The sequence below is a fragment of the Mycobacterium sp. NGS29 genome (genome assembly GCF_059812965.1).
The window spans coordinates 114,674-167,348 of sequence record NZ_JCALDR010000012.1 but is presented as its reverse complement, the minus strand read 5'-3'; the positions used below and the strand labels follow the sequence as shown (position 1 = coordinate 167,348).

The following is a 52,675-nucleotide window of genomic DNA, read 5'->3' as shown; positions in this document are numbered from 1 at the left end:
AAGGAATTGACCGCCGCAGCCCGCGCGGCCATCACCGGCCCTCCTACCGGACCGCAACCCGTGATGACTCCGCAACCGATTCCGCCCGGGCCGGGCGGGGTGGATCCGAGATTCGCTCCCGCTGCCGGGCCGTGGCACGGCGCCCCCGCGGCCGCGCCGTGGCCACCACCCGGGCCCCGACAGCAACCCGTGGCGTTCGCCGCCGGCGGTCAGGTTGGTCGGTGGCAGCGGCACGCGGTCGCTGTCACCGCGGTTTGCGCCGTTGTCGCCGTCGCGATCGCGGTGCCGATCATCTTCGTGGCCACCGGGTCCTCCGAAGCGGCGGGACCGGCGTTGCTGTCGGTGCAGCAGGTCAACAACGTCATGGGCGAAAAGAACTATCGGCTCATCGACTCGGCACGCAAACTCACCGAGCCCGGCTTCACCGTCACGCCGCAACAGTGCGGAGCAATTCAGTCGATCGATATGAAAGCGGCATTCGCTGCCGTCGGCATCAACACGGCCGATTCCCAGACGTTGCACGCCACCGGAAACGACATCCGGGGCAGCGTGGATCAATATCTGGCGAACGCGCCATCGGTGTCGGCGGCGAATCGCTTTCTGCAACAACGACTGCAGGCCTGGCGCAGCTGCAACAACCTGGATTACTCGGCCGGTGGCGTCAAGATGAAAGCGACGATCGTCGCGGACGGACGCACCAAAATATCCGCGCAATACCATTTCGTCGACGACAGCAGCTTCCTGTGTCAACAGAACGTGGCCACGTCCGACACCGCCATTGCGACCGTCATCGTCTGTGACAACCGGGCCGGCGTCGAGTCGAAGGCAGACACCCTCGTTTCCAAAATCCTGGCGGCATCATGAATCGCAAACTGCTGACATGCGCGCTGATCGCGGTCGCCGCTGTCGCGATCATCGTCACCACCGTCGTCCTGCGGGCCGGTAACAGCCGGGCCAAGCCATCGACCGAGCAACCGTTGGCCCCGGCGCTCACCGTCTCAACGCTGACCGAGGCAGAGATCCGGTCGGCGGTCGGCGACAACTCGTTCGTGACCTCGAGTCGGTTCAGCCGGCTGTCGAAGGATCCGGTCCGGGTGAATCCCGCCACCTGTATCGGAATTTCGATGATCGTGCCGCCCGATTCCCTGACCGGCATCGACTGGGTGGCGCTCAGGGGCGCGGTGGGATCGTCCCCGCAAGGTGAACGGACGCATTACGTCGCGCAGGGAATGGTCGCCCTCGGCACCGAAGACAAGGCCAAGACATATCTCCGGACGGCGACGCAGTCGTGGCAGAAATGCAACGGCCAGTCATACACCGTCGACGCCAGCGGCACCGTCGGCCATTGGCTGATGAAGTCGATGAAACAGACCGACACCACCCTGACCGCGGCCATTTCGCAGGAGAATTCGCGATACACCTGCCAGCACGTGCTGACATACCAAACGCAGTATGTCGTCGACGTGGTGGCGTGCGGTTACGACACCGTCGACCAGGCTCAGGTTGTCGCCAACCGCATCACGAGCAAATTGAGCAGCAATCTCGCCAACCCGTAACGGCTAGCGGTTCTGGAATTGCGGCTTGCGCTTCTCGGCGAATGCGCGCGGGCCCTCTTTCGCGTCGTCGGAGAGAAACACCGAGACCCCGATCTGGGTGTCGATCTTGAAGGCTTCGTTTTCGTGCATGCCTTCGGTTTCGCGAATGGTGCGCAGGATTGCCTGGACCGCCAGCGGCCCGTTGTTCTCGATGATCTCGGCGAGTTCGAGGGCCTTGGTCAGCGCCTGGCCGTCCGGGACGACATGCCCGATCAGCCCCATCTCCCTGGCCTCGGCGGCGGTGATGTGCCGACCGGTCAGCAGCAGGTCGCAGGCCACCGTGTAGGGAATCTGGCGCACCAGTCGCACGGCCGAACCGCCCATCGGGTACAGACTCCACTTGGCCTCGGAGATGCCGAACTTTGCGCTCTCGCCGGCGATACGTATATCGGTGCCCTGCAAGATCTCGGTGCCGCCGGCGATCGCGGGTCCTTCGACAGCGGCGATCAACGGTTTGGTGAGTCGGCGCCCCTTGAGTAGCGCATCGATGCGCGACGGGTCGTAGCTGCCGTCCTTGAACGAATCCCCCGGCGGCTTCTGCGTCGCCGTTTTGAGGTCCATGCCTGCGCAGAAGTAGCCACCGGCGCCGGTCAGGATGGCGCACCGAATGTCGGGGTCGTTGTCCACCCGGTCCCAGGCCTCGACCATGATCCGCATCATTTCGGTGCTCAGAGCGTTGCGACGGGCCGGCCGATTCATCGTGACGATCAGCGTGTGACCGCGCTGCTCGACCAGCGCGTCGGCTTCCGAAGAACCGGATTCGTTTGCTGGGCTCTCGCTCACCGGGACCGCCTTTCGCGCGACATCGGGCATCAGCTTGTCAAGAAATGTAACACGTTCTAATTTGGTGGCCGTGGCCCTGAATATTGCTGACCTCGCCGAGCACGCTATCGACGCTGTGCCGGACCGCGTAGCGCTCATCTCCGGTGACGAGCAGTTGACCTACGCCGAACTGGAAGAGAAGGCCAACCGCCTCGGGCACTACCTGATCGACCAAGGTGTGCAGAAGGGCGACAAGGTGGGCCTGTACTGCCGCAACCGCATCGAGATCGTCATCGCGATGCTGGGCATCATCAAAGCGGGCGCGATCCTGGTCAACGTCAACTTCCGCTATGTCGAGGGCGAACTACGCTACCTGTTCGAGAACTCCGACATGGTGGCGCTGGTGCACGAGCGGCAGTACGCCGACCGGGTCGCCAACGTGCTGCCCGACACCCCCGACGTCAAGACGATCCTGGTGGTCGAGGACGGCTCCGACAACGACTATCAGCGCTACGGCGGCGTCGAGTTCTACGCCGCGCTGGAGCAGGGGTCCCCCGAGCGCGACTTCGACGAGCGCAGCGCCGACGACATCTACCTGCTCTACACCGGCGGCACCACCGGCTTCCCCAAGGGCGTGATGTGGCGGCACGAGGACATCTACCGCGTGCTGTTCGGCGGCACCGACTTCGCCACCGGCGAATTCATCAAGGACGAGTACGACTTGGCCAAAGCGGCCGCCGCGAACCCGCCGATGGTCCGCTACCCGATCCCGCCGATGATTCACGGCGCCACCCAGTCGGCCACCTGGATGTCGCTGTTCTCGGGCCAAACCACCGTGCTGGCACCGGAATTCAACGCCGACGAGGTATGGCGGACGATCCACCAGCACAAAGTCAACCTGCTGTTCTTCACCGGTGACGCGATGGCGCGCCCGTTGCTCGACGCGCTGTTGGCACACCAGGACGCCGGCAACGAGTACGACCTGTCGTCGCTGTTCCTGCTCGCGTCGACGGCCGCGCTGTTCTCACCGAGCATCAAGGAGAAGTTCCTCGAGCTGCTGCCCAATCGCGTCATCACCGACTCCATCGGGTCGTCGGAGACCGGTTTCGGCGGCACCAGCATCGTCGCCAAGGACGCGCCGCACAGCGGCGGTCCCCGGGTCACCATCGACCACCGCACGGTGGTCCTGGACGAGGACGGCAACGAGGTCAAGCCGGGCTCGGGCGTGCGCGGCTTCCTCGCCAAGAGAGGCAACATCCCGCTCGGCTACTACAAGGACGAGAAGAAGACCGCCGAGACGTTCCGGACCATCAACGGGGTCCGCTACGCGATCCCCGGCGACTGGGCGCTGGTCGAGGAGGACGGCAGCGTCACCATGCTGGGACGCGGTTCGGTGTCGATCAACAGTGGCGGCGAGAAGATCTACCCCGAGGAGGTCGAGGCCGCTTTGAAAGGCCACCCGGATGTCTTTGATGCGTTGGTGGTCGGGGTGCCCGACCCGCGCTACGGTCAGCACGTGGCCGCCGTCGTGCAGGCCCGCGAAGGAGCCCGGCCCTCGCTGGCGGAGCTGGACAGCTTCGTGCGGTCGGAGATCGCGGGATACAAAGTGCCGCGCAGCCTTTGGTTCGTCGACGAGGTGAAGCGCTCGCCCGCGGGCAAGCCGGACTACCGGTGGGCTAAGGAGCAGACCGAGGCCCGGCCCGCCGACGACGTGCATGCCGCGCACGTAACCGCCTGACCAGCCGGCGATCAGCCCGGGGCGCCCACCGTGCCCCTGGGGCCGGTGTTCCCGGCGTCGCCGTCGATGCCGTCGACTCCCGGCGCACCCAGATGAGCCGGATTGGCGGCGGTGCCCGGGGCATTGCCCGCGCCGCCGTCCCCGCCCGCTCCGCCGAGCCCACCGAAGCCGGCGCCGCCGCCCGAGCCGCCGGCGGCCTGACCGTTGGGACCGATTCCGCCGGCCCCGCCCTGCCCGCCGTTCCCGCCCCGGCCGCCGTCGGCGCCGTTTCCGCCATCGCCGCCGTTTCCGCCGTTGCCGCTGTAGGCATTGGATGCGGCGGGACCACCCTTGCCGCCGTCACCGCCGGCGCCACCGGCCGCGCCTACTCCTCCGGTGCCGCCGTCGCCGCCCAGGCCGCCGACGCCACCGACCGCGCCGGTGAGATCGCCGACGGTGCCGGCGTTGCCCCCGGTGCCGCCCGCGCCGCCGTCGCCGCCGGTGCCGCCGGTGCTGGTCAGTCCGCCGGCGTCGCCGCCGCGGCCACCGGTTCCGCCGTTACCGCCGGGCTCGTAGGCGCTGTAGCTGAGCCCGCCGTTTCCACCGTTTCCGCCGCGTCCGCCCGTCCCCCCGGCGCCACCGTCGCCGCCGTCGCCCGCGTGGTAGTAGAAGTCGATATCCCAGGCGTTCGGACTGAGGACTTCTCCGCCGTCGCCGCCGTTTCCACCGTTTCCGCCGGCACCGCCCCGGCCGCCGTCGCCGCCCTGGCCGCCCTGGCTGGGAAAGTTGTTGTTGACGGTACGGTCGGCGTCGCCGCCGCGCCCGCCGTTTCCGCCGTTCGCGCCGGTGCCGCCGTCGCCGCCGTTGCCGCCGTCGCCACCGACGGCAACGATCATGTTGCCACTGGTGCCGGTGCCGCCACTGCCACCGTTGCCGCCTTGCTGACCGGTCGTCACGCCGTTTGCGCCACTCTCACCGTTCGCCCCCCAGGGGATGCCGTCGGCACCGTCGGCACCGTCGGCGGCGTTGTCGATGTGTATCGGCGGGGGATTGGTGCCCTCACCGCCGGTACCGCCCGACCCGCCCTGGCCGCCGGCCCCGCCGTTGCCGACGGTGCCGGCCTTGCCTTCGACGCCGCCGCCGGCGCCGCCCGCGCCGGCCAAGCCACCGTTGCCGCCGTCCCCGCCGATCCCGCCGCGGCCGCCGTCACCGCCGGTGACGTGCGCCGCCGCTCCGGTGCTGGTTCCGCCGGTGCCGCCGGTGCCGCCATCGCCGGCCTTGCCGCCGTTGCCTCCGGTGCCGCCACCCACACCGCCGACACCGTCGCCACCGTCGCCGCCATCACCACCGTTACCGCCCTGGCCGCCGGTGCCACCGGTGCCGCCGGTGCCGCCGTCAGTGCTGTCGGTACCGCGGTAGCCGACAGCGCCCCGACCCCCGTTTCCGCCGTTTCCGCCGAGACCACCCTTGCCAACAGCCCCGGCGGTGCCGTCCGGGCCTGCGTCACCGCCGGCGCCGGCGTCGCCGCCGCGGCCGCCGTCGCCACCGTCGCCGCCGTGCGCGCCGTCGGTGGTGCCGGCCCCGGCCCGGGCGCCTGCACCGCCCTTGCCACCCGAACCGCCCTCCCCGCCGCGGCCGCCGCCGGAGCCGGCAGCGCCGCCCTTGCCAGCGTTGCCACCGTCACCCCCGTCGCCGCCGTCGCCGCCGGCCTGACCGCCGACGCCGCCGTTGTTGCCGCCGACACCGTCACCGCCTTGGCCGCCGTTGCCGCCGGCCCCGCCGTTGCCGCCGCCCGCGCCACCCCGGCCGCCGGTTCCGCCGTCGCCCCCGGCAAACCCGGAGGCACCCGCTGCGCCCGGCGTGCTGGTCGACGTGCCGCCGAGGCCGCCGCCGCCGCCGTCGCCACCCCTGCCGCCGTCGGCGCCGCCGCCTCGTAGTCCGTGTTCGCCGGTGTCGCCGCCGGTTCCGCCGCTGCCGACTGTGCCGCCGCTCCCGCCGTCGCCCGCATCGCCGCCTGCGCCCCCGTTGCCGGCGTCACCCCCGATGCCCGTGTCGTTGGCGACGCCCGACCCGCCGTTGCCGCCATAGCCGCCGTTGCCGCCCTGACCGCCTTTACCGCCGCTGCCGTTCGTACCCCCGGCGCCCGAGTTGCCGCCCTGGCCACCTTCACCGCCCTTGCCGCCGGCGAAGCCGTCGGTGCCGTCTGCGCCGGTATTCGACGCCGCGCTGACGCCGTTGCCGCCGGTCCCGCCCGTGCCCCCGGTCCCGCCGGTACCACCGGTGCCGGCATCGCCTCGGGCGCCGTCGGCACCCCCGTGCCCGCCGCTGCCCGCGCCACCGCCTGCACCGCCTTGACCAGCGTCTCCGCCGGTGCCGCCGGTGCCACCCTGGCGGCCGACCCCGCTGGAGTTGTCGGCGCCCGATCCGCCCTGTCCACCGGTGCCGCCCTGCCCGCCGGTGCCGCCCTGGCCGCCGCTGCCGTTGGTTCCGCCCGCGCCGGTCTTACCGCCTGCCCCGCCCTCACCACCGGTACCGCCGACGAAACCGGTGTCGCCCGTGGCGCCGCTGCCCGCAGCCGCGTCGGCACCCTTGCTGCCGGTGCCGCCGTCCCCGCCCCGACCACCGGTGCCGCCGGTGCCGGCGTTGCCGGCCACCCCGCCCTGCCCGCCGGTTCCCGCCGCACCACCGAGCCCGGCATCGCCGCCCGCCCCGCCCTTTCCTCCGGTGGTGCCGTCGCTGCCGGCGACGGTCGCACCACCGGTGCCACCCTTGCCACCCGTGCCACCACTTCCGCCGACGCCACCCGAACCGTTGATTCCGCCGTCGACCGCGTTGCCACCCTGGCCACCGTCGCCCCCGGGGCCCCCGGCGAACCCGTCGCCGCCGGTGAGCCCGGCGGCGGATTTGGTACCGGCTAAGCCGCTGCCACCAGCACCCCCGGCGCCTCCGGTGCCACCGGTGCCGGTGCTGCCTGCGTGGCCGGCCACACCGAACAATCCGCCTGCCTCCCCGCCGGCACCGCCGTGACCGGACACCCCGCCCACACCGCCCTGGCCTCCGGTGCCCCCGATGCCACCCAGACCGGCGACCGCGCCGTCCGCACCAGTTCCGCCGGCGCCCCCGGTGCCGCCCGCTCCGGCCGCCCCGCCGGTACCGCCTGGGCCCAGCAGCAGGGCGCCGTGACCGCCGGCGCCGCCGTCTCCGCCGATACCACCGGTGCCGCCGACCGCTGCGGTGGCGCCGGCACCGCCGGTGCCACCCACACCTCCAGCACCGCCGGCACCACCGCGGGCCAGCAGTCCGCCCGGACCGCCGACTCCACCACGCCCGCCGTCGCCACCGGTACCACCACCCTCGGATCCCGGGTCGCCCGCGCCGCCGGTCCCGCCGGCCCCGCCGGCGCCGAACAGCCATTCCGCGCGCCCGCCTGCCCCGCCCGTGCCGCCACCGGAACCACCGGTGCCACCGGCGCCGCCACCACCCCACAGCAGTCCGCCGTTGCCGCCGGCGCCACCCGTGCCACCGCCGGATCCACCGGTGCCGCCGGCACCTCCGACGCCGAGCAGCCAGCCCCCGCTGCCACCGGCGCCGCCGTGGCTGCCGGCACCGCCGGTACCGCCCGTACCGCCCCGGCCCAGTAGTCCAGCCGACCCGCCGTTGCCGCCGGCCTGCCCGGCGGCCCCGGCCGCACCGTTACCGCCGTCACCGAACAACCAGCCGCCGTCGCCGCCGCTGCCACCGGGCGTGGTGGCGTCGGCCCCGTTGCCGAACAGCGGCCGGCCGAAGATGGCCGGCGGGGTGATCGCGGCAGCCGATGCGGACTCGGTGCCCGAGTAGGCCACGGCCGCCGCGCTGAGCGCACTGGCGAATTCCTGCTGGAACGCGGCCACCTGCGTGCTGACCGCCTGGTAGGCGGTGCCGTGCGCACCGAACAACGCACCGATCTGCGCCGACACCTCGTCGGCCGCCGCTGCGGCCAGCTGGGTGGTGGCCTGCGCGGCGGCAGCGTTCGCGTGCTGCAGGGCCGACCGGATCTCGGCCAGGTTTTCTGTCGCAGTGGCGATCAGATCGGGTGCGGCGGAAAGGAACGTCATCACGCGACTCCGGCATTGTGCACGACTATTCGAGAATCGACGTTTCCGTCAATTGTCACGGAAATCTATCGCGATTTCGCCGGGCACGTAGTGGTTTCGGCGAGAGAACCAGTTCGTCGGACTCAACTCCGGGCCGGTGTCTACAGTCGCGTCGTGAGCGACTTCGTCAAGAGCCGGGTGGGCGCGCCGGACCGTTTCTTCGCGTGGGAGGCCGCCGGTCTGGGTTGGCTCGCCGACGTCGACGGCGGCGTGCCGTGCGCGCGGGTGGTGTCCGTGGACGCGACCAGCCTCACCCTGCAACGACTCGAATCGGTGCGGCCCAGCGGCGCGGCGGCGCGGGAGTTCGGCAGCAGGCTGGCCGTCACCCACGACGCCGGAGCGGCGGCCTTCGGCGTCGGGCCCGACGGCTGGGACGGCCCGGGATTTTTCGGGCCACTGTCCCAGCCGCTGCCGATGTCGCTGCGCGGGCACCGCAGTTGGGGTCTTTGCTACGCCGACGAACGGCTGGCCCCGATGGCCGAGCTGGCCGGCGGCCAACTCGATGGCAGCACCCGTGACGCCGTCGATGCGGTCGTGCGGCGTTGTCGTGCAGGCGACTTCGACGACGACGACCCGCCCGCCCGGCTGCACGGCGATCTGTGGAGTGGCAACGTGATGTGGACACCGGCCGGTGTGGTGTTGATCGACCCCGCCGCGCACGGCGGCCACCGTGAGACCGACCTGGCGATGCTTGCGCTGTTCGGCTGTCCGCATCTGGACGCGGTGATCGCCGGGTATCAGCACGTGCGACCGCTGCGACCCGGATGGCGCAGTCGAGTGCGGCTGCATCAACTGTTCCCGCTGCTGGCGCACGTGGTGCTGTTCGGCGGCGGTTATCTGAGTCAGACGCACGCGGCTGCACGCGAGGCGTTGCAGGCGTGACCTGTTGCCGCTCCGCGGCCGGCATCGTCAGCGAGTTAGAGTCAACGCGCGATGGCGATCGACGTGTGGATGCAGCATCCGACTCAGCGGTTCCTGCGCAACGAGATGCTGGCCTCGCTGCGACGCTGGACCGGGGGGTCGATCCCGGATGCCGAGATACCCATCGCGGCCACGGTGGCCTCGATGGACGCCGGCGGCGTGCAGCTCGGCCTGCTGAGCGCGTGGACCGGACCGGGTGGGTTGGATCTGGTCTCCAATGACGAGGTAGCCCAATGGGTTTCGCTGTACCCGGATAGGCTGGCCGGGTTGGCGGCGGTGGACCTGGACCGTCCGATGCGGGCCGTACGAGAACTGCGTCGCCGCGTCGCCGACGGCTTCGTCGGGCTGCGGGTGGTGCCGTGGCTGTGGAACGCACCGCCCACCGACCGGCGCTACTATCCACTGTTCGCCCAGTGCGTCGAGTCCGGCGTGCCGTTCTGCACCCAGGTCGGACACACGGGTCCGTTGCGGCCGTCGGAGACCGGTCGACCCATTCCATATGTCGACCAGGTGGCACTGGACTTCCCGGAACTGGTCATCGTGTGCGGCCACGTCGGCTATCCGTGGACCGAGGAAATGGTCGCCGTGGCCCGCAAGCACGAGAACGTCTACATCGACACCTCCGCCTACACGGTGCGTCGCCTTCCCGACGAACTCGTCCGATTCATGAAAACCGGTACGGGGCAACGCAAAGTGTTGTTCGGCACCAACTATCCGATGATCTCCCATTCGCACGCCCTCGCCGGCATCGACCAACTCGGACTCAGCGACGAGGCGCGGCGCGACTTCCTGCACGGCAATGCCGAGCGGGTCTTCAGGCTGCAACGAAAGGCGGACAGATGAACGGAGCCCAGGCACTGATCAACACCCTGGTCGACGGTGGCGTCGACGTGTGCTTCTCGAACCCGGGCACCTCGGAGATGCACTTCGTCGCCGCCCTGGACACCGTGGACCGAATGCGGGGCGTACTAACCCTTTTCGAGGGTGTGGCCACCGGCGCCGCCGACGGTTACGCGCGCATCACCGGTCGGCCCGCCGCCGTACTGCTGCATCTGGGACCCGGACTGGGCAACGGGTTGGCCAACCTGCACAACGCGCGGCGCGCCCGCGTCCCGATGGTGGTGGTCGTCGGCGACCACGCCACGTACCACAAGAAGTACGACGCCCCACTGGAATCCGACATCGACGCCGTCGCCGGCACCGTCTCGGGCTGGGTGCGCCGCACCACCGACGTCGCCGAAGTGGGGGCCGACACCGCCGATGCCATCGCCGCCTGCGTGTCCGGCTCGATGTCCTCGGCGCTGATCCTGCCCGCCGACGTGTCCTGGTCCGACGGCGGCCGGCCGGCCAAGACGGTCGCTTCCTCGTTCTCCGGCGGGCACGTCGACAACGGTTCGGTGGCTGAGGTTCTGCGCTCGGATGAACCCACCACCATCCTGATCGGCGGCGACGCCACCCGCGGGCCGGGGCTGGCCGCGGCCGCGCGGATCGCCGCAGCCACCGGTGCCCGCCTGCTGTGCGAGACCTTCCCCACGCGGCTCGAACGCGGTGCCGGCGTTCCGGCCGTCGAACGTCTGGGGTACTTCGCCGAAGCCGCGGCCGCCCAACTCGAGGGCAGCAAGCATCTGATACTGGCCGGGGCCAGGTCGCCGGTCTCGTTCTTCGCTTACCCGGACCTGCCCAGCGACCTCGTGCCGCCGGGTTGTCAAGTCCATCGGCTCGCCGAATTCGGTTGCGCTGGAATAGCTTTGGTTGCCCTGGCCGAGGAGTTGGCGCCGGGAACCGAGGTGCCGGTGGCGGTGGCGTCGCGTCCGGAGCTACCGTGCGGGCCGTTGACGGCGGCATCGGCGGCCGACGTGATCGGAGCGCTGCTGCCCGAGCGGGCGATCGTCGTCGACGAATCCAACACCTCAGGTCTGTTGCTGCCCGCCGCGACCGCCGGCGCCCCGGCGCATGACTGGCTCACCCTGACCGGCGGCGCGATCGGCCACGGCATCCCGACCGCGGTGGGCGCCGCCGTCGCGGCACCGGACCGTCCGGTGCTGTGTCTGGAGTCGGATGGTTCTGCGATGTACACGATTTCGGGATTGTGGACCCAGGCCCGGGAGAACCTCGACGTCACCACCGTCATCTACAACAACGGCAAGTACGACATCCTGCGCATGGAACTGCAACGCGTCGGCGCCGGGTCGGCGCCCGGCCCCAAAGCCCTGGACCTGCTCGACATATCCCGTCCCACAATGGATTTCGTACAGATCGCGCAAGGCATGGGCGTGCCGGCGCGACGGGCCGGCACCGCCGAAGAACTGGCTGACGCGCTGCGCGACGCCTTCGCCGAACCCGGGCCACACCTGATCGACGCCGTGGTGCCGTCGCTGCTGGGATAACCGTGCTCAGGTGACCTGACCGTCCTGGCCCGGGTTGCCGGGCGACCCGCCCGAGCCGTTGATGTTGCCACCGCTGATACCGCCGTCGCCACCCTCGCCGCCGTCGCCACCGTTGCCGCCGGGCGAGCCGACGCCGTTGCCGCCGTCGCCCCCTCTGCCGCCGTCGCCGCCGTCGCCGCCTCGGTCGTACTGCGAACCACCGCCCTCGCCGCCCTCGCCGCCGGTGCCACCGGGGCCTCCCCTTCCGCCGGTGCCGCCCGGGCTGGGGTTGCCGCCGTTTCCACCCCGGCCGCCCTGGCCGCCCGTGCCCCCGTCGCCACCGTCATACCCATTCGCCCCGTAGCCGCCCGTGCCACCGGTCCCACCGAGGCCGCCTTTACCCGCGTCGCCACCATCGCCGGGTGCCCCGCTGCCCAGGCCGGCGTCACCGCCGTCGCCGCCATCGCCGCCGTAGCCGCCGGGCGAGGCTGATCCACCCGTGCCATCGGCACCTGGGAAGCCGATCCCACCGGTCCCGCCTGCACCGCCTACCCCACCGTTGCCGTTGGTGCCGCCCAGCGCGGCCGATCCCCCGCCGCCGCCGTCTCCACCGCGACCACCCACGTCGGCGTCATGACCGTTGCCGCCTCTACCTCCGGTCCCGCCTTCTCCGCCGACACCGGCGTTGCCGTTGGTGCCGCCGGTATTGGCCAGCCCGCCGGCACCGGCGTCGCCGCCTTCGCCGCCCCGACCACCCGCGGCAGCCACGCCGGCACCCGCGTCACCGCCGCGGCCGCCTTCCCCGCCCTTGCCACCGTTGCCACCGAGACCGCTGGCCGCGCTACCCTGCGCGCCGGTGTTCAGGCCACCGATGCCGCCATTCCCGCCGCCACCGCCGTCGCCACCGACTCCGCCCGGAATGGTCGGGAAGCCGTTACTGCCGCGACCGCCGTCGCCACCGTCACCGCCAGTGCCCGCGCCGCCACCGAGAGCGGCCGCACCGACGCCGGTACCGGCATTGCCGCCCTGGCCACCTTCCCCGCCGCTCCCACCGTTTCCGCCGGGAACACCGATCGGGGCCTCCGGCGCGTCACCCCCGTCGCCTCCGTCACCGCCGCGCCCGCCCTCGCCGCCGTTACCGTTGGCGCCGCCGATACCGGCCCGGCCGCCGTCGCCGCCGCGCCCCCCGGTACCGCCGTTCTGGCCGCCGTCACCGTTGCCGTCGGCTGCGTTCGCTCCGTTGCCGCCGTCGCCGCCGCGGCCGCCGTCACCGGCGGTTCCGTCGTAACCCTGCGCTCCGCCGACATTGGCGTCCCCGCCCGCTCCCGCATTCCCGCCGGTCCCGCCCGTGCCACCGGACCCGGCGGGACCCAGGGGCCCCGATCCGCCCTTGCCACCGGTACCGCCCAGGCCACCGTCGCCGCCGTTGCCACTGTTGACACTGCTGACACCGTCGGTGTTGAGGCCGCCTCGACCGCCCTGGCCGCCGTCGCCGCCGTTGCCGCCGAAGCCACCTTCGGAGTAGGCGTCTCCGGCTCCGCCCCGGGCGCCGCCACCACCGTTGCCGCCCTCGCCGCCTAGTCCGCCGCTGCCGCTGGCGCCGTTGCCGGTGCCGGCGTTCCCGCCGTCGCCACCATTGCCGCCGTTGCCGCCATACCCTCCGACGCCGCCCGAAGTGACGACTCCATCCGCGCCGATTCTGCCGTCGCCGCCGTCGCCGCCATGGCCACCGGCGCCGCCGTCGCCGTTGGTGCCGCCGACGCCGGCGTTGCCGCCGTTGCCGCCCAGGCCGCCGTTCCCGCCGTAAAAGCCGCTCTGGCCCAGGTTGGGACCGTCGTTGCCTTCTCCGCCCTTCCCCCCGCTGCCTCCGTTGCCTCCCGTGCCGGCGTTACCCTCAGTACCGCCGAGGTTGGCGACGCCGCCCGCGCCTGCGTCGCCGCCATACCCGCCATCACCACCCGAACCCCCGTTAGTGGTGCTGCCGGCCCCACCCGTGCCGCCGTCACCGCCGCGGCCACCGTTACCGCCGGTTCCGCTTGCGACACTGGTCGGGCTGCCGGACGCGGGGTTGTTCAAGCCGCCGACTCCACCTCGGCCGCCCTGACCGCCGTTGCCGCCCAACCCGCCGGATTGAGTCGGGGCACCGTTGCCACCCCGGCCACCCTCGCCACCGTCGCCGCCGGTTCCGGCTGCGCCGCCACTGGCGACCGCGCCGAGTCCCGAGCCGGCATTTCCGCCGTAGCCCCCTTCTCCGCCGTTGCCACCCTGACCGCCGGTACCGCTGAATCCGTTGGCAGCCGCTTTGCCGGCACCACCGTGGCCGCCGTCGCCGCCGCTGCCGCCGGCACCATTGGTACCGCCTGCGCCGGCATAACCGCCATTACCCCCCAGGCCGCCGCCACCGCCCCCGTAGCCCGCCTGGCCCGCAGCAGAGCCCGCAGCACCGACTCCACCATCGCCACCGTCGCCACCCTTGCCCCCGATCCCGGCGCTGCCTTCGGCACCGCCGACATTGGCGAAGCCGCCCTGCCCGGCGTCACCGCCGTTACCGCCGGTTCCACCCAACCCCGCGGTGTCGAGGGTGCCGGTGCCGCCGGTACCGCCCTCGCCGCCTTGACCGCCGTTCCCACCGGTTCCGCTGCCGGTGCTGCTGAGGGCACCGGTGTCGAGGCCGCCCCGGCCGCCCTGACCGCCCTGGCCGCCGTCGCCGCCTTGGCCGCCACCCTGGTTGAGGCTGCCGTTACCACCGCGGCCGCCACCGCCACCGTTGCCGCCGGTGCCGGCCGCGCCGCCGACCGCCCCTGCACCCACTCCGTCGCCGGCGTCGCCACCGTCGCCGCCGGCACCGCCGTCGCCGCCTTCGCCGCCCTGTCCGCCGAAGCCGGCGGCTGCGGCCTTCCCGGCACCGCCATTACCGCCGGTGCCGCCGGTGCCGCCAACTCCATTGGTGCCACCGGCACCCGCAGCACCGCCGTCGCCACCCCGGCCGCCCTCTCCGCCCTGGTAGCCGGCCTGACCGGCACCGCTGCCGCCGACTCCGACGCCACCGTTACCGCCGCCGCCGCCTTTGCCGCCGGTCCCTGCTTTGCCCTCGATGCCGCCGACGTTGGCCGCACCGCCCGCGCCGGCGTCGCCACCCTCGCCACCGACGCCGCCCGAGCCCGCGGTGCCGATGGTGCCGGTCCCGCCGGTCCCACCGTCTCCGCCCTGTCCGCCGGTACCGCCGGTTCCGCTGACGGCGCTGCTGGCAGAGCCGGTATCCAGGCCACCGGTGCCACCCTGTCCGCCGCGGCCGCCCGCGCCACCCTGGCCGCCACCTTGGTTGAGGCTGCCGTTACCACCGCGGCCACCTTCGCCGGCGTCGCCGCCGGTACCTGCCGCGCCCCCGCGTGCGGCCGCGCCGGTGCCGTCACCCGCGTTCCCGCCATCGCCTCCGTCACCGCCGTCGCCCCCTTGGCCGCCGGTGCCGCCGGACCCGTTGGGGGCAGCCTTCCCGGCACCGCCTCCTCCGCCGCGACCGCCTTCTCCGCCGGCGCCGTTGACACCGCCCGCGCCCGCCGCGCCGCCGTCCCCGCCCTGTCCACCTTCGCCGCCGGTGAAGCCGCCCTGACCGGCGCCGAGGCCTGCGGCGCCGGCACCGCCGTCACCACCCCGACCGCCCTTGCCGCCGGTGCCGTCGTTGCCGACGGTGCCACCCGTGCCGCCGGATCCGGCGTTACCGCCTGCACCTGCATCACCACCGTCACCACCGGTGCCACCATCGCCACCGATCGTGGTCAAGCTGGCCGCGCCCTTGCCCCCCGTGCCGCCGGTACCACCGGTACCGCCCTTGCCGCCGGAACCATTGACGCCGCCCGGGCCGGAATCGCCGCCCACACCGCCGGCGCCACCCGCACCACCGGCAAAGCCCGCGACACCGTTGGCGCCGGTGCCCGCAACCGCGGACGCGCCGGTGCTGCCGTCGCCGCCGTTGCCGCCCTCGCCACCCAGACCACCGACACCGGCGGCACCTGCTGCACCCGAGGCACTGAACAACTGGCCGGCACCACCGGCCCCGCCCTGGCCGGCGTTTCCGCCGGTCCCGCCGGTCCCGCCGGTGCCGCCGATCCCGCCGAGACCGGCCACACTGCCGGCGCCCCCGTCGCCGCCGTGCCCTCCGATACCACCGGAACCGCCGAGACCGCCGTGGCCACCCGCGCCGAGGAACAGCGCACCCTGGCCACCGGCGCCCCCGCTGCCGCCGGCGCCGCCGGTGCCACCGCTGTTCCCGACCGCCGCACCCGTGCTGCCCGCACCGCCGGCCCCACCGCTGCCGCCGTTGCCGCCGGCCCCACCGCCGGCGAACAGGCCACCGGCGCCGCCGGCACCGCCGGTGCCACCGGCGCCACCGCTGCCGCTGCCGGTCGCATCGGTGCCGGCACCACCGTCGCCGCCGGCTCCACCGGCACCCCACAGCAACTCGGCGCGGCCACCCGCCCCGCCGGTGCCGCCGCCGAACCCGCCGGTGCCGCCGGTGCCACCGCCACCCCAGATCCAGCCGCCGCTGCCGCCCGCTCCGCCGGTGCCACCCCCGCTGCCCCCGAGGCCACCCGCGCCGCCCACACCGAACAGCAGACCGGCCGCGCCGCCGGCGCCACCGGTCGCGCCGCCCGCTCCGCCGGCACCCCCGACCCCGCCGTTGCCCCAGAGTCCCGCCGCGCCCCCGGCGCCGCCGGCCTGCCCGGCGGCCCCGGCCGCGCCGTTGCCACCGTTGCCGTAGAGGATCCCACCGGCGCCGCCGGACCCACCCGGCGTTGTGGCGTTGGCGCCGTTGCCGATCAACGACCGTCCCAGCAGGGTTTGGGTCGGTGAGTTGATGACTGCCCACACGGCTTGCTCGGCGTTGAACGTCTCGGCCGTCGCATAGCTCCCGGAGCCGGCGCTGAGCGCAGCGACGAATTGTGCGTGAAAGGCACCCAACTGGTCGCTGATCGCCAGGTAGTCCCGGCCGTAAGCGCCGAACAGCGCTGCGATGCGGGTGGACACCTCGTCGGTGGCCGCGGCCAGGATCTGCGTGGTGGACGACGCGGCCGCCAGGTTGGCGGCTTCGAGCGTGGACCCGACCTTGGTCAGTTCGCCGGCAGCCGCAGCCACCATGTCCGGCGCAATGGAGACGAATGGCATGCGGCGGTTCCCCTCGACTCGACGCGCCGCCAGCAACGCCTGGATACGGCGCACACATTTACGCGGGGGATGGTATTACGCGCCTGCCCAAAAAGGATGAAGTTCGGAACATTTGAAGTTCCAGTGGATTTGGAGCAGATGCTCAACGAAGCCGAATTGTCGAAAGTTATTTCGCACCGCATCACTACTCTGTTTCAGTAAACCCAGCCAGCGGCCGGCCGGCCAGGCCATTGCGGTGCGACTGCCGGGTGCGGGTCAAGCCGCCGAGCTCAGGTGCCCGCGCCATGGCACCGGAGCTCAGTGACGGATCGGGAAGACCGGATCGCCGCAGTCGACGCCCTCGGCCGAGAGCTGTCGTTTGAGCACCTTGAAGGTGACCGTGCCCGGCAACCCGGCGCTGATCCGCACGTACGACGGCCACTGCTTGGGTCCGAGGTCGGGTTGGTCGGCCAGGAAGGCGCGGAACGCGGCCGTGTCGAACTGTGCACCGTCGACCAGCACCAGCGCGGCCATCACCCGGTCGCCGACCACCGGATCGGGCACCGGGTACACCGCGGCTTCGCGTACCTGCGGGTGTCGCAGCAGGACCCGTTCGATCGGCGCGGTGCCCAGGTTTTCGCCGTCCACCCGCATCCAGTCGCCGAGTCGGCCGGCGAAGTAGGCGTAGCCGGCCTCGTCACGGTAGGCGAGGTCGCCGCTGTGGTAGATGCCGCCGGCCATCCGTTCGGCCTCGGCGGCCGCGTCGTTGTAGTAGCCCTCGAAGCGTCCCGGCCCGGCGGTGTTGACCACCTCGCCGACCACGCCCGGCGGGCACGGCTCGCCGGTCTCGGGATCGACGATCTCGATACCGGCCGGCAGCGGGCCCAGCGATCCGGCGGGGGTGTCGGGTGTCCGGGCGATCGCCACGCCACCCTCGGTGGAACCGAACCCGTCCTGCACCCGGCAACCGAACCGGGCGGCGAAGCGGTCGATGTCGGAGGGGACACCCTCGTTGCCGTACACCGCCCGCAACGGATTGTCGGCGTCGTCGGGTTGCTCGGGCGTGGCGAGCACGTAGGACAGGGGCTTGCCCACATAGTTGGCGTAGGTCGCGCCGTAGCGGCGGACGTCCGGCAGGAACTGCGACGCGGAGAACTTGCGCCGCAACGCCAGCGAGCCCCGGCAGGCCGCGGCCACCGCCCAGCCGACCAGCACCGCGTTGGAGTGGAACAACGGCATCGACACGTAGCAGACGTCGTCGCGGCCCAGGCCGAAGCGCTGCGCCATCGTCGAACCGGCAACCGCCACCTTGCCGTGGCTGCACTTCACCGCCTTCGGCTCGCCGCTGGTTCCCGAGGTGAAGATCAGCATGAAAAGGTCTGTGGGACAAGCAGATTGGAAATCAGGCTGGGCGTCCCGGTGTGCGGCCAGCTCGGCGGCCCACGAATCGGAGTCGACGTCGACGTAATCGATGTCGTCGAGGGTGTGCGCCGATCCGGAGTCGGCCAGCACCAGCTGACAGTCGGCGTGGTCGATGTCGCGGGCCAGTGCGGCACCGCGGCGTACCGGGTTCAGTCCCACCGGGACGATGCCCGACATCCCCGCGGCCACCAGCATCGCGGAGAAGAACGGGGTGTTCTGCAGCAGCACACCGACGTGCGGCGGCCGGGCCGGATCCAGCCGGGCCCGCACCGCGGCCGCGATCGCCGCGCCGTGCCGCAGGTGATCGCGCCAACTGGTGAAGGAATCCTCGAAGTAGACGCCGCGGTCGCCGATCTCGGTCAGCGGCACCAGCAGGTCGGTGACGGTGGGATCGCTCACGGCACTAGGCCGGCGTCTCCGCCAGCTCACGGCCGATCAGACGCAGCTGCCCGGTCGCCCCACCCAGCGCGAACTCGGCCTCCTTGGCGGCCAGGAAGTAACGATGGACGGGGTGGTCGGTGTCCACCCCGACACCGCCGTGCACGTGCACGATGGTGTGCGCCACCCGGTGTCCGGCGTCGGCGGCCCAGAACGCGGCGGACGCCACGTCGATCTCGGCCGGAATGTCCTCGGCCACCTTCCACGCGGCCTGGGTCAACGTCAGTCGCAGTCCCTTGACGTCGATGTAACCGTCGGCCAGGCGCTGACCGACAGCCTGGAAGCTGCCGATCGGGCGGTCGAACTGCTCTCGGGTCCGGGCGTATTCGGCGGTCAGCTGCAGGCCGCGCTCCAGCACCCCGAGCTGGTAGGCGCTGCGGCCCAGGGCCGCGATGGTGCGCAACCAGGCCACCACGACACCGTCGCCCACTTTGCGGTCCGCCGGCACCTCGGTGCCGTCCAGGGACAGCTGCCCGACGCTGCCCAGGCCCGTGGTCTGCAACGGTGTCACCGTCACCCCCGGATCATCCGCGGCAACCAGGAATACCGCTGTGCCGGAATCGGTTTCGGCGGGCACCAGGAAGGCGTCGGCGACCGGCGCGAAACCGACCTGGGTGCGGGTGCCGGCCAATCGGTACCCCTCGCCGGACCCGGCGGCGCGCACCGGTCCCTCGCCCATCTCACCGGCCAGCGCCACCGTCAGGATCTTCTCGCCGCGCACCGCGGCAGCGCCCCAACTGCGCTGCAGCTCCTCGGAACCGAAGCGGGCCAGCGCACCGGACGCCAGCACGATCGAGTCCAGGTACGGCACGGCGGCCAGCTGGTGTCCGAGCGCGACCAGGATCGCGACCTGCTCGAGCACCCCGAACCCGTCGCCGCCCACCTGGGTGGCGGCCGCGCTGGTCAGAATGTCGCTGTCGATCAGCTTGCGCCACAGCTCGCGGTCGAAGCGTTGCTCGAGGCCGTCGAGTTCCCGCTGACGTGCCGGCGTGCACACCGCGTCCACAATGCTGTCGACCAGGCCTCCGAGGTCCTGGGCCGCTTCGGTCGTCGAGAAATCCATGAAAAGGTCCGTCCTGTCAGAGGATTCAGCGGTTGGCCCGGGGCAGGCCGAGAGCGACCATGCCGATGATGTCGCGCTGGACTTCGTTGGTGCCGCCGCCGAAGGTCAGGATCAGGCAGGCCCGGTGCATGCGCTCGACTCGGCCCCGCAGCAGCGCTCCGGGGGAGTCCTGACGCAGGGTGGCCCCGGTGCCCAGCACCTCCATCAGCAGCCGGTAGGCCTCGGTCGCCAGCTCGGTCCCGTACACCTTGGCCGCCGACGCGTCCGCCGGATTCAGCGACTCGGCATCGGCCGAGGCCAGCTCCCAGTTGATCAGCTTGAGCACCTCGGCCTTGGCGTGCACCCGGGCCAGGTTGATCTGCACCCACTCCGAATCGATCAGCCGCGCGCCGCCGTCGTCCTTGGTGTTCTGCGCCCATTCACGAACCTCGCGCAGGGCCACGATGATCGGTTGTGCCGACACCAGTGCGACGCGCTCGTGATTGAGCTGATTGGTCACCAGCTTCCAGCCGGCGTTCTCCTCGCCGACCAGGTTGGTCACCGGCACCCGCACGTCGGTGTAGTAGGTGGCGCTGGTGTCGGGGCCGGCCATGGTGTGCACCGGCGTCCAGGAGAAACCCTCGGCTGTGGTCGGCACCACCACCATCGAGATGCCGCGGTGCTTCTTGGCTTCGGGATTGGTGCGCACCGCAAGCCAGACCCAGTCCGCGTAGGCGATCAGGCTGGTCCACATCTTTTGACCGTTGATCACGTAGTCGTCACCGTCGCGCACCGCGGTGGTGCGCAGGTTGGCCAGGTCGGTGCCGGCGCCGGGCTCGGAGTAGCCGATCGAGAAGTGCAGCTCGCCGGCGGCGATCTTGGGCAGGAAGAATTTCTTCTGCTCGTCGGTGCCGAACGCCATGATCGTCGGCGCCACGCTGTTGATCGTCAGGAACGGCACCGGGGCACCCGCGATGGCGGCTTCGTCGGTGAAGATCAACGAGTCCATCGGCGCGCGGTCCTGACCGCCGTACTCCCTGGGCCAGTTCAGCGTGAGCCAGCCGTCCTTGCCCATCTGCGCCACGGTCTCGCGGTACACATTGCCGGTGCCGTATTCGCCCTGCACCGAACTCAGTGCCTCGCGGCGCTCCGGGGTCATCAGCCCAGCGAAGTACGAGCGCAGCTCGCGACGCAGCTCCTCCTGTTCAGGGGTGTAACTGATCTGCATTCCCGCTGCCTCCGATCGAGCGACCGTGCCCAAAGAAAGTCTCAGTGCAGCCGCCGTCTTCGACACCAGCGGATACCCATCCGTCATCCCGGTTGTAACACGTTCTAGTCTGGGAATCCAGCGACCTTTCTGCAGATGTGCCGGGGCCTTATGGTGGTGCAAGATGAAGACCGAGTTCGGATTTACGCGTATTCCCTAACTCCCAGCCCAGGTTCAAGGAGGATGCCGTGCGAGTGAAAGTTGACCGTGACCGGTGCGAAGGTAATGCCGTGTGCTTAGGGATAGCACCGGACATCTTCGACCTGGACGACGAGGACTACGCCGTGGTGAAGACCGATCCCATCCCCGACGGCCAGGAGGATCTGGCCGAGCAGTCGATCGCCGAATGTCCGCGCGCCGCCCTGGTACGAGAAGACTAGAGGTATTCATAAATTGAGTAGCAGCACGAATGCGACCGATCTCTCCGGAAAGGTCGCGGTGGTCACCGGTGCCGCCGCCGGCCTGGGCCGCGCCGAGGCGATAGGTTTGGCTCGGTTGGGCGCCACCGTCGTCGTCAACGACATCGCCGCCGCCCTGGATGCCTCCGACGTCCTCGACGAGATCGGCACCGCCGGATCCAAGGCGGTGGCCGTAGCCGGTGATGTCAGTGCGCGCTCGACCGCCGACGAACTCGTCACCACCGCAGACGGACTGGGCGGGCTCGACATCGTCGTCAACAACGCCGGCATCACCCGCGACCGGATGCTGTTCAACATGACGGACGAGGATTGGGACCAGGTCATCGCCGTGCACCTGCGCGGCCACTTCCTGCTCACCCGCAACGCGGCCACCTACTGGCGGGCCAAGGCCAAGGAAGCGGGCGGCTCGGTCTACGGCCGGATCGTCAACACCTCCTCCGAGGCGGGCCTGGTCGGACCGGTCGGGCAGGCCAACTACGGCGCCGCCAAGGCGGGCATCATCGCGCTGACGTTGAGCGCGGCGCGCGCGCTGGGCCGCTACGGGGTGTGCGCCAACGCGATCGCCCCCCGCGCTCGCACCGCGATGACGGCCGACGTGTTCGGCGCGGCGCCCGACGACGGCGAGGTCGACCCTCTCTCACCCGACCACGTGGTGACCCTGGTCGGGTTCCTGTCGTCGCCGGCGGCCGCCGAAGTCAACGGCCAGGTCTTCATCGTCTACGGCCCGCGGGTGACGCTGGTCGCCGCCCCGACCGTCGAGCACCAGTTCGACGGCGGGGCCGACGCCTGGGATCCCGCCGAACTCAGTGCCGCGATGCAGGGCTACTTCTCCGGTCGTGACCCGGCACTCAACTTCGCCGCCACCGCGCTGATGGACTGACCACCGGTCATCTCCCGGCAACCGCGTGACGGGCCGTAGCCAGACGTCGAAATCACGCGTTTTCGCTGATGGAGGTGGAGTACCAGCTGTGCATCTTCGCCGCAAAATATTTAGGGGTTAATCGACACTCGGAACTTGTTCTAGTTAGTATGAGCCCGCTCACACCAGGCAACGAGTCATCCAACGGTGTGTTCCGGTCAAGAAAATGTCGCCGCGAGCCGCAGATTGGGGGACCCGTTTTTGTTGCAGCGAATTGCCGTACCAGCCCGGGCCGTCGGTGGCTTTTTCGAGATGTCGATAGAGACCGCACGGGCCGCCTTCCGGCGGCCGTTTCAGTTTCGGGAGTTCCTGGATCAGACCTGGATGGTCGCGCGCGTCTCCCTGGTGCCGACGTTGCTGGTGTCCATCCCGTTCACCGTGCTGGTCGCCTTCACCCTGAACATTCTGTTGCGTGAGATCGGCGCCGCCGACTTGTCCGGTGCCGGAACGGCTTTCGGCACCATCACCCAGCTGGGACCGGTCGTCACGGTGCTGGTGGTGGCGGGTGCCGGCGCCACCGCGATCTGCGCGGACCTGGGCGCACGCACCATCCGCGAAGAGATCGACGCGATGCGGGTGCTCGGCATCGACCCGATCCAGCGCCTCGTGGTTCCCCGGGTGTTGGCCTCGACGCTGGTTGCGCTGCTGCTCAACGGCCTGGTGTGCATCATCGGGCTGTCCGGCGGCTATGCCTTCTCCGTCTTCCTGCAGGGGGTCAATCCGGGCGCGTTCATCAATGGACTGACCGTGCTGACCGGCCTGCGCGAACTGATCCTGGCCGAAGTCAAAGCGTTGCTGTTCGGCGTGATGGCCGGGTTGGTCGGGTGCTATCGCGGCCTGACCGTCAAAGGCGGCCCCAAGGGCGTCGGCAACGCCGTCAACGAAACCGTCGTCTACGCATTCATCTGCCTGTTCGTCATCAACGTGGTCATGACGGCCATCGGTGTCCGAATCTCAGCGAAATAGGGACGAGGTAACGGTGGGGGTCAGGCGAGCGATGGTGAGTATGCGATGAGCTACGACGTCACCTTTCGCCTGCGCAATTTCTTCTCGAGGTTCGCCGAACCGGTCGACAACTTCGGCGAGCAGGCGTTGTTCTACGGCGAAACCTTCCGCTACGTGCCCAACGCGCTCACCCGCTACCGCAAGGAGACCATCCGCCTGGTCGCCGAGATGACGCTGGGGGCGGGCGCACTGGTGATGATCGGCGGCACGGTCGGCGTCGCGGCCTTCCTCACCCTGGCCTCCGGCGGGGTGATCGCGGTGCAGGGTTATTCATCGCTGGGCAACATCGGCATCGAGGCGCTCACCGGGTTCCTCTCGGCCTTCCTCAACGTGCGCGTCGTCGCGCCGGTCATCGCCGGAATCGCGCTGGCGGCCACCATCGGCGCCGGGGCGACGGCTCAACTCGGTGCCATGCGGGTGTCCGAGGAGATCGACGCCGTCGAGTGCATGGCGGTGCACTCGGTGTCCTACCTGGTGTCCACCCGGCTGATCGCCGGTCTGGTCGCGATCGTCCCGCTGTACTCGTTGTCGGTGCTGGCCGCGTTCTTCGCGGCCCGGTTCACCACGGTGTTCGTCAACGGCCAGTCAGCCGGCCTGTACGACCACTACTTCAATACCTTCCTGATCCCGTCCGACCTGCTGTGGTCGTTCCTGCAGGCGATCGTGATGTCGATCGCGGTGATGCTGGTGCACACCTATTACGGGTACAACGCCAGCGGCGGATCGGTCGGCGTCGGCATCGCCGTCGGGCAGGCGGTGCGTACCTCGCTGATCGTCGTCGTGGTGATCACCCTGTTCATCTCACTCGCCGTGTACGGTGCGTCCGGCAACTTCAATCTGTCGGGGTAACGGGCATGTCAGACACTGGATCGCGACGCACAGCCGGCCGGGTGGCCGCAGCGGTGCTGGGCGGGTTGCTGGTGGCCTCGGCGGTGTTGACCTATCTGTCCTATTCAGCCGCCTTCACCTCCACCGACACGGTCACCGTCTCGTCCAAGCGGGCCGGGCTGGTGATGGAGCCCGGGGCCAAGGTCAAGTTCCGCGGAATCCAGATCGGCAAGGTCGAGGACATCACTTACAGCGGTGAGCAGGCGCGGTTGAAGCTGGCCATCTACAGCGACGACATGCACTACATTCCGTCCAACTCGACGGTGCAGATCGCCGGCAACACGATCTTCGGCGCGAAGTCGGTGGAATTCATTCCGCCCGCCGGCGACAAAGCCGGGCCCCCGTTGCGCAACGGTGCGCAGGTGGAGGCCTCGGCGGTGCAGCTGGAAGTCAACACGCTGTTCCAATCGCTGCTCAACCTGCTGCGCAAGGTCGACCCGATCGAGTTGAACGGAACGTTGAGCGCGCTCTCCGAGGGCCTGCGCGGCCACGGCGATGACTTCGGGGCATTGCTCACCGGGCTCAACACCCTCACCGCCAAGCGAATCCGAAACTGCCCGCATTGCAGGAGGATTTCCGCCAGGCGTCCGTCGCGCTGGGCTACTACGGTGACGCGGCACCCGACCTGGACACCGTCGTCGGCAACCTGCCGACGATCAACCGGACCGTGGTGGATCAGCAGCAAAACCTCAACACCACGTTGCTGGCCACGATCGGGCTGGCCAACAACGGCTACGACACGCTGGCCCCGGCCGAACAGAACCTGATCGACACGGTCAACCGGCTGCGCGCCCCGCTCAAAGTGGCCGCCGACTACTCGCCGGAGTTCGGCTGCCTGCTGGCCGGAATCGACCGCGGCATCAAGGAATTCGCACCGCTGATCGGGGTGCGTAAGGCGGGCCTGTTCACCTCGTCGAGCTTCGTGATCGGCGCCCCCGCTTACACGTACCCGGAGAGCCTGCCGCTGGTGAACGCCTCCGGCGGCCCGAACTGCCGCGGCCTGCCCAACATCCCGACCAAACAGACCGGCGGCTCGTTCTACCGGGCGCCGTTCCTGGTCACCGACAACGCGCTGATCCCCTACGAGCCCTACACCGAGTTCCAGTTCGACGCGCCCTCTACGCTGCAGTTCCTCTTCCACGGCGCCTTCGCGGAACGGGACGACTTCTGATGGCCAGCGGGGCAATGCCGTCGCACCGGTCGATGGTGATCAAGGTCAGCATCTTCACGGTGGTCATGTTGCTGGTCAGTGCGGCGCTGGTGGTGGTGTTCGGTGACTTCCGGTTCGGTTCGGAGAGCACGTATCACGCCACCTTCATCGACGCGTCGAAGCTCAAGGGTGGTCAGAAGGTCCGCATCGCCGGTGTTCCGGTCGGCGCGGTCTCGGGGGTCAAACTCAACCGCGACAACACCGTCGACGTGGAGTTCGGCGTCGACTCGCGCTACACGCTGTACTCGTCCAGCCGTGCGGTGATCCGGTACGAGAACCTGGTCGGCGACAGGTTCTTGGAGATCACCTCCGGGCCCGGCGAGCTGCGCAAGCTACCGGCCGGCGGAACCATCAACTCTGCGCACACCCAGCCCGCCCTGGATCTCGACGCACTGCTCGGCGGACTCAAGCCGGTGCTCAAAGGGTTGGACGCGGACAAGATCAACGCGATCAGCGGCGCGGTCATCGAACTGCTGCAGGGGCAGGGCGGAGCATTGTCCAGCGTGCTCGCCGACACCAGTGCCTTCTCTTCGACGTTGGGCAAGCGCGACCAGCTGATCGGCGACGTGATCACCAACCTGAACACCGTGCTGGGCACCATCGACCAGCGCAGCGCCCAGTTCTCGACCAGCGTCGACCAACTGCAGCAGCTGATCGACGGACTAGCCAAGAACCGGGACCCGATAGCCGGTGCGATCCCGCCGTTGTCGTCGACGGTGACGGATTTGACCGACCTGCTGCGGAATTCGCGCCGGCCGCTGCAGGGCGTACTGGAAAACGCCCGGCCGTTCGCCACCGAGCTGGACACCCGCAAAGCCGAAATCAACAACGACATCGAGCAATTGGGCGAGGACTACCTGCGGCTGGCCGCACTCGGCACGTACGGTTCGTTCTTCAACATCTATTTCTGCTCGGTCACCATCAAGATCAACGGGCCGGCCGGTTCGGACATCCGGCTCGGCCTGGGCGGCCAGGTCGATTCGAGCAAGGGGAGGTGCGCCTTTGCCAAGTAGCAAGCCGAGCAGCCAACGTGACCGTGATCCGCTGCGTACCGGCGTCATCGGCCTCACGGTGGTGATCTGCGTCGTCCTGATCGCCTTCGGCTACGCCGGGTTGCCCTTCTGGCCGCAGGGCAAGACCTACGCCGCTTATTTCAGCGACGCGGCCGGTATCACCTCAGGCAACAATGTGCTGGTTTCGGGCGTCAAGGTGGGCAAGGTCTCCGACGTCAGCCTGGCCGGGGACACCGCCAAGGTCACCTTCACCGTGGACCGGCACGTCGAAGTCGGCGACCAGTCGCTGGCCGCCATCCGCACCGACACCATCCTCGGTGAGCGGTCGATCTCGGTGAGCCCGGGCGGCCGCGGCCACGCGACGGTCATCCCGCTGAGCCGCACCACCACGCCCTACACGTTGGCCGGCGCGCTGGAGGATCTCGGCCAGAACGCCACCAATCTGAACAAGCCGCAGTTCGAGCACGCGTTGCAGGTGCTGACGAACACCCTGCACGACGCGACGCCGGGCCTGCGCGGCGCTCTGGACGGCGTCACCACGCTGTCCCGCACGCTGAATTCCCGCGACGAGGCGCTGCAAGGTTTGCTCACCCACGCCAAGTCGGTGACCGCGGTGCTGTCCGATCGCGCCGGGCAGGTCAGGCAGCTGGTCGACGACGGCAACCAACTGTTCGCGGCCCTCGACGAACGCCGTGCCGCGCTGGGTTCGCTGATCTCCGGTATCCAGGGCGTTTCCGCGCAGCTCTCCGGCTTCGTCAACGACAACCGCAGGGAGTTCGGCCCGGCGTTGTCCAAGATCAACGATGTGATGGCCAACCTCAACGAGCGGCGCGACTACATCACCGAGGCCCTCAAACGACTGCCCACCTACGCCACCACGCTGGGGGAGGTGGTGGGCTCCGGACCCGGCTTCAACGTCAACGTCTTCGGCGCGATCCCCGCGCCACTGGTCGCGGCGATGTTCGACTTCGTCTTCCAGCCGGGCAAGCTGCCCGACAGCCTCGCCGACTACCTGCGCGGCATGATCCAGGAGCGCTGGACGATCAGGCCGAAGTCGCCATGACCACCGCGAAGCGATTCGGCAGCAAAGGCCTGCGGACCGTCACCGTCGTGGCCTTGGTGGCGGCGCTGTTGGGCGGCGCCTACGTGCTGTTCTCTGCCGGCGGCGGTGGGCGCAAGCTGACCGCCCACTTCACCTCCGCCGTCGGGCTCTACCCCGGGGACCAGGTACGCATCCTGGGCGTTCCGGTCGGCGAGATCGAGTCGATCGAGCCGCGGGCCTCCGACGTGCTGATCACGATGACCGTCGGCGACGACGTCAAGATCCCCAAGGACGCCAAGGCCCTGATTATGTCGCCGAACCTGGTGGCGGCGCGGTTCATCCAGCTCACCCCGGCCTACACCGGCGGCGCGGTGCTGCCCGACGGCGCGAGCATCGACTTGTCGCGCACCGGGGTCCCGGTGGAGTGGGATGAGGTGAAGAAGTCGCTGACCGACCTGTCGGTGTCGCTCAGCCCGGCGGCGGGCGAAATGCAGGGCCCGCTGGGCGCGGCGATCAACCAGGCGGCCAACACCCTCGACGGCAACGGGCAGTCGTTCCACAGCGCGCTGCTCGAGCTCGCACAGGTGGCCGGGCGCCTGGGGGATTCGCGCAGCGACATCTTCGGCACTGTCAAGAACCTGCAGATCCTGGTCGACGCGCTCTCGCAGAGCAACGAGCAGATCGTGCAATTCGCCGGCCATGTGGCGTCGGTGTCGCAGGTGCTGGCTGACAGTACCCGCGATCTCGACCAGACCCTGGGCACTCTCAACCAGGCACTCACCGACGTCCGCGGTTTCCTGCAGGAGAACAATTCGACACTGATCGAAACGGTCGATCAGCTCAAGGACTTCACCCAGACCCTGAACGACCAGAGCGACAACATCGAGCAGGTGCTGCACGTCGCGGGTCCCGGCATCACCAACTTCTACAACATCTACGACCCTGCGCAGGGCACCCTGAACGGGCTGCTCTCGCTGCCGAACTTCATGAACCCGGTGCAGTTCATCTGCGGTGGTTCCTTCGACACCGCGGGCGGCCCGTCGGCTCCCGACTACTACCGGCGCGCCGAGATCTGCCGCGAGCGGCTGGGACCGGTGCTTCGCCGGCTGACCGTCAACTACCCGCCGATCATGTTTCACCCGATCAACACCATCACCGCCTACAAGGGCCAGATGATCTACGACACCCCGGCGACGCAGGCCAAAGCCCAGATGCCGATTCCGGAGCTGACCTGGATTCCGGCCAAGGGTGCCGGGCAGCAACCCGCGCCCGGCAATACCACCGACCTGCAGGGCCTGTTCGTCCCGACGGCTCCGGGGCCGGCCTCGCCGCCGGGATACGGCCCGGCGCCGGGTCCCGCCACAGCGCCCGCCCCGGGTCCGTTACCCGGTCCCGCCGGGCCGCTGCCCGCCGAGCAGGGAGCCGGCAGATGAGGCGAATCTGGTTGCGCGCGGGTGTTTGTGCGCTCGGTAGCACGCTGCTCGCCGGCTGTTCCTTCGGCGGACTGAACTCGCTGTCGATGCCCGGTACCGCGGGCCACGGCGGTGGTGCGTACTCCATTACCGTCGAACTCAAGGATGTGGCGACATTGCCGCAGAACTCGCCGGTGATGGTCGACGACGTCACCGTCGGCAGTGTGGCCGGCATCGCCGCCGAGCAACGGGCCGATGGATCCTTCTATGCCGCAGTGAAACTGGCGCTGGACAAGAACGTGGTGTTGCCCGCCAACGCCATTGCGCGGGTCTCCCAGACGTCGCTGCTGGGTTCGCTGCACATCGAACTCGCCCCGCCGGTCGGCAAGCCCGCCTCGCCGAACAAGCTGCGGGACGGGTCGCGCATCATCGAGGCCAACACCGGCCGCTTCCCCACCACCGAGGAGGTCTTCTCGGCGCTGGGCGTGGTGGTCAACAAGGGCAATGTGGGTGCGCTGGAAGAGATCACCGACGAGACGTATCAGGCGGTGGCCGGTCGGCAGGGACAGTTCGGCGACCTGGTGCCGCGCCTGGCCGAGTTGACGTCCGGGCTGAACCGGCAGGTCAACGACATCATCGGCGCCATGGAGGGGTTGGACCGGTTCTCGGCGATCCTGGCGCGCGATAAGGACAATCTGGGCCGGGCGCTGGACACGCTGCCCGAAGCGGTCCGGGTGCTCAACAAGAATCGCGACCACATCGTCGAAGCGTTCAGTTCGCTGCGTCGGCTGGCCAACGTCACCTCGCACGTGCTGTCCCAGACCAAGGTCGACTTCGCCGCCGACCTCAAGGATCTGTATTCGGCGCTCAAGGCGCTCAACGACAACCGCAAGAACTTCGTGACGTCGCTGCAGATCATGCTGACGTTCCCGTTCCCGAACTTCGGCATCAAGCAGGCGGTGCGCGGTGACTACCTCAACGTGTTCACCACGTTCGACCTGACCCTGCGCCGGCTGGGGGAGACGTTCTTCACCACCAGCTACGCGCTCGACCCGAACATGATGCACATGGACGAGGTGCTCACTCCGCCCGACTTCCTGATGGGCTCGCTGGCCAACCTGTCCGGACAGGCGGCCGACCCGTTCAAGATTCCGCCCGGCACGGCAGCACAGTAGAGGCGGGACGATGATAGACAGACTCACCAAGATCCAGCTGTCGATTTTCGCGATCATCACGGTCATCACCCTGGCCGTGATGGCGATCTTCTATCTGCGGTTGCCGGCCACCTTCGGCATCGGAACCTACCGTGTGAGTGCCGATTTCGTGGCCGGCGGGGGTCTGTACAAGAACGCCAACGTCACCTTCCGCGGCGTGGCGGTCGGCCGGGTCGAATCCGTCGGGCTGAACAAGAGTGGCGTCACCGCCCAGATGCGGCTCAACAGCGGAACCCCGATTCCGGCGAACGTCACCGCCACCGTGAAAAGCGTGTCGGCGATCGGCGAGCAGTACATCGACCTGGTGCCGCCGGCGAACCCGTCGCCGGGCAAGCTGCGCAACGGCGCCAAGATCGACCGGGCCAACACCCAGATCGGGCAGGACGTCGCCGATTTGCTGAAGCGGGCGGAGACACTGGTCAACAGCCTGGGTGACACCCGGTTGCGCGAAGTCCTGCACGAGGCGTTCGTGGCGACCAACGGCACCGGCCCGGAATTGGCCCGGTTGGTCGAGTCGGCACGGTTGCTGGTGGACGAGGCCAACGCCGACTACCCGCAGGTCTCGCAGCTGATCGACCAGGCCGGGCCGTTCCTGCAAGCCCAGGTCCGCGCCGGCGCCGACATCAGGACCCTGGCCGACGGGCTGGCACGGGTGACCTCCCAGGTGCGGGTCGCCGACCCTCGGCTGCGCGACACGCTGGCCACCGCCCCGGGCGCGATCGACCAGGCCAACGAGACGTTCAGCGGCATCCGCCCGTCGTTCCCGGCGCTGGCGGCCAACATGGCGAATCTGGGCCGGGTCGGCGTGATCTACCACAAGTCGATCGAGCAACTCCTGGTGGTCTTCCCGGCGCTGTTCGCGGCCATCACCACCGCGGCTGGTGGCGCGCCGCAGGACGAGGGCGCGAAGCTGGACTTCAAGCTCGACCTCAACGACCCGCCGCCGTGCAGCACCGGTTTCATCCCCGCGCCGCTGATGCGCACCCCGGCCGACGAGACGGTGCGCGAGGTCCCGCGCGACATGTACTGCAAGGCAGCGCAGAACGACCCCACCACCGTGCGCGGCGCCCGCAACTACCCGTGCCAGGAGTTCCCCGGCAAGCGGGCACCCACGGTCCAGTTGTGCCGTGACCCGCAAGGGTTCGTGCCGATCGGCAGCAACCCGTGGCGCGGCCCGCCGGTCCCGTACGGCACTCCGGTCACCAACGGGTTGAACATCCTGCCGCCCAACCACTTCCCGTACATTCCGCCGGGAGCGGACCCCGATCCGGGCATCCCGATCGCGGGCCCACCGCCGCCCGGGGTGGTGCCGGGCCCGGGTCCGGCTCCGCATCAGCCGGCGTTCAACCATCCGCCGCCCAATGACAGCGGGCCACCGCCGGGCAACCCGTCGTACATGCCGCCGGGTGTGCCGCCGGTGCCGCCGCAGCTGCCGTACCCGAAGTACCTCGAGCCGCCGGGTCCGCCGCTGGGCACCGGCCCGGCGCCCGGTCCCGAGCCGCAGGCCGCCGGTCCGGCGTACACGACGTACGACCCGGCTACCGGACGGTTCGCCGACCCGGCCGGTGGCACTGGTATCTTCGCGTCCGGCGTGAGCGGCACGTCCACCGCCGAGAATTGGGTGGACCTGATGCTGGCGCCCAAAGCGTTCTGACGAGCAAGGTTCAGTGGTTCCGGTGGTGACAGAAACACAGTCGACGACCCCGCGCGTACGCCGCAAGGCGTCGCGGGCGGCGGGACCGCCCACGGCCGAAACGAACGGCAAGAGCCCCGCCCCGGGCGATGCCGCGGTTGAGGCGACGACACCGCGGACGGTCCAACTCGACAAACGCACCGCAAAGGCCAGACCGCCGCGGCGACGGCAGCCGCACCGGCGGTTGGTCGGCTGGATTTCGCTGGCGGCCGCGATGGTGACAATCGCCGGGCTGACGGCGGTGGTCACCGTCCTGCTGCTCCAGCACCGGCACGCCGACGCACGTCAGGCCCGCGAGCAGCGTTTCGTCGACGCCGGCAAGCAGACCGTGGTCAACATGTACAGCTACACGCCGGACACCATCGACGAGTCGGTCAACCGGTTCGTCAACGGCACCAGCGGGCCGCTGCGCAGCAAATTCGGCACCGAGAGCATCGAGTTCCTCAAATCGCTGTACCGCAAGACCAACGCGACCTCGGAGGCCGTCGTCAACGGTGCCGCCCTGGAGGGCATCGACCCGGTCAGCAACAACGCGTCGGTGCTGGTGGCGGTGCGGGTGACGGTCGCCGACATCGACGGCGTGAACAAGCCGTCCGAGCCCTACCGGCTGCGGGTCATCGTGCACGAGGACGACGCCGGCCGGATGACCGGTTACGACCTGATGTACCCCAACGGGGGTAACTGATGCGCTGGTTGCGGTGGCTGTTCACCGCCGCCGCCAGCCTGGCGATCGCGCTGGTGGTGGGGCTGTCGGCGGCCGGGGGCTGGATGTACTGGGACCGGGTGGAGGCACGCGGCGAACAGGCGGCGCGCGATACCCTGCCGAAGCTGGCCGAGAAGGAGATCCCGCAGGTCTTCGGCTACGAATTTCAGACCGTCGAGCGCACCCTGACCGAAGCCTTTCCGCTGCTGACGCCCGCGTATTTGCAGGAGTTCCGCAAGGGCGTCAACGAGCAGATCATCCCCGAGGCCAAGAAACGCGAGGTCGTGGTACAGGCCAGCGTGTCCGGCGTGGGAGTGATGTCGGCCAACCGGAATTCGGCGGCGGTCATGGTCTACATGAACCGCATCGTGACCGACAAGACCCGCCAGCCCATCTACGAGGGTAGCCGGCTCCGGGTGGAATTCCAGCGCATCGACGGCAAGTGGCTGATCGCCAAGATCGCGCCTATCTGAGCTCGACTAGAAGCACATCGCGTATTCGTTGCAGTTCAACGGATACCGCTCGACCGGGCTGGGCGGCGGGCCGATCAAGGCCAGGGAGAACGGCTGCTTGGTCATCCCCGGCTGCAGGCCGCACACCGCGTCGTTGAGGATGGTGTGGGTGCCCGACATCGTCTCGTCGCTGAACGCATAGGTTTCGTGGGTTTCGGCGAATCCACCGCCCGGACACGAAATGCCCTCTGATTTCTTGACATCCAGGGTCCACAGCATGCTGCTCATCCGGGCCCGGCCGCTGAAGTTCTGCAGATGTTCGGCCCGGGTGTTGTTGGCCGGGGTCGTGCTGACCACGTTCAGCGCGCAGTTCATGGCGAAGACGATCGGGTCCGAATAGTCGTTCATATTGCGGGTTCCCGACGGTTGAACGCACAACGCGCTGATGGCCCAGACGGCGCCGGACACACCGGCCTGGTTGAAGGCGTAGCTGCCGTCGGCCGGCGGTCCAATCGCATGGGCCGGCGTGTCGGAATCCAGCGCCATCCCCACAGCGACGGCCGTGCTCACGACGGCGCTCACGGCCAGTCCGCGACGGATCTTCACGAAACTCTCCCTATCGGTGCTTGTTCCCACGCCGAGCGCTGCACCCTGAGTATCACAGCGTTTCGGCGGCAGCACCATGGTTCAGTCGGAGCCGTTCGGACGCCCATCGGCCAGCGCGTCCAAAAAGGCCCGCGCCCAACGGTCCACGTCATGGGCGAGCACCTGGCGGCGCAGCGCGCGCATCCGGCGCCGGCCCTCTTCGTCGGACTGGGTGAGCGCGGCCTCGATCGCATCCTTGACACCTTCGAGGTCGTGCGGGTTGACCTGGTAAGCCTGACGCAGTTCTGCTGCGGCGCCGGTGAATTCGGACAGCACCAGGGCGCCGCCCAGATCGCCGCGGCAGGCGACGTACTCCTTGGCCACCAGATTCATGCCGTCGCGCAGCGGGGTGACCAGCATGACGTCGCTGGCCACGAAGTACGCGACGAGTTCGTCGCGCGGGACCGGCCGGTGCAGGTAGTGCACCACCGGGTGACCGACCTCGGCGTACTCGCCGTTGATGTGCCCGACCTGCCGCTCGATGTCGTTGCGCAGGATCTGGTAGCTCTCGACCCGCTCCCGGCTGGGGGTGGCCAGCTGGACCAGTACGGTGTCGTCCCGTTTGGCGCGCCCCTCGTCGAGCAGCTCGTTGAACGCTTTGAGCCGCACGTCGATGCCCTTGGTGTAGTCGAGGCGGTCGACACCGAGCAGGATCTTGCGCGGGTTGCCCAACTCGGCGCGGATCTCCCGGGCCCGGCGGCGGATGTTGCGGTCGCGGCCCGCCCGATCCAGCTCACTGGAGTCGATCGAGATGGGGAAGGCGCCCACCCGGACCTTGCGGTCGTCGAGCTGCACTTCGCCGAAGCGGGAGCGCACCCCCACGGCTCCCCGCGAGGTCTCGACACCGACCAGCCGCCGGGACAGGATCAGGAAGTTCTGGGCGCCGCCGGCTAGGTGGAAGCCCACCAGGTCGGCCCCCAGCAACCCCTCGATGATCTCGGTGCGCCACGGCAACTGCATGAAGAGCTCGACCGGCGGGAACGGGATGTGCAGGAAGAATCCGATGGTCAGGTCCGGCCGCAACTCGCGCAGCATCTTCGGCACCAGCTGCAGCTGGTAGTCCTGCACCCAGACGGTGCCACCCTGGGCGGCGGCGCGCGAAGCCGCTTCGGCAAACCGGCGGTTGACGTCGACATACCGCTCCCACCACTCGCGGTGGTAGGCCGGCTTGACGATCACATCGTGATAGAGCGGCCACAGCGTGGCGTTGGAGAACCCTTCGTAGTACTGCGCGACATCCGCGGCGCTGAGCCGGACCGGATACAGCTGCAGGTCGTCCTGGGCGATCGGCGCGTCTTGCTGTTCGACGTCGTCGTCAACGACCCCGGGCCAGCCGATCCAGGCCCCGCGCCGCTTGCGCAGCAGCGGCTCCAGGGCCGTGACCAGGCCGCCGGGGCTGCGTTTCCAGTTGACGGTGCCGTCGGGGAGCCGTTCCTGATCGACCGGCAGACGGTTGGCGACGACGACGAAGTCAGAGTCCCCGCCACCCTTGGGAGCCATTAGTTGTCGAGTTTCGCCGGCCCGATACCCAGCATGGACAGAAAGACCCGGCACTCGTCGGCGTCGTTGGCGTATGCGGCGACAACGCGTCGAGCCTGGCTGGCCGTGCTGTCGGCCAGCGGTTCCACGTCGCCGATGTCACCGTGGTCGGTCTTGGTAGGCATTACTCAACTGTAAGGGAAGCCGGGTCGCCGGCGCTTTCTAGTCCGGCACCCGGGTCGGCGTGCTCACCGGGGCGCGCCGCCCCAGCTACGGCCCGCTTACAGACCGTCCGTAATGTGTAAAGACCTAGCCCGTGACAAGTGAGGTGGGCGCATGACACTCTCCGATCAGGACAGCGCCGAGGCGCAGGAGTACCAGGCCCCGGAAATGGTGGCCTACGAGACCCTCGACGAGGGTCGCATCGCACGCATCTGGTTGAACCGACCGGCCGAGCACAACGCCCAGAACCGCACCCTGCTGGTGCAGTTGGACGAGGCTTTCCGGCGCGCCGAGGCCGACGACACCGTCCGGGTGGTGATCCTGGCCGCCCGGGGCCGCAACTTCTCCGCCGGCCACGATCTGGGTTCGGAGGCCGCGCTGCTGGAGCGAAAGCCCGGCCCGGCCCAGCACCCGACGTTCCAGTCGCACGGCGCCACCTTGACGCCGATCGTGGAGAAGCTCTACCACCAGGAGTGGCACTTCTTCTTCGAGAACACCGCCCGCTGGCGCGATCTGCGCAAAATCACCATCGCGCAGGTGCAGGGCAACGCGATCTCGGCGGGGCTGATGCTGATCTGGGCCTGCGACCTGATCGTCGCGGCCGACAACGCGAAGTTCAGCGACGTGGTCGCGGTGCGGCTGGGCATGCCGGGCGTCGAATATTATGCGCATCCCTGGGAGTTCGGGGCGCGCAAGGCCAAAGAGCTGCTGTTGACCGGTGATTCGCTGGACGCCGACGAGGCCTACCGGCTGGGCATGGTGTCCAAGGTGTTCCCGGTGGACGAGCTGGAGGACAAGACGCTGGAGTTCGCGCGCCGCATCGCCGAGAGACCGACGATGGCCGCGCTGCTGGTCAAAGCTTCGGTGAACGCCGCGTCGGACGCGATGGGGTTCACCGAGGCGTTGCGGCACGCGTTCCACGTCCACGAGCTAGGGCACGCGCACTGGGCGGCCCACAATGAGAACAGATTCCCGGTCGGGCTGCCGCCGGACGTCGAGGACTGGCGTTCCGCCAGGCCGACCAAGATCGCCCGTCGCGACGAGCCCTGACCGAGAGAGGGTCTTTCCGTGCAGCTTTCGTTTGACGACCGGACGTATCTGGTCACCGGTGGTGGTAGCGGGATCGGCAAGGCGGTGGCGACCGGGCTCGTCGACGCCGGCGCGTCGGTCATGATCGTGGGCCGCAGCTCCGACCGGCTGGCGCAGGCCGTCGAGGAGATCGAGGGGCTGCAGCTGCCCGGCTCGATCCGCTACGAACCCGTCGACGTCACCAACGAGGACGAGGTCACCCGAGCGGTCGACGCGACGACCGCCTGGCACGGCCGGTTGCACGGCGTCGTGCACAGTGCCGGGGGATCGCTGACCATCGGACCGCTCACCCACACCGACTCCGACGCCTGGCGGCGCACCGTCGACCTCAACGTCAACGGCACCATGTACGTGCTCAAGCACGCCGCCCGCGAACTGGTGCGCGGCGGCGGCGGGTCATTCGTGGCGATCTCCTCGATCGCGGCCAGCAACACCCACCGCTGGTTCGGGCCGTACGGGGTCACCAAGTCGGCCATCGACCACATGATGCAGCTGGCCGCCGACGAACTCGGGGCGTCGTGGGTGCGGGCCAACAGCATCCGTCCGGGTCTGATCCGCACCGACCTGGTCGACGCCAGCGTGATCCAGTCGCCGGAGATCAGCGGCGACTATGCGCTGTGCACGCCGCTGCCGCGGGTGGGTGAAGTCGAGGATGTGGCCAATCTGGCCATGTTCCTACTCAGCGATGCCGCCAGTTTCATCACCGGCCAGTGCATCAACGTCGACGGCGGCCACATGGTGCGCCGCGGCCCGGACTATTCGTCGATGATGGAGCAGATGTTCGGTGCCGACGCGCTGCGCGGCGTGGTCTGAGCAAGCCGTGCAGCGACTCGTTGGCCAGCGGATCCTGGTGACCGGCGCGGCGTCGGGGATCGGTCGGGCGACCGCGCTGCGCTTACTGGACGAAGGTGCCCGGGTGGTGGGGGCCGACGTTGCCGCTGACGCGTTGACCGCCGTCGGGGAACGGGCCGGTGACCGGTTCACCGCGCTGCCGATGGACGTGGCCGACGAGCAGGCGGTGATCGACGGGGTGCGGACGGCGGTCGGCACCCTCGGCGGCCTCGACTCCGTGGTGAACGCCGCCGGCATGCTGCGTGCCGCCCACACCCGGCAGACCAGCCTTCAGTTGTGGAATCAGATCATCACCGTGAACCTGACCGGCACCTTCCTGGTGGTCCGCGAAGCGTTGCCCGCGCTGCTGGACAACGCGCGCAGCACGGTGGTGAACTTCAGTTCCACTTCGGCGACCTTCGCGCATCCCTACATGGCGGCCTACGCCGCCAGCAAAGGCGGGGTGCAGGCGTTCACCCACTCGCTGGCGCTGGAGTACGCCGGCGCCGGTCTGCGGGCGGTATGCGTGGCGCCGGGCAGCATCAAGTCCGGAATCACCGACGCCACCGGCGGATACATCCCCAAAGACGCGAACTGGTCGCTGTTCGGCAGGCTGATGCCGATCCTGCCCACTACCGAAACGTCCAGCGGCACCGGGATGGCCGACCCGTCGGTGATCGCCGGTGTCATCGCGATGCTGGTCTCCGAGGACGGCGCGTTCATCACCGGGACCGAGATCCGCATCGACGGCGGAACCCACGCCTGACGCGGCTCAGTTGACGCAGGGCACGCCGCCGCCGTCGATCGGCTTGCCGCGATCGGGCGTGGGATACGGCGTGAAGTTGCCGTTGTAGTAATAGCCGCTGGTCGATGTCGTGGTCGTGGTGGTGCTGGTGCTCGTGGTGGTGGTTTCTTCGGCGGCGGGCAGCGAGAAGTTGGTGTCGACAGTCACCCGGATATGTCCGGCCGCAATGTTCGGGCTCGGCTGTAGCGGAGCGTCGACGCCGAGCAGCGTGGCCAGGTTCTGCGCGTCGGCTTCCGCACCCGGACCGTATTGGAGCGTGGTGGACGTCGGGTCGCCTGACTCGCGGTCGCGGACCTGTCCCGCGGTGAAACCGCGCTTTTTCAGCGCGGTGGACAGTTGGCTGGCCATGCCGCCGATGCTGCCGGCGTTGACCACGTCGACGACGGTCGCCGGGTTCGGTTTGCTGCTGGTAGTGGTCGCCGGGGTCGGGGCGGCAACCGTTCCGAACGCCGCCGCGATCTCGGCCTTGATCGCGGCCGGATCGATGATGTTGACGTCCTGGCCGTCGATGTTGTCGTAACGCACCACCGGCAGCGTGCGGAACTCGACGTTCCCACCGGCGAGTTCGCCCATCCGGCGGAACAGGCCCTCGTCCCAGCCCGCCGACAGCACGACGTCTTTGCGGGCCACGGCCATCAGGCTGTTGAGGCGGTTCAGGTCGGTGAAGGTGCCCGTACTCTGCAGGTCCCGCATGACCGAGGACAAGAAGGCCTGTTGGCGGTGGGTGCGGTCCAGGTCGCCGTTCTCCAGACCGTGCCGTTGCCGGACGAACGACAGCGCCTGGGAGGCGTCCAGGCGCTGACGCCCGGCCGGGAAGTCGGCGCCGGAGTAGGAGTCATAGACGGGATGGTTCAGGCATACCTCGACGCCGCCCAGCGTTTGGGCCAGGTCATAGAAGCCGGCGAGGTTGATCTCGGCGAAGTAGTCGATCGGAACGCCGGTCAGGCTGCGCACCGCGCGCAGCGTGGCGGCCCGGCCGGCTTCGCGGCCCCGGGCTTCCAGCTCGCGCTGGGTGAGCGAGCCCTGATTGGCCAGCTGGTTGGCGATGTACTGCTTGGTGAGCCCGTACGCCTCTTTGATCTTGATGTGGTTGTAGCCCGGGACGCCGTTGAAGGGCACCCAGTCGTCTCGTGGGATCGAGAAGGCGACGACCTTACCGTCGGCGCCGACGTGCACGAGGATCAGCGTGTTGGTGTTGTAGCCGCCCTGGTCGGAGTCGCCGGCGTGCAGGTGCTTCAAGATCGACCAGGGCAGGTCGTTGCCCTCCTGGTCTTTGCGGGAGTCCAGCCCGATCAGCAGGATGTTCATGGTGTTTCCGCTGGACCGCGGGTCCTCGGCGGTCAACGCCTGCGAAATGGTGATGCCGCCGAGCGCGCCGTGCGCGACCCAGTAGCCGGCCCCGGTCATCCCGACCGCCACTGCCGAGGCCAGGGTCATGAAGACCCGCGACAGCCGCTTGGCCAGTCGCGACGGCCGCCGAGCAGCGCGGCGGTCTGATCGGAGGCGGTGGTTACCGCCGGAGCGCGCCACTACCGTCCTCGGCCAACCACCCACCAACCGGCCGGCGCCCGGCCGGCGGTTTGCGGTGCAGTCGTTTCAGGCATGACGTCCAGTATGCGACAGATTGCTGCGGAGCCCATGCTCCACGGGTAACGATGTGGGCAGACTCACCTGGTGAGCAGGTCAGACACCCTTTCGGGGGAGTTTCGCGCGATATCCCGGAGCTCAGCAGTACTGATAGTCGATGTGCCAGCGGCCGTTGACGTAGTCGGCCACGAAGTGACCGCCCAGGGCCGGGTTGGCGTCGTTGATCATGCCTGCGCCCCCGGCGTTGGGGGTGAATCCGGGCGGATCCCAGGTGACGGACCGCGGGTTGGCCGGTGCATCGGGGGTGCAGCCGGCCTGTTTGGCGACGTAGCCGTCGGTGATCCGGCGTTCCGCGGTGGCCTGGTCGCCACCGTCCGGCGCCGGATCGGCCAGGCACAGATAGTTGGCGCCGCAGTAGTTCTCGCTGACGTTCACCAGCGCCACATCGGTCACAGGTACCGCGGCGAGGGAGCCGCCGAGCATCATCGCCACTACGACCAGTCCCGCTATTCGAGCGTTCATCGGACCCTCTCGATCTCCTCACCGGAGCTGTAATACAACGGGATGTCCATACCCGTCACTATCTCGAATACCACTATCCCGAACGGTTCGACTTCGTAGTAGTAGTGCACGTCGCCGCGGGCGTCGACCGTGGTGGCGCAGGTCCGGTCCGGCGCACCGCAGCGCTGCTTGACCGGCATGGCCAGCGCCGCGACCACGACCACGGTGCAGATCCCGATCACCAACGGCGCTTTCATCGAAAAGTGCGTCTCATTTCGTCGTCCGTGCACTTCATCGGGAGTCTAGTGACTTGGGCGCGGGTAGGTTGCACTGCTATGAGCGCCCCCATACCGGTCGACGCGGCACCGGTACCCGGTACGTCACCCACCCGCGTCGAGGTGCTGGGCAACATCGGGCCCAACTGGTTCGCCTCGGTGATGGGCACCGGAATCGTGGCCATCGCGGGCGCCACGCTGCCGGTCCAGGTGCCGGGGCTGCGTGGTTTCACCCACGGCGTCTGGATACTGGCCGCGGCTCTGCTGGCAGTGCTGGTCGTCCTGGTGGGTGGCCATTGGCTGCGCAATCCCACCGTCGCCCGTACCCATGCCCGCAATCCGCAGATGGCGCATTTCTACGGTGCCGCGCCGATGGCGATGATGACGGTCGGCGCGGGTGCGGTGCTGGTGTCGGGGGATCTGCTCGGCGAACGCATCGCGGTGGACCTGGACTGGGTGCTGTGGACGGTCGGCACCGTCGGTGGGCTGTTCACCGCGGTGAGCATCCCGTTCCTGATGTTCACCCAGTTGCGCGTGGAACCTGACGCGGCGTTCGGGGGCTGGCTGATGCCGGTGGTGCCGCCGATGGTGTCGGCCGCGACGGGCGCGCTGCTGCTGCCGCACCTGCCGCCCGGAACAGGCCGCGAGACGATGCTGTTCGGCTGTTACGCCATGTTCGGTATGTCGTTGCTGGCCTCGCTGAACATCATCGCGATGATCTGGAGCAGGTTGGTGCTCTACGGCACCTCGGGTTCGGCGCGGGTGCCGACACTGTGGATCGTGCTGGGTCCGCTGGGGCAATCCATCACCGCGGCGGGCCTGCTCGCGTCGGCTGCTGAGACCGGCGCGGTGGATCATCGGCTGGCGGCAGCCATGACCGCGTTCGCCGTCATCTTCGGGGTCCCGGTGTGGGGTTTCGCGGTGCTGTGGATAGCGCTGGCCACCTCGCTCACCGTCCGCACGTTGCGGCGCGGCATGCCGTTCGCCCTGACCTGGTGGAGCCTGACCTTCCCCGTCGGCACGTTCGTCACGGGCACGGCACAGCTGGCGTCGCACACCCACCTGCCGGCGTTCACGGTGGCCGCAACCGTCGCCTACGCCGGCCTGCTGCTGACCTGGGTCCTGGTGACCGTCCGGACCGCGCGCGCCAGCCTGCGGGGCAATCTGCTCAAGCTGGCGCCCAGCGCGGACCCGGTCAAGGCCAGCAAGGACTGACCGCAGGCGTTGCCCGTCGGTGCGCCTCGGCGTTTGGTGAGTCACCCGGCACGGCTCAATGCGAAGATTGCTGCCCGTGACAGGAAATCTTGTTTCGTTGCTGACCAAGCTGATACCGCTGGCTCTGGTCATCGCGGTATCGCCGTTGACGATCATTCCTGCGGTGCTGGTGCTGCACGCACCGCGGCCCCGGCCGACGGCGATTGCGTTCCTGGCCGGGTGGGTGCTCGGGTTGGCCGCGCTGACCGGCATCTTCGTCGCCGGATCCGGTTTGTTCGCGGGCCTGCACCAGGCGACGCCGCAGTGGGCGTCCTGGTTGCGGGTGGTGTTGGGCACCGTGCTGATCCTGTTCGGCGGCTATCGGTGGCTGACCCGGCATCGGGAATCCGACACCCCGCGCTGGATGCGCGCTTTCGACACCATCACCCCTGGGCGCGCGGGCATCGTCGCGGTGGTGTTGACGGTGGTCCGCCTCGAGGTGTCGCTGTTGTGCCTGGCCGGCGGCTTGGCCATCGGAACCAGTGGGCTCGCCGCAGGCGGGAAGTTTTTGTTCGCCGCGATCTTCGTCGTCCTGTCGGCATCGACGGTCGCGATCCCGATCGTCGGTTATCTGAGCGCCGGGGACCGCCTCGACGACAAGCTCGACCGGCTCAAGGACTGGATGGAGAAAAACCACGCCGCCATGCTCGCCGTCGTGCTGCTGCTGATCGGCGCGATGGTGCTCCACAACGGAATCAGCGCCCTGTGATGTGACCCCCTGCGGCCCCGGCCGGGACCAGCTATCCCGCGTCCCACTTTTCGTGCTTAGCTAAGTGGCAAAGCCGGGCGTCGCCGCCCGCACGGCTCTAATCTTTCTCTTGAATAGCATCGATAACTTTCGCTTGAGGGGGCGGAGTGCAGGGCACGACCTTCGGCCGCTACCAGTTCATCGAGTTGCTGGGACGCGGCGGCATGGGTGAGGTGTGGCGCGCCTACGACACCGAGACCCAGCGTGTCGTCGCCGTGAAGGTACTGCCGGCCAACCTGGCCAACGACCCCACCTTCGAACAGCGGTTCCGCCGCGAGGCCCTGGCGGCGGCCGGCCTCAACGACCCGCACGTGGTGCCGATCCACCACTTCGGGGAGATCGAGGGCCGGCTCTATGTCGATATGCGCCTCGTGGTGGGCCGGGACCTGCAGGCGATCATCGCCGACGGCGCACTGGAGCCGGAACGCGCGGTCAACATCATCGAGCAGATCGCGTCGGCGTTGCGCTCGGCGCACCGCATCGGGTTGGTGCACCGCGACGTCAAGCCCTCCAACATCCTGGTCACCGAGGACGACTTCGCCTACCTGATCGACTTCGGCATCGCCCGTGCGGCGGGCGATTCGCACATGACCGGTACCGGCAACGTGATTGGCACCTGGGCCTATATGGCGCCGGAGCGGGTGACCAGCGGCCAGACCGACCCGCGCGGCGACACCTACGCCTTGGGATGTGTGCTGCACGAGTGCCTGACCGGCGAACAGCCGTTCCCCGGCAGCAGCCTCGAGCAGCAGATCGGCGGTCACCTGAGCCTGCCGCCGCCGCGGCCGTCGGCGCTGCGCCGCGGCATACCCGAGGAACTCGACAACGTCGTCGCGACGGCGATGGCGAAGAGCCCCGACCAGCGCTACCCGACGGTCACCGACATGGCCGCGGCCGCCCGGGAAGCGGTCACCGGCACCCGGCCCATTCCGATGCGCCGGCCCGAACCGGTTCAGCAACGCACCCAACTCGCGCCGCCGCCGAACCGGCCGCCGCAGCAGAAACCCCCGATGCGCCCCGGCTCCGGCTACCCGGACCAGGGGCAGCGGCGCCCGCCCCCGGACCCACGCCGGCCTCCCGGCGGGCCGGGCCAGTACCGGCCGAACGTCGACCCGAACCAGTACCGCGCGCCCGTCGAACCCAACCAGCAGCGGCCCCTACCCGACCGCAATGTGCAGCGCCCGACCACCGACCCGAACCTGCGTCGGCCCCTCACCGATCCCACCCAGCGCCGCCCGGCCGCCGATGTGAATCAGCAGTCGCCGTCAAGCGCCGACGAACCGACGCTGTACCGACCGGCCAGCGGCGATCCGCAAACTCCGGCGCCGTGGCCGGCGGCCGAGGAGAACACGCCCAAGCCGCCGGCGAAACGCCGCCGCAAGCCGCTGATCCTGGCGGGGGCGGGGGCACTGCTGACCGTCGTCGCGGTGGTCGCGGCGGTCGTGTTGACCAGCGGCGGTGGTGGCAGTAGCGGGAGCCGGCCGACCGCGGAGCACTCCAGCGGTGCGCAACCCGGCGAGCTGACCAACAGCGGGCCGTTCACCGGCACCTACACCGCCGACTTCGGCCCGAAAGTGTCGCTCGCGGGCAAAGAGGTGCCGAATTCCGAGCCGCCCGGCCAGGAGACCTGGTTGCTGCGCTCGGCATGCAACGGGTCGGGAACCGAGTGCGTCGCCACCGCGCAGCGCAGCGACGGCACCTACAACCACACACCGAAGCTGATTTTCGACGATGTCCGGGGACGCTGGATAGCCGTCGCGCTCGAGGGTGGCAAGTGCAACGACAAGAGCATCGAAAAATGGAACTACGTCTGGCTGCAGCCGCACGCCGACGGCACCATGGTCGGGGAATGGATCACCGACTCGCTGGATTGCTACAGCAAGCGCACCGTCACCTTCACCCGCAGCGGCGACGCGGATGTCGCCGGCCTGTCCGACCCCGCGGAGCAGCCCGCCCGGGTGTTGTCCCCCGCGCAGGCGCTGCACGGCTTTTACCATCTGCTGACGACCTACACCGGACCCAATGCGCCCAAGCCGCAAGAAGCCGACTACAACGTGGACACCATCTGCCTGCGCACCGGGGACCGGTGCAACAGTCGGTTCGTCCGCAACGGCAGCAGCGGGACCCAGCTCCTGCTGTTCGCCGACAACGTCTGGACCCGCGACGACGAGTACGACGCGGCCTGTCCGGCCGGGGGCACCTCGCACGTCAGGATCAAGGGCACCTTCCCGCTGCCCGAGCCGGCCCAGGATCCGATATCGGTGCTCACCGGCAGCGGCACCAAGGACGAATCCGGCAGTTCCTGCAAGGGCGGGCCGTATGACATGACGTTCACCCGCACCGGCGGCTGAGGGCCGCCGGTTTTGAAATTCCACCGGCGCGGGTAGGCCAATCGAGGCCGACAGAGGTATCCGCACGGGATGCCGTGAGGAGAGGCATTGATATGCGCGCTGAAGAAGGCGACGAATCAGTCAAGGACTACGCCATCGAGGGCGAGCAGACGCTGGACAAGATCAAAGACGCGCAGCGTGCGGGTGCCAACCCGCTGACCCGGATCGGGTTGTGGTTGCGCGACCGGTTGCCCGGGGGGCCGCGCACCTGACGCCTCGCCCGTTTCCGGGCACTGTCGGGCGGGTATGAGACCGCTGGTCTCGTTTCGAGACTGTCAGTCTTGTTTTGCTCCTGTCCAACAAAAGAAAGCGGGCCGATGACCGGTTTCGCAGTCCGGACCCGCAAACGGTCCGATCAGTCAGGGTCCGACACCTTCGCCGATGGATCCCGCGCCCGGCGCGGCTGGACGCTGTTCATCGCCTGTGCCGGTGTCGCCCTCGTGATCGCGTCCATGGTGTCGCTGAATACCGCGCTCAGTGACATAGCCATCGCCACCGCGGCGACGCAGACGCAGCTGACCTGGATCGTGGACAGCTACACGCTGCTGCTCGCTTGCCTGCTACTGCCGGCCGGGGCGATCGGCGACCGGTACGGACGCCGCAGTGCCCTGCTGGTGGGAGTGGCTATCTTCGCGATCGCATCGGCAGCGCCCCTGGTCTTCCACAGTCCCATGCAGATCATCGCCGCGCGCGGCCTCGCCGGTGCGGGGGCGGCGTTCGTGATGCCGGCGACGTTGTCGCTGCTGACGGTGGCCTACCCGCCGGAAGCTCGCACCAAAGCGGTCGGCATCTGGGCCGGGGTCGCCGGCTCCGCGGGTCTGTTCGGGTTGGTCGGGACCGGACTGCTGATCGAGTTCTTCGACTGGCGGTCGATCTTCTGGACGCTCGCGATCGGCGGACTGGTGGTTTTCGCGGCGACACTGACCATTGCGGAATCACGCGATGTCGATGCCCCGCGGCTCGACGTTCCCGGTGCGGTGACCATCGGGGCGGCGGTGGCGGTCTTCGTGTTCGGCATCCTGCAGGCGCCGGCACACGGGTGGAGCGACCCGCGCGTCTTCGGCTGTCTGATCGCAGGCTCGGTGCTTGCGGTGGTGTTCGGGTTCGTTGAATTACGGCGGCCGCAACCGCTGCTGGACATCCGGTTGTTCGGCAATCCCAACTTCGGCACCGGCGCCGCGGCCATCACGGTGGTGTTCATGGCCACTTTCGCGCTGTTCTTCCTGGTCGTCCAGTACCTACAGCAGGTCAAGGGATACTCGGCGCTGGTCGCGGCAATTGCGTTGAGCCCCATGGGTTTCCCGTTGCTGACGCTGTCCGCGCTATCGTCCTGGTACGTGCCCAAGCTCGGCCTGCGGGTGGTGGTGTTCGCGAGCATGGTGCTGGTCTCGGTCGGCTTCCTGTGCATGTGCACTCTGGACGTCGACTCGTCCTACGCCGAAGTGTGCTGGCCCCTGATGGTGATCGCCACTGGATTCGGATTATGCACGGCGCCAACGACATCGGCGATCATGACGGCCGCACCCGATCAGAAGCAGGGGGTGGCATCGGCGGTCAACGACGCGACCCGCGAGGTCGGCGGGGCCTTGGGCATCGCGTTGGCCGGGTCCATCCTCGCCGGCAGTTACAGCCACCACATCGCCGCCGCCCTCGGCAACTATCCCGAGCCGGTGCGCGGACCCGTCACCGACTCGTTGTCCAAGGCGCTGGCTGTCGCGAATCATCTTGGGCCGCAAGGGATGCGGCTAGCTGAACGCAGCAAGGAAGCGTTCGTGACGGCATCCAGCGCGTCCTACGGGGTGATGGCGCTCATCGTCGCCATCGCCGCGCTCATCATTCCGCTGTTCGCGCCCGGGCGTGACGGCGAGCCGCTGGCGATCGTGCGGCGGCTGCGTGATCGCCGGGTCCGCGCTCGGCAGGAGCGTCCTACCATTCCCTGATGGCGACGGTAGCTGAACCTTTCAGCACCCGCGGACCGGGCGGCGTGCGGATCGTCTGGGACCGGCTGGGTGATCCGCAGGCGCGCGCGGTGGTGTTCCTGCACGGCGGTGGGCAGACCCGGCGCTCGTGGGGGCGGGCGGCGGCAGCGGTCGCCCAACGCGGGTTCCAGGCTGTCACGGTGGATCTGCGCGGTCACGGCGAATCGGATTGGTCCGACGACGGCGACTACCGCGTGGTCACCTTCGCCGCCGACGTCGCCGAAGTGTTGCGTGACCTACCGCCGGACCCGGTGCTGGTCGGGGCTTCGCTCGGCGGGTTCACCTCGATGCTGTTGGCAGGGGAGGTGTCGCCGGGTATCGCCAGCGCGGTGGTTCTGGTCGACATCGTGCCGAACATGGAGCAATCGGGCGCCGACCGGATCCACGCCTTCATGTCCGAGCGGGTGGAAACGGGCTTCGGGTCGCTCGAAGAGGTCGCCGATGCGATCGCCAAGTACAACCCGCACCGGCCTCGACCCACCGACCTGGACGGGTTGACCACCAATCTGCGCCGCCGCGGCGACCGGTGGTACTGGCACTGGGATCCGCAGTTCATCAGCGGCACCGCGGCGTTCCCGCCCTTCGAGGTGACAGACCCCGACCGGATGCACGCGGCCATCGAAGTGATTCTGCGAAATGGCTTGCCTGTCTTGCTTGTTCGAGGCCAGGTCAGCGATCTGGTCAGTCAGGAACGCGCCGCTGAATTCCTGGCGCGTTTCCCGCAGGTCGAGTTCACCGATGTCCGCGGCGCCGGTCATATGGTTGCCGGCGACCGGAACGACATCTTCGCCGACGCCGTGCTGGATTTCCTCGGCCGCCACGTCGGCCCTGGCTGAGGGCTGGTCGGCCAAATCTGTGCGCGGTATGAATTGGTTTGCGGAGGCGATCTGGCGGGTACCCGCGCGCAGCGCTTGGTTGGGGCCGACACCAGTGACAAGGAGAGCAGTGGTGAAGCGTCAGTTCTGGATCGGTGTGACGAGTGTGGCAGTCGTGATCGCGGCGGGTACCGGTTGTTCGAGCGACAAGGACAAGTCCACCGCCGGCCAGCCCAGTGGGGCGCAGCCGGCGCCGGCCGGCCCGGTGATCATCGTCGACGGCAAGAACCTGAACATCACCGGCGCCGTGACCTGCACAGTGGCCGGGCCCAACACCAACATCGGCATCGGCGATGCGTCCGCCGGGATCGGTGCGGTGGTCAGCAACGCCAACCCGCCGATCGTGCACGCGGTCGGACTGGGCAGCGTCGACGGGATCACGCTCGGCTTCTCCGACGCAGCGCCCAACCAGGCCACCAACGCGGGGGTGGCGAAGAAGGACAAGACCTACGCCATCAAAGGCACCGCGTCGGGCGTCGACATGACCAACCCGCAGCAACCGCAGCCGGTGACCAAGTCGTTCGAAATGAGCGTGACCTGCCCGTAGCGCGGGCGGACGAACCCAGGAGGGGACGCAGCTATGACTATCAAACGGGTCGTCGGCGCGGCGGCTGTCGCGACAGGTCTGGGGATATCCGCGATCATGCTGGACGCGGGGCTCGCCAACTCCGCCCCGGACACCCCGACGCCGGGAACCGGAACCAATACCCCGGCCCCGCAGACCACGGTGCCGCGGCCGCAGACCACGGCACCGCAAAGTCAGGCGCCGCAAACCTCCGCGACGGCTCCGGCGAGTAGCGCGCCGCCGACTGCCCAGACCACCACGGCGCCGGCCACCCCGACGACCACGCAGGCCACCACGCCGACGGTGACGACCACCTCGCCGAGCGCCGCCACCACCTCCACCACCCCGTCGACCACCACGTCCAGTTCGTCGACCAGTACGACGCCGAGCGGGCAGACGACCACGTCGAGCGGGCAGACGACCACGTCGAGCGGGCAGACCACCACGACTCCGGCCGGACAGTCCAGCACCTCGACGACTCCCGGTCCGGGCATCACGATCGTCATCAACGCCCCGGCCACCCAGCCGCCGCACCCGCCGTTCATTCCGCGCGGACCGCTGGAGCAGCCCAACAACCAGGTGGGTGGTCCCATCAACACGCTGGCCGGCATCCTGTTCCCCGGCCGCGGCGCGCCACCTCCGCCGCCGCAACGCGGCTTCGGCTACAACAACGGCCCCCCGCCCGGCCAGCAGCCGCCCAACTGGCAGGGTCCGCCACCTCCCGGTGGATGGAATGGCCCGCCGCCCCCCGGTGGATGGAACCGGCCGTACGAGGGACCTCCGGCGCGTGACCTCGGCTACGGGCAGCGCGATTTCGGCCCGTTCGCGTACAACAACTTCACCGCGCTGCCGGTCTTCAACTGGCAGTACGGCGGCTGGGGTTACTGGTTCTTCGGGACCTGGATCCCGCTGTACTAGCCTCGGAGTTCGCGCAGCCCAATCCTGTTGTCCGGCAGGGTGGCTCGGGCGCGCCATTAAGCGCAGCCCGCTGATCGCGGAGCCTGCTGCCGCCGCAACCGGACGCCGCCGCGAAAAAGAGTCCGGGTCAACGGCACTCAAGTGGACTACGGTCACATGCGAGGAGCCTGATCACCAGGTGGTGCCGGCAAAGGAGAGCTATGAGCAGAACGGCCAGGCGGCTGGGTCCGCAAGACATGTTGTTCCTCTACGCCGAGACCCCGAGCACCATGATGCATGTCGGTGGGCTGATGCCCTTCACGCCGCCGCCGGATGCGCCGCGTGATTTCTTGCGGCAGTTGGTCGACGAGAGCAAGGCCAACGAGGTGGTGGAGCCGTGGAATCTGAAACTCAGCCATCCCGACCTGCTGCGCAGCCCGATCCAATCCTGGGTGTGCGACGAGAAGTTCGACCTGGACTACCACGTCCGGCGTTCGGCACTGGCTAGCCCGGGCGATGAACGCGAACTCGGAATCCTGGTGTCCCGCTTGCACAGTAACGCCCTGGACATGCGTCGGCCGCCGTGGGAGATGCACTTCATCGAGGGCCTCGAGGGCGGCCGGTTCGCGATCTACATCAAGATGCATCACGCGCTGGTCGACGGGTACACCGGCCAGAAGATGCTGGCGCGCAGCCTGTCGACCGATCCCCACGACACCGAACATCCGTTGTTCTTCAATGTCGCCGCCCCCAAGCGGGTCTCCGCCGACAAGCCGGAAGGCGGCGGTGGGATCGCCACCAACGTGCTGGGCAGTATCGGGGGTGTGTTGAGCAGCCTGGGCGGCGTGGTCAGCGGCATGGGCAGCGCCATCGGCTCGGTCGCGGGTGCGGGCAGGTCCACGCTGGATCTGACCAAGGCGCTCGTCAACACCCAGATCCGCACCGACAACGAGTACCGCAACCTGATCGGCTCAGTGCAGGCGCCGCACTGCGTCCTGAACACCCGGATCAGCCGCAACCGCCGCTTCGCCACCCAGCACTATCAGTTGGACCGACTCAAATCCATTGGCGTCGCGAATGATGCGACGATCAACGACGTCGCGCTGGCACTCGTGGGCGCCAGCCTGCGGCGGTTTCTGGACGAGTTGGGCGAGCTCCCCGCCAAGTCGTTGATCGCGATGCTGCCGGTCAATGTCCGGCCCAAGGACGACGAGGGAGGCGGCAATGCCGTCGCCGCCATCCTGGGGTCGCTGGGCACCGACGTGGCCGATCCCCTCGAGCGGCTGCAGGTGGTCAAGACCACGACCCGAATGGCCAAGGCGGAGTTGTCCAAAATGAACAAGGACGCCATCCTGGCCTACACGACAGCTTTGATGGCGCCGTTCACCATGCAGGTGGCCAGCTCGCTCGCCGGGGTGCGAACGCCGTTGCCGTACGCGTTCAACCTGTGCGTCAGCAACGTGCCCGGACCGCAGGACGTGCTGTATCTGCGCGGTAGCCGGATGGAGGCGTCCTTCCCCGTCTCGCTGGTGGCGCACAGTCAGGCGCTGAACGTCACGCTGCAGAGCTATGCGGGCACGTTGAACTTCGGATTCATCGGGTGTCGCGACACCCTGCCGCACCTGCAGCGGCTGGCGGTCTACACCGGCGAAGCGCTCGACGAATTGGAGGCCGCTTCCTAGGGCGGCGGATGACCACCATGGAGGGGCGATTCGTCCGGTTCGGCCGCGATGCCGGACTGGCGACCGTCGAACTGATCAACTCGAAACCGCTGAATATCATTGGCAGCGCGGCTAATTCAGAATTGGCCGACGTGTTCGACGTCATCGGTCAGGACGCTGAGGTGCGGGTGGTCGTGTTCCGCGGATCGGGGGACCGGGCGTTCATCGGCGGTGCCGATATCAACGAGATGGTCGCCCTCGAACCGGCCGGTGCCGAGGTGTTCATCCGTGGACTCGCCGGGCTGTGTGAAGCGATTCGGCGCTGCCCCGTCCCGGTCATCGCTCGGCTCTCGGGCTGGTGCCTGGGTGGGGGTCTGGAGGTCGCGATGTCGTGCGATCTACGAATTGCCGAGTCCGGCGCCAGATTCGGAATGCCAGAGGTTGCCGTCGGCATCCCGTCGGTGATTCACGCGGCGTTGATGCCGGCGCTGATCGGGGCGTCGCGCGCCGCGTGGTTGTTGCTGACCGGCGAGACCATCGATGCGGGCACGGCCGCGGACTGGGGCCTGGTACACGAAGTCGTCGCGCCCGACGCGCTGGACGCCCGCATCGGCGAGCTCGCGGCACGGCTCGTCGGATTTGGTCCACACGCGGTTCGCCAGCAGAAGCGGCTGCTCAACAAGTGGTTCGACATGACGGTGCACGAGGCGATCGAGGACAGCGTCGAACAGTTCGGTCACGCCTTCCTGACCGGCGAACCGCAGCAGCACATGCAGGCGTTCCTGTCCCGCAAGAGCGGAGAGCGCTGACCCGCCCACCAATTCTGGTGATAACGCCGTGATTGCCCGGCCTGCGCGCCATGATGATCACTACGCGATACCAATGGGGGTAGGGCGATGTCATTTGTGCTGGTTGCGCCGGGCATGCTGCAGACCGCGGCGACATCGACCGAGATCGCCGCGCCACCTACCCCCGTGCACGTGGCGGCGCTGCCGTCCACCGCGGTAGCCGCAGCAGCCGCCGACGAAGTCTCAACCGCCATCGCCGAGTTGTTCGGCACGCACGCCCGGCAATTCCAGGCGGCAGCGGCCCAAGCGGCGACCTATCACGAGCAGTTCGTCAGCGCGTTGAACGGTGCGGCTGCCGCCTATGCAAATGCTGAAGCGGCCATCGTCGTCACGTTGCGCGTGGCCGCGGCCGACGGGTTGCAGATCGCGATTTACGGGCCGATTCATGCGGCCGGTCAGGCGTGGATCGCCAGCCCCGTCGGTCAGGCGTTGGAGCCGATCGTCAATGTCCCCAGCAGCATGCTGCTGGGGCGTCCGCTGATCGGCAATGGTGCGCCCGGAACGGCGACGGCGCCCGCCGGGGGTGCAGGGGGTCTGTTGTTCGGTGACGGCGGCCCCGGCTTCAGTCCGGCCAGTGGCGCCGGAGGCAGCGGCGGCAACGCCGGGTTGATCGGCAACGGCGGTCCCGGCGGTACCGGCTCCGGTGGCGGACCGGGTGGTGCCGGCGGTTCCGGCGGCTGGCTGCTGGGCAATGGCGGCATGGGCGGTCCCGGCGGGACGGATGGTGCCGGCGGACAGGCGTTCTTCTTCGGCAACGGCGGCCCCGGCGCCACCACCGGTCGTGCGGGACTGTTCATCGGCACCGGTTCGTACGGCGATGCGGGCGGTGGCGGCCAGCAGATTGTCATCGATTTCGTCCGGCATGCCCAGTCGGTGGCCAACGCACAGGGCTGGATCGACACCGCCGTGCCTGGCGTGAACCTGACCCCTGCGGGCGTGCAGCAGGCGACCAACGTGGCAGGGACGCTGTCGCCGAGTACGCAATACTCCGGGGTCTTCGCGTCGCAGTTACTCAGGGTGCAGCAGACTGCGACCGAACTGACCTCCGCCTACGGTGTATTGCCCGGGCTCAACGAGATCCACGCGGGAATCTTCGAAGGTTTGCCGCAGATCAGTCCCGCCGGTCTGCTCTACCTGGTCGGACCGATCGCCTGGACCCTGGGATTCCCGCTTTTCCCTATGCTGGCCCCCGGATCCACGGACTTCAACGGCATCGTTTTCAGTCGTAACTTCGACAGCTCGCTACAGG

The 52,675-nt window shown here is 69.1% G+C and carries 43 protein-coding genes and 1 pseudogene (1 of these 44 only partly in view); 32 read left to right on the top strand and 12 right to left on the bottom strand.

Features of this window, described 5'->3' with window-relative positions:
• Both AC5Y5Z_RS17570 and AC5Y5Z_RS17565 read left to right on the top strand, forming a co-directional pair.
• Window positions 1-864, top strand: an 864-nt coding sequence (locus AC5Y5Z_RS17570; RefSeq protein WP_499926560.1) for a sensor domain-containing protein, incomplete at its 5' end; no start/stop codon positions are given.
• Entirely contained in the window at window positions 861-1,556 is a 696-nt protein-coding gene (locus tag AC5Y5Z_RS17565; protein ID WP_473140156.1) for a sensor domain-containing protein, read from the top strand. The genes AC5Y5Z_RS17570 and AC5Y5Z_RS17565, both read left to right, overlap by 4 nt.
• Window positions 1,557-1,559: 3 nt before the next feature.
• On the opposite strand, the gene AC5Y5Z_RS17560 is transcribed toward AC5Y5Z_RS17565, so the two are convergent.
• Window positions 1,560-2,378 (bottom strand): crotonase/enoyl-CoA hydratase family protein, encoded by an 819-nt coding sequence (locus tag AC5Y5Z_RS17560; RefSeq protein ID WP_463828370.1) that lies wholly within the window; start codon window positions 2,376-2,378, stop codon window positions 1,560-1,562.
• 64 nt (window positions 2,379-2,442) lie between these two features.
• Between AC5Y5Z_RS17560 and AC5Y5Z_RS17555 the strand changes: the two genes are divergently transcribed.
• Window positions 2,443-4,095 (top strand): acyl-CoA synthetase, encoded by a 1,653-nt coding sequence (locus AC5Y5Z_RS17555; protein WP_499926557.1) that lies wholly within the window; start codon window positions 2,443-2,445, stop codon window positions 4,093-4,095.
• A gap of 11 nt (window positions 4,096-4,106) precedes the next feature.
• On the opposite strand, the gene AC5Y5Z_RS17550 is transcribed toward AC5Y5Z_RS17555, so the two are convergent.
• Entirely contained in the window at window positions 4,107-8,168 is a 4,062-nt protein-coding gene (locus AC5Y5Z_RS17550; RefSeq protein WP_499926555.1) for a PE family protein, read from the bottom strand.
• A 153-nt stretch (window positions 8,169-8,321) separates the two neighbouring features.
• Between AC5Y5Z_RS17550 and AC5Y5Z_RS17545 the strand changes: the two genes are divergently transcribed.
• The 3 genes from AC5Y5Z_RS17545 to AC5Y5Z_RS17535 are packed head-to-tail and all read left to right on the top strand — an operon-like array spanning window position 8,322 to window position 11,515.
• The gene (locus tag AC5Y5Z_RS17545) at window positions 8,322-9,089 is read left to right on the top strand and encodes a fructosamine kinase family protein (protein ID WP_463828373.1); all 768 of its coding nucleotides are present in this window, start codon (window positions 8,322-8,324) and stop codon (window positions 9,087-9,089) included.
• Between the two features lie 51 nt (window positions 9,090-9,140).
• Window positions 9,141-9,971 (top strand): amidohydrolase family protein, encoded by an 831-nt coding sequence (locus tag AC5Y5Z_RS17540; protein WP_463828374.1) that lies wholly within the window; start codon window positions 9,141-9,143, stop codon window positions 9,969-9,971.
• Entirely contained in the window at window positions 9,968-11,515 is a 1,548-nt protein-coding gene (locus AC5Y5Z_RS17535; RefSeq protein WP_499926553.1) for an acetolactate synthase large subunit, read from the top strand. Before AC5Y5Z_RS17540 ends, AC5Y5Z_RS17535 begins: the two co-directional genes overlap by 4 nt.
• Window positions 11,516-11,521: 6 nt before the next feature.
• On the opposite strand, the gene AC5Y5Z_RS17530 is transcribed toward AC5Y5Z_RS17535, so the two are convergent.
• From AC5Y5Z_RS17530 to AC5Y5Z_RS17515, 4 genes are all read right to left on the bottom strand, one after another.
• Window positions 11,522-16,657: a PE family protein gene (locus AC5Y5Z_RS17530; protein WP_499926551.1), complete on the bottom strand. Its 5,136-nt coding sequence runs from the start codon at window positions 16,655-16,657 to the stop codon at window positions 11,522-11,524.
• Window positions 16,658-16,954: 297 nt separating this feature from the next.
• On the bottom strand, window positions 16,955-18,457 hold the full coding sequence (gene fadD17, locus AC5Y5Z_RS17525) for a long-chain-fatty-acid--CoA ligase FadD17 (RefSeq protein ID WP_499926549.1): 1,503 nt from the start codon (window positions 18,455-18,457) through the stop codon (window positions 16,955-16,957).
• A 4-nt stretch (window positions 18,458-18,461) separates the two neighbouring features.
• A complete protein-coding gene (locus AC5Y5Z_RS17520; RefSeq protein ID WP_499926548.1) occupies window positions 18,462-19,559 on the bottom strand; it encodes an acyl-CoA dehydrogenase family protein in 1,098 nt (365 codons plus the stop codon).
• A gap of 25 nt (window positions 19,560-19,584) precedes the next feature.
• Window positions 19,585-20,766 (bottom strand): acyl-CoA dehydrogenase, encoded by a 1,182-nt coding sequence (locus AC5Y5Z_RS17515; RefSeq protein WP_463828379.1) that lies wholly within the window; start codon window positions 20,764-20,766, stop codon window positions 19,585-19,587.
• 227 nt (window positions 20,767-20,993) lie between these two features.
• Between AC5Y5Z_RS17515 and AC5Y5Z_RS17510 the strand changes: the two genes are divergently transcribed.
• The 12 genes and pseudogenes from AC5Y5Z_RS17510 (at window position 20,994) to AC5Y5Z_RS17455 (ending at window position 32,796) form a co-directional block, all read left to right on the top strand.
• On the top strand, window positions 20,994-21,185 hold the full coding sequence (locus AC5Y5Z_RS17510; RefSeq protein WP_463828380.1) for a ferredoxin: 192 nt from the start codon (window positions 20,994-20,996) through the stop codon (window positions 21,183-21,185).
• A 13-nt stretch (window positions 21,186-21,198) separates the two neighbouring features.
• Window positions 21,199-22,104, top strand: coding sequence for a 3-oxoacyl-ACP reductase (locus AC5Y5Z_RS17505; protein WP_499926546.1), 906 nt, complete (start codon window positions 21,199-21,201; stop codon window positions 22,102-22,104).
• A gap of 240 nt (window positions 22,105-22,344) precedes the next feature.
• Window positions 22,345-23,109, top strand: coding sequence for an MlaE family ABC transporter permease (locus AC5Y5Z_RS17500; RefSeq protein WP_463828382.1), 765 nt, complete (start codon window positions 22,345-22,347; stop codon window positions 23,107-23,109).
• A 45-nt stretch (window positions 23,110-23,154) separates the two neighbouring features.
• Window positions 23,155-23,997, top strand: coding sequence for an MlaE family ABC transporter permease (locus AC5Y5Z_RS17495; protein ID WP_463828383.1), 843 nt, complete (start codon window positions 23,155-23,157; stop codon window positions 23,995-23,997).
• A gap of 5 nt (window positions 23,998-24,002) precedes the next feature.
• Window positions 24,003-25,207 (top strand): annotated as a pseudogene (locus AC5Y5Z_RS17490) (MCE family protein).
• Window positions 25,207-26,259: an MCE family protein gene (locus tag AC5Y5Z_RS17485; RefSeq protein WP_463828384.1), complete on the top strand. Its 1,053-nt coding sequence runs from the start codon at window positions 25,207-25,209 to the stop codon at window positions 26,257-26,259. The pseudogene AC5Y5Z_RS17490 and the gene AC5Y5Z_RS17485 overlap by 1 nt, the downstream one beginning before the upstream one ends.
• Window positions 26,249-27,322, top strand: a complete 1,074-nt coding sequence (locus AC5Y5Z_RS17480) for a virulence factor Mce family protein (RefSeq protein WP_463828385.1) — start codon at window positions 26,249-26,251, stop codon at window positions 27,320-27,322. The genes AC5Y5Z_RS17485 and AC5Y5Z_RS17480 overlap by 11 nt, the downstream gene beginning before the upstream one ends.
• A complete protein-coding gene (locus AC5Y5Z_RS17475) occupies window positions 27,319-28,734 on the top strand; it encodes a virulence factor Mce family protein (RefSeq protein ID WP_463828386.1) in 1,416 nt (471 codons plus the stop codon). Before AC5Y5Z_RS17480 ends, AC5Y5Z_RS17475 begins: the two co-directional genes overlap by 4 nt.
• A complete protein-coding gene (locus tag AC5Y5Z_RS17470) occupies window positions 28,731-29,888 on the top strand; it encodes an MCE family protein (protein WP_499926544.1) in 1,158 nt (385 codons plus the stop codon). The genes AC5Y5Z_RS17475 and AC5Y5Z_RS17470 overlap by 4 nt, the downstream gene beginning before the upstream one ends.
• A 10-nt stretch (window positions 29,889-29,898) precedes the next feature.
• Window positions 29,899-31,581, top strand: a complete 1,683-nt coding sequence (locus AC5Y5Z_RS17465) for a virulence factor Mce family protein (protein ID WP_463828388.1) — start codon at window positions 29,899-29,901, stop codon at window positions 31,579-31,581.
• A gap of 22 nt (window positions 31,582-31,603) precedes the next feature.
• On the top strand, window positions 31,604-32,305 hold the full coding sequence (locus tag AC5Y5Z_RS17460; RefSeq protein ID WP_463828389.1) for an Rv1363c family protein: 702 nt from the start codon (window positions 31,604-31,606) through the stop codon (window positions 32,303-32,305).
• Window positions 32,305-32,796 (top strand): mammalian cell entry protein, encoded by a 492-nt coding sequence (locus tag AC5Y5Z_RS17455; protein WP_463828390.1) that lies wholly within the window; start codon window positions 32,305-32,307, stop codon window positions 32,794-32,796. Before AC5Y5Z_RS17460 ends, AC5Y5Z_RS17455 begins: the two co-directional genes overlap by 1 nt.
• Before the next feature lie 6 nt (window positions 32,797-32,802).
• On the opposite strand, the gene AC5Y5Z_RS17450 is transcribed toward AC5Y5Z_RS17455, so the two are convergent.
• From AC5Y5Z_RS17450 to AC5Y5Z_RS17440, 3 genes are all read right to left on the bottom strand, one after another.
• The gene (locus AC5Y5Z_RS17450) at window positions 32,803-33,381 is read right to left on the bottom strand and encodes a hypothetical protein (protein WP_463828391.1); all 579 of its coding nucleotides are present in this window, start codon (window positions 33,379-33,381) and stop codon (window positions 32,803-32,805) included.
• Between the two features lie 81 nt (window positions 33,382-33,462).
• Entirely contained in the window at window positions 33,463-34,920 is a 1,458-nt protein-coding gene (locus AC5Y5Z_RS17445) for an alpha,alpha-trehalose-phosphate synthase (UDP-forming) (protein ID WP_463828392.1), read from the bottom strand.
• Window positions 34,920-35,084 (bottom strand): hypothetical protein, encoded by a 165-nt coding sequence (locus AC5Y5Z_RS17440; protein ID WP_463828393.1) that lies wholly within the window; start codon window positions 35,082-35,084, stop codon window positions 34,920-34,922. The genes AC5Y5Z_RS17445 and AC5Y5Z_RS17440 overlap by 1 nt, the downstream gene beginning before the upstream one ends.
• 151 nt (window positions 35,085-35,235) lie before the next feature.
• Between AC5Y5Z_RS17440 and AC5Y5Z_RS17435 the strand changes: the two genes are divergently transcribed.
• From AC5Y5Z_RS17435 to AC5Y5Z_RS17425, 3 genes are read left to right on the top strand one after another with little or no spacing between them, the layout of a single operon-like run.
• Window positions 35,236-36,171, top strand: coding sequence for an enoyl-CoA hydratase (locus AC5Y5Z_RS17435; protein WP_499926541.1), 936 nt, complete (start codon window positions 35,236-35,238; stop codon window positions 36,169-36,171).
• A gap of 18 nt (window positions 36,172-36,189) precedes the next feature.
• Window positions 36,190-37,023 carry an SDR family oxidoreductase gene (locus AC5Y5Z_RS17430; RefSeq protein ID WP_463828395.1) on the top strand — a complete coding sequence of 278 codons (834 nt, stop codon included), beginning with the start codon at window positions 36,190-36,192 and terminating at the stop codon, window positions 37,021-37,023.
• A gap of 7 nt (window positions 37,024-37,030) precedes the next feature.
• Window positions 37,031-37,807: an SDR family NAD(P)-dependent oxidoreductase gene (locus AC5Y5Z_RS17425; RefSeq protein ID WP_463828396.1), complete on the top strand. Its 777-nt coding sequence runs from the start codon at window positions 37,031-37,033 to the stop codon at window positions 37,805-37,807.
• A gap of 6 nt (window positions 37,808-37,813) precedes the next feature.
• Here AC5Y5Z_RS17425 and AC5Y5Z_RS17420 read toward each other — a convergent pair whose 3' ends face one another.
• The 3 genes from AC5Y5Z_RS17420 to AC5Y5Z_RS17410 form a co-directional block, all read right to left on the bottom strand.
• Window positions 37,814-39,376, bottom strand: coding sequence for an LCP family protein (locus AC5Y5Z_RS17420; RefSeq protein WP_499926539.1), 1,563 nt, complete (start codon window positions 39,374-39,376; stop codon window positions 37,814-37,816).
• A gap of 195 nt (window positions 39,377-39,571) precedes the next feature.
• Window positions 39,572-39,955: an integrase gene (locus tag AC5Y5Z_RS17415; protein WP_473140166.1), complete on the bottom strand. Its 384-nt coding sequence runs from the start codon at window positions 39,953-39,955 to the stop codon at window positions 39,572-39,574.
• Entirely contained in the window at window positions 39,952-40,191 is a 240-nt protein-coding gene (locus AC5Y5Z_RS17410; protein ID WP_473140167.1) for a hypothetical protein, read from the bottom strand. Before AC5Y5Z_RS17410 ends, AC5Y5Z_RS17415 begins: the two co-directional genes overlap by 4 nt.
• Window positions 40,192-40,269: 78 nt before the next feature.
• On the opposite strand from AC5Y5Z_RS17410, the gene AC5Y5Z_RS17405 reads away from it, so the two are divergent.
• From AC5Y5Z_RS17405 to AC5Y5Z_RS17355, 11 genes are all read left to right on the top strand, one after another.
• Window positions 40,270-41,424, top strand: a complete 1,155-nt coding sequence (locus AC5Y5Z_RS17405) for a TDT family transporter (RefSeq protein WP_463828400.1) — start codon at window positions 40,270-40,272, stop codon at window positions 41,422-41,424.
• Window positions 41,425-41,482: 58 nt separating this feature from the next.
• Window positions 41,483-42,172 (top strand): GAP family protein, encoded by a 690-nt coding sequence (locus AC5Y5Z_RS17400; protein ID WP_463828401.1) that lies wholly within the window; start codon window positions 41,483-41,485, stop codon window positions 42,170-42,172.
• Window positions 42,173-42,318: 146 nt separating this feature from the next.
• On the top strand, window positions 42,319-44,562 hold the full coding sequence (locus AC5Y5Z_RS17395) for a serine/threonine-protein kinase (protein ID WP_499926536.1): 2,244 nt from the start codon (window positions 42,319-42,321) through the stop codon (window positions 44,560-44,562).
• Window positions 44,563-44,654: 92 nt separating this feature from the next.
• Window positions 44,655-44,813, top strand: a complete 159-nt coding sequence (locus AC5Y5Z_RS17390; RefSeq protein ID WP_499919068.1) for a hypothetical protein — start codon at window positions 44,655-44,657, stop codon at window positions 44,811-44,813.
• Between the two features lie 105 nt (window positions 44,814-44,918).
• A complete protein-coding gene (locus AC5Y5Z_RS17385) occupies window positions 44,919-46,541 on the top strand; it encodes an MFS transporter (protein WP_499926534.1) in 1,623 nt (540 codons plus the stop codon).
• Window positions 46,541-47,416 (top strand): alpha/beta fold hydrolase, encoded by an 876-nt coding sequence (locus tag AC5Y5Z_RS17380; protein WP_499926532.1) that lies wholly within the window; start codon window positions 46,541-46,543, stop codon window positions 47,414-47,416. Before AC5Y5Z_RS17385 ends, AC5Y5Z_RS17380 begins: the two co-directional genes overlap by 1 nt.
• 112 nt (window positions 47,417-47,528) lie before the next feature.
• Window positions 47,529-48,002 (top strand): lipoprotein LpqH, encoded by a 474-nt coding sequence (locus AC5Y5Z_RS17375; RefSeq protein ID WP_499926530.1) that lies wholly within the window; start codon window positions 47,529-47,531, stop codon window positions 48,000-48,002.
• A gap of 33 nt (window positions 48,003-48,035) precedes the next feature.
• On the top strand, window positions 48,036-48,938 hold the full coding sequence (locus tag AC5Y5Z_RS17370) for an MAP_0585 family protein (RefSeq protein WP_499919063.1): 903 nt from the start codon (window positions 48,036-48,038) through the stop codon (window positions 48,936-48,938).
• 200 nt (window positions 48,939-49,138) lie between these two features.
• Complete coding sequence (locus tag AC5Y5Z_RS17365; RefSeq protein WP_499919062.1) at window positions 49,139-50,599, top strand: WS/DGAT/MGAT family O-acyltransferase; 1,461 nt, start codon at window positions 49,139-49,141, stop codon at window positions 50,597-50,599.
• Between the two features lie 8 nt (window positions 50,600-50,607).
• On the top strand, window positions 50,608-51,387 hold the full coding sequence (locus tag AC5Y5Z_RS17360; protein WP_463828407.1) for an enoyl-CoA hydratase: 780 nt from the start codon (window positions 50,608-50,610) through the stop codon (window positions 51,385-51,387).
• A gap of 87 nt (window positions 51,388-51,474) precedes the next feature.
• Window positions 51,475-52,675 carry the 5' portion of a PE domain-containing protein gene (locus tag AC5Y5Z_RS17355; RefSeq protein ID WP_499926527.1) on the top strand. Its footprint extends 461 nt past the window's final position, so only the first 1,201 of its 1,662 coding nucleotides appear in the window; it begins with the start codon at window positions 51,475-51,477; the stop codon falls past the right edge of the window.

Coding starts and splice junctions, on each gene's coding strand:
- AC5Y5Z_RS17565 (WP_473140156.1), top strand. CDS start 861: ATGAATCGCAAACTGCTGACATGCGCGCTGATCGCGGTCGCCGCTGTC.
- AC5Y5Z_RS17550 (WP_499926555.1), bottom strand. CDS start 8,168: ATGACGTTCCTTTCCGCCGCACCCGATCTGATCGCCACTGCGACAGAA.
- AC5Y5Z_RS17540 (WP_463828374.1), top strand. CDS start 9,141: ATGGCGATCGACGTGTGGATGCAGCATCCGACTCAGCGGTTCCTGCGC.
- AC5Y5Z_RS17535 (WP_499926553.1), top strand. CDS start 9,968: ATGAACGGAGCCCAGGCACTGATCAACACCCTGGTCGACGGTGGCGTC.
- AC5Y5Z_RS17530 (WP_499926551.1), bottom strand. CDS start 16,657: ATGCCATTCGTCTCCATTGCGCCGGACATGGTGGCTGCGGCTGCCGGC.
- AC5Y5Z_RS17520 (WP_499926548.1), bottom strand. CDS start 19,559: ATGGATTTCTCGACGACCGAAGCGGCCCAGGACCTCGGAGGCCTGGTC.
- AC5Y5Z_RS17515 (WP_463828379.1), bottom strand. CDS start 20,766: ATGCAGATCAGTTACACCCCTGAACAGGAGGAGCTGCGTCGCGAGCTG.
- AC5Y5Z_RS17495 (WP_463828383.1), top strand. CDS start 23,155: ATGAGCTACGACGTCACCTTTCGCCTGCGCAATTTCTTCTCGAGGTTC.
- AC5Y5Z_RS17485 (WP_463828384.1), top strand. CDS start 25,207: ATGGCCAGCGGGGCAATGCCGTCGCACCGGTCGATGGTGATCAAGGTC.
- AC5Y5Z_RS17475 (WP_463828386.1), top strand. CDS start 27,319: ATGACCACCGCGAAGCGATTCGGCAGCAAAGGCCTGCGGACCGTCACC.
- AC5Y5Z_RS17470 (WP_499926544.1), top strand. CDS start 28,731: ATGAGGCGAATCTGGTTGCGCGCGGGTGTTTGTGCGCTCGGTAGCACG.
- AC5Y5Z_RS17465 (WP_463828388.1), top strand. CDS start 29,899: ATGATAGACAGACTCACCAAGATCCAGCTGTCGATTTTCGCGATCATC.
- AC5Y5Z_RS17455 (WP_463828390.1), top strand. CDS start 32,305: ATGCGCTGGTTGCGGTGGCTGTTCACCGCCGCCGCCAGCCTGGCGATC.
- AC5Y5Z_RS17445 (WP_463828392.1), bottom strand. CDS start 34,920: ATGGCTCCCAAGGGTGGCGGGGACTCTGACTTCGTCGTCGTCGCCAAC.
- AC5Y5Z_RS17440 (WP_463828393.1), bottom strand. CDS start 35,084: ATGCCTACCAAGACCGACCACGGTGACATCGGCGACGTGGAACCGCTG.
- AC5Y5Z_RS17435 (WP_499926541.1), top strand. CDS start 35,236: ATGACACTCTCCGATCAGGACAGCGCCGAGGCGCAGGAGTACCAGGCC.
- AC5Y5Z_RS17415 (WP_473140166.1), bottom strand. CDS start 39,955: ATGAACGCTCGAATAGCGGGACTGGTCGTAGTGGCGATGATGCTCGGC.
- AC5Y5Z_RS17410 (WP_473140167.1), bottom strand. CDS start 40,191: ATGAAAGCGCCGTTGGTGATCGGGATCTGCACCGTGGTCGTGGTCGCG.
- AC5Y5Z_RS17405 (WP_463828400.1), top strand. CDS start 40,270: ATGAGCGCCCCCATACCGGTCGACGCGGCACCGGTACCCGGTACGTCA.
- AC5Y5Z_RS17400 (WP_463828401.1), top strand. CDS start 41,483: ATGCGAAGATTGCTGCCCGTGACAGGAAATCTTGTTTCGTTGCTGACC.
- AC5Y5Z_RS17390 (WP_499919068.1), top strand. CDS start 44,655: ATGCGCGCTGAAGAAGGCGACGAATCAGTCAAGGACTACGCCATCGAG.
- AC5Y5Z_RS17385 (WP_499926534.1), top strand. CDS start 44,919: ATGACCGGTTTCGCAGTCCGGACCCGCAAACGGTCCGATCAGTCAGGG.
- AC5Y5Z_RS17380 (WP_499926532.1), top strand. CDS start 46,541: ATGGCGACGGTAGCTGAACCTTTCAGCACCCGCGGACCGGGCGGCGTG.
- AC5Y5Z_RS17370 (WP_499919063.1), top strand. CDS start 48,036: ATGACTATCAAACGGGTCGTCGGCGCGGCGGCTGTCGCGACAGGTCTG.
- AC5Y5Z_RS17365 (WP_499919062.1), top strand. CDS start 49,139: ATGAGCAGAACGGCCAGGCGGCTGGGTCCGCAAGACATGTTGTTCCTC.
- AC5Y5Z_RS17360 (WP_463828407.1), top strand. CDS start 50,608: ATGACCACCATGGAGGGGCGATTCGTCCGGTTCGGCCGCGATGCCGGA.